We start from the raw sequence: 57,355 nt of genomic DNA on the forward strand, positions 1-57,355 counted from the left end.
CCAGAGCCAGTAGGAGTACGCCTCCGACGTGGTCTCGTGCCCGTAGTCGGGCGCCTCGACGATGAGGGTCTCGACCGAGTGGTACGGGATGCCCTGCGGGCTGAAGTAGCCGTTGGCGGGGTTCTTGATCTTCTCGTACTGCGTGAGGAACCGCTGCGCGTACTCCCCGTCGGCCACGGCGGCCTTGACGGGTGCAGCGGCCGGCACCGAGACGGTGGCCGGGCCGGCGGCCATGGCGGGCTGGATCCCGCAGATGGCCAGCAGCGACGCTGCGCTCAGGGTGGCCGTGGCCACCCAGGCAGTTCGCCGTCGGGTCGATGAGGACATCGTTCGTACCTTTCTGGCTGTCGGGCACGCCCCCGCGACGCCGCGGGCACGGCCCGCCGCTCCCGCACGCGGGTGCGTGCGGGAGCGGTGTCGGAGGTGCACGAAGGAACTGACCGTCGGTCCCGGTGCGGCCCGCAGCGGCGCGGGTCCCCGGGCAGACGGCGGCCGGGTCGGCGCCCACTTTCCGTCCGGCCACAGCGCGCGTCCAGCCTCCTAAACGATTCTGGTGGGAGCGCGTCCACAGGGTCCCCCGAGGCATCCTCAGGACCAGCGGAAGAACCGCGCGGCCACCGGCACCCCGACGGCCGTCCACGCGACCATGACCAGCAGCGCGGACGTCGGGAACGGCTGGCCGTACCAGGCGGCGGCGAGCGCCTCGCTGCCCGCCCCCAGGGGCGTGTACCCGGCGATCGTCTGGACCACGTCCGGCATGAGCGGCAGCGGGAGCCAGACACCGGCGAAGAACAGGGACGTGAAGTACAGGGCCATCCCCCAGGCGGTCGCCGCCGCAGCCGTCGGCGCCAGCGCCGCGATCACCGACCCGACGGCGAACGCCGACAGGACGGCCAGCACGAACGCCAGGAGCAGGACCAGCGGGTCCGCGGGCGCCGCCACGTCCACGACCGTGGTGCCGAGCACGTACATGAGCACCGCGGCGACCAGCAGGGCGCCGAGGTTGACCGCGAGCTGCGCCACCAGGATCCGCGACGGCGGCACCGGGGTGGTGGACAGGCGCTTGAGCACGCCCCGCCCGCGGTAGCCGGCGACGGTCGTCGGGTAGCTGGACAACGCGACGGTCGCCACGGCGAGCGCGAGCACGGTGGGTGCGTACCCCGTGATGCCGTTGATCTGCGACAGGATCGGGTCCTGGTCGTTGAAGGGCAGGTCGGCCCACGGCATCACCAGGCCGAGCACGGTGAGCAGGACGGCGGGGAACAGGGCGACGAAGAAGGCTGCCGACGGCTCGCGGAGGAGCAGCCGGGCCTCGACGGCGGTGAGCCGGGTCAGTGCGCTGGTGCTGGACGTGGTGCGGGACACGGTGCTGGACATGGTGCTGGACATGGTCAGACCTCCACAGGTGTCGTGAGTGCGACGAACGCGTCCTCGAGCGAGCTCTGCTCGAGGCGCAGGTTCTCGGGGCGGATGCCGTGCTGGGCCAGCGCGACGAGCACGTCCTGGACGACGTTGTCGCGGCCTCGCGCCTCGACCGTGCCGTCGTCGGCGTGGGTGATGTGCGCGATCGACTCGAGCACGCCGACCGGGACGGGAGCCGACGGCCGGAACCGGAGCACCTGCTCGGCCGTCGCCCTGGCGACCAGCTCGGCGGGCGTGCCGGTGGCCACCACCCGCCCCGCGTCGATGAGCGCGATCCGGTCGCAGAGCCGCTCCGCCTCCTCCATGAGGTGCGTCACCAGCACGATGGTCACGCCGCGGTCGCGGATGCGCTCGACGACCTCCCACGTCTCGCGGCGCGCGTGCGGGTCGAGCCCGGTGGTGAGCTCGTCGAGGATCGCGACCTGCGGGTTGCCGACGAGCGCGAGGGCGACGGAGAGCCGCTGCTTCTGGCCGCCGGACAGCTGCTCGAACCGGGCACCGGCGCGGTCCGTGAGGCCCAGCTCGTCGAGCAGCTGCGCGGGATCGGCGGGGTCGGGGTAGAAGGACGCGTACAGGTCGAGCGCCTCGCGGACGACCAGCTTCGGCTGCAGCTCGCTCTCCTGCAGCTGCAGGCCGACGACCTCCCGGAGCCGGCTGCGGTCCCGGACCGGGTCGAGCCCCAGGACGCGGACGGTCCCCGAGTCGGCCTCCCGCAGGCCGCCGATGATCTCCACCGTGGTGGTCTTTCCTGCCCCGTTGCGGCCCAGCACGCCGAAGATCTCGCCGCGGTGGACCTCGAGGCTGACGTCGTGGACGGCGACCGTGCCGCCGTAGCTCTTGCGGAGGTGCTCGACCTGGATGACGGACATGACGGGCTCCTTCAGGGTGTGCGGTGCCACGGGAGCGGCGGTGGCCGGTCCCGGAACGAGCGGGTGGGGTCAGGAGGTGCGGCTGGGCACGGACGCGCCCCGGGTCAGGCGGTCGAACACGACCCCCATGACAGCCACGATCAGCAGGGTTGCTGCGGAGGCGAACAGGAGCGGTCGCTCGCCGCCGAACCACTCGGAGGTGGAGAACGGGCCGGCGTCCTGCGCGAACAGGGCCGACACCAGCACGATCGGGCCCGCCGTCAGCGGGAGGGTGAGGGTGCCCCACCAGCCGCCGCCGCGCTGGTAGCAGATGGCGACCAGCAGGCCGGAGACGTAGGCGACCAGGAACAGCATCGTGGAGCTCACCAGCAGCGTGCCGGCACCGGCGTTCTCCGGGGACAGGCCCTCGAGGAACCGCCACCGCCACCCGAGCGCGTCGAAGACGGTGCGCTCGACGATCAGCAGCCCGGTGAACACGACGCCGTAGACCACGGCCATGCTCGCAGCGGCGACCAACGAGCCGAGGGCGAGGCTGCGCCGGGTCAGGCCCGTCGCCACGTGCACCGGCAGATAGGCGGCCGTGACGCCGATGAGGACCGAGAACGGGAACCAGATGGCTCCCTGGCGGGCGAACGCCAGCACGCTGTTGTTCACCTCGCCGAACTGGTTGATCACCAGCAGGGCCCCGGTGGCGACGACGACGACCAGGCCCCAGAACCACGTGGCCAGGTACAGGTTCATCCAGAGCAGCCAGGTGGCCGTGACGCGCACCGAGCTGCGGGTCGGGCGACGTGCCGTGTCGATGCTCATCGCGACTCCTCCGGGGTATGTGCGGCCGCAGGGCTGGGGCGGTCGGTCAGGTGGACGAAGAGGTCCTGCAGCGCGACGGGGCCGAGCTCCAGACCGGCCTGCCGGGCGCGCACCGCGTCGTCCGGCAGCGCCCCGATGACCGTGGCCTGCGCAGTGCGGCCGAGCTGCTGGCGGGCCACCACGGTGCGACCGGCGACGAAGAGCTCGACCGCGTCCGACGAACCGGTCACGGTCACGCCGTCGGAACGGAGCGTCTCCGCGTCGGAGACCGTCAGCACCTTCCCGCGGTCGAGCACGACGACGTCCTCGAGCAGCCGCTCGATCTCGCCGATCAGGTGGCTGGACAGCACGATGGTGCGGGGGTGCTCGACCCAGTCGGCCAGGAGTGCGTCGTAGAACGCGTACCGCGAGGGGGCGTCCATGCCGAGGTGCACCTCGTCGAGCAGCGTCAGCGGGGTTCGGCTGGCCAGCCCGACCACGACGCCGAACGCCGACCGCTTGCCGCGCGACAGCCTGTCCGGCCGGGTCAGCGGGTCCAGCTCGAAGCGGTCGAGCAGGCTGTCGGCGAGCTCGCGGGAGAACAGCGGACGGCGGTCCCCGAGGAAGTCGAGGGTGTCCTTGAGCTTCTGGTCGTTGGCGACGTCCCCGCTCTCGCGCACCAGGCACGTCCCGGCCATGACGCGCTCGTTCTCCCAGGGGTCCTCGCCGTCGACGAGCAGAGTGCCGGACGAGGGCCGGCGGAAGGCGGCCATCAGCGACAGCGCAGTGGTCTTGCCGGAGCCGTTGCGTCCGAGCAGGCCGGTGATGACCCCGGGGCGGAGCGCGAACGAGACCGTGTCGAGCGCGACGGTCGTGTCGTAGCGGGCCATGAGGTCTCGGACCTCGACGCCGAAGCCGTTCATCGGTGCTCCCCTTCGGTCAGGCGCTGCACGAGCTCGTCGGTGGTGATGCCCAGCACCCGCGCCTGCTCGAGCATCGGCTCGACGACGTCGGCGAAGAACGTCGCCCGGCGCTGGGCGAGCAGCTTCTCCCGGGCGCCCTCCGCGACGAACATCCCGATGCCGCGGCGCTTGTACAGGACGCCCTCGTCGACCAGCTCGGCGAAGGCCTTGGCGGCGGTCGCCGGGTTGATCCGGAACGTCGTCGCGTACTGCGTGGTGGACATGACCTGCTCCTCCGCACTGAGAGCACCGGACAGCACGTCGCCGCGGATCTGGTCGGCGATCTGGACGTACAGGGGGTCACGACCGTCGAACATCGCGCACCTCCCTTCCCTGGTTCGTTACTTGACCAACTAACCATAGAGCCATATCCCCGCACAACCCCTTACGTCCGAGCAGATGGAGGTCCTGACCTACTTCCGCTCGGACGTCAGCATGGACGCCTGCGCAGCGTCCGAGCAGATGGAGGTCCTGACCCACCTCTGCTCGGACGTCCTGGGGTGGACAGCACGACGTCCGCACTCGGGAGGGTGGGAGCCCCCTCGAGTGCGGACGTCGGTGTGTGTCAGGCGGTGGTGGTCGTCAGACGGTGGCGAGGCGCTGGGCGGCGACCAGCTCGGCGATCTGCACCGCGTTCAGCGCGGCGCCCTTGCGCAGGTTGTCGTTGCTGACGAACAGCGCGAGCCCGCGCCCGCCCTCGACGCCCTCGTCCCGGCGCAGCCGGCCGACGAAGGACGGGTCCTTGCCCGCGGCCTGCAACGGCGTCGGCACGTCGGTCAGCTGGACGCCCGGCGCGTGCGCCAGCAGCTCGGCGGCGCGCTCCGGGCTCAGCGGACGCGCGAACTCCGCGTTGATCGACAGCGAGTGGCCGGTGAACACCGGGACCCGGACGCACGTGCCGGAGACCAGCAGCTCCGGGATGTCGAGGATCTTGCGCGACTCGTGCCGGAGCTTCTGCTCCTCGTCGGTCTCGAACAACCCGTCGTCCACCAGGTTCCCGGCGAGCGGGATCACGTCGAACGCGATGGGCGCCACGTACTTGACCGGGGCGGGCAGCGTCACGGCGGACCCGTCGTGCACCAGCGCGAGAGTGTCCTGCTCGACCGCCGCGCGGATCTGGCTGTCCAGCTCGTCGGCGCCCGCGAGGCCCGAACCGGAGACCGCCTGGTAGGTGGAGACGACCAGGCGCCGCAGGCCGGCCTCGTCGTGCAGGACCTTGAGCACCGGCATCGCGGCCATCGTCGTGCAGTTGGGGTTGGCAATGATGCCCTTGACGGCCCCCGCGATCGCGCCCGGGTTGACCTCGGAGACGACCAGCGGCACCTCGGGGTCGCGCCGCCACGCCGAGGAGTTGTCGATCACGAGGGCGCCCGCGGCGGCGAACCGGGGGGCGTGGATCTTCGAGGCGGCGCCGCCCGCGGAGAACAGCGCGACGTCGATGCCCGAGAGGTCCTCGGTCTCCACGTCCTCCACGACGACGTCGGCACCCTTCCAGGGCAGCGTCGTGCCGGCCGAACGCGCGGACGCGAAGTAGCGGATCGACGCGACGGGGAAGTCGCGCTCGTCCAGCAGGCGCCGCATGACACTGCCGACCTGGCCGGTGGCGCCGACCACCGCGATGTTCAGTCCCATCGCCCTACCGTCCCGTCCCGCCGTACACGACGGCCTCGTCTTCCGTGGAGTCGAGCTGGAACGCCGTGTGCACGGCGCGGACCGCCTCGTCGAGGGAGTCCGCGCGCGTGACCACGGAGATCCGGATCTCCGACGTCGAGATCATCTCGATGTTGACCCCGGCCTCGGACAGCGCCGCGAACAGCCGTGCCGAGACGCCGGGGTGCGACCGCATGCCGGCACCGATCAGCGAGAGCTTGCCGATGGTGTCGTCGTACTGCAGCGACGCGAAGCCGATCTCCGGCTGGTGCTCGGTCAGCGCGGCCGTCGCGGCCGCACCGTCCGTGGCGGGCAGCGTGAAGGAGATGTCCGTCAGCCCGGTCGAGGCGACCGACACGTTCTGCACGATCATGTCGATGTTCACGCCCGCGCCGGCGACGACCTCGAAGATGCGCGCGGCCTTGCCCGGCACGTCGGGCACACCGACGACGGTGATCTTGGCCTCGCTGCGGTCGTGCGCGACGCCGGCGATGATCGGCTGTTCCACAATCTCTCCTTCAGCAGCGGGCTCGTCCGTCACCAGGGTGCCCGTATGAGTGGTGAACGACGAGCGCACGTGAATCGGTACCCCGTACCGGCGCGCGTACTCCACGCAGCGCAGGACCAGCACCTTGGCGCCGCTCGCCGCGAGCTCGAGCATCTCCCCGTAGCTGACGCGGTCGAGCTTGCGCGCGGTGGGCACGATCCGGGGGTCGGCGGTGAACACCCCGGCGACATCCGTGTAGATCTCGCAGACGTCCGCCTTGAGGGCCGCCGCCAGCGCGACCGCGGTCGTGTCCGAGCCGCCGCGACCGAGCGTCGTGACGTCGTTGGTGGACGGGTTGACGCCCTGGAAGCCGGCGACGATCGCCACCGACCCCTGCGCGAGCGTCTGCCGGATCCGGCTGGGCGTGACGTCGATGATCCGCGCCTTGCCGTACGACTCGTCGGTGATGACCCCGGCCTGCTGCCCGGTGAACGACTTGGCCTCGACGCCGAGGTTGTGGATCGCCATCGCGAGCAGGGACATCGAGATCCGCTCGCCGGCGGTCAGCAGGATGTCCATCTCGCGCTGCGGCGGCAGCGGGGTGACCTGGGTGGCGAGGTCGATCAGCTCGTCCGTCGTGTCACCCATCGCGCTGACGACCACGACGACGTCGTGGCCGGCGCGCTTGGCCTCGGCCACCCGCTTCGCGACTCGCTTGATGCTGGTGGCGTCGGCGACGGAGGAACCGCCGTACTTCTGCACGATCAGGGCCACGGGGACATCTTTCGCGGGCGCGGGACAGGACCGGGCGAGTGTACGGCCGTGCCCACCAGGTGGGCTCGGAGTTTCAGATGCCGGATCGTGGCCCCGGTGGAGCGACGGCGCGGACGGCGAAACGCTCCGGTTCGACCCGTCGCCGTCGCGGTGGAGCGGCTCGGCCCCGCAGGCGTTCTGCACAGCACCTGCACAGCGACTTTCGTGAAAACCGCCCGGCCACATGGGGTGCGGTCCTAGGTTGACGCCATGTCGAGCACCGTCGATGACGACACCACGACCACCCCGCCACCTGCCGCGACGACCGCCGGCGTCGTCGTGCGCGACCTGCACCGCGCGTTCGGGGCCGTCAAGGCGCTCGACGGCGCCCAGCTGACCGCCCGCGCCGGTGCGGTCACCGCGCTCGTCGGTCCCAACGGCTCGGGCAAGACCACGCTGCTCCTGGTCCTCGCCGGTCTGCTCGTCCCCGACCGGGGCGAGGTGAGCGTCGGCGGCCACGATCCCGTCGCGCACGGTGCGGCGGCCCGCGCGGTGACCGGGTGGATGCCCGACACGTTCGGCACCTGGGACTCCCTGACCGCGCGCGAGGTGCTGCTCACGTTCGCCGCCGCGTACCGGCTCTCCCCCGCGACCGCCGCGGACCGGGTGACCGAGCTGCTCGCGACGGTCCACCTCGCCGAGTACGCCGACCGCCCCGCCAGCGTCCTGTCCCGCGGCCAGAAGCAGCGCCTGGGCCTGGCCCGGGCGCTCGTGCACGACCCCGCGGTGCTCCTGCTCGACGAGCCGGCCAGCGGGCTCGACCCGCGCTCCCGTGTGGACCTGCGGATCCTGCTGCGCAGGCTCGCCGACGAGGGCAAGACGGTCCTGGTCTCGAGCCACGTGCTGTCCGAGCTGGACGAGATGGCCGACGACGCCGTCTTCCTGTCCCGGGGCCGCACCGTGGTCCCGGACGCGGCGGCCGGTGCGGCCCGCTCCTGGCACGTGCGCGCTCTGTCCCTCGAGTCCCTCACCGACTGGCTCACGAGCACCGGATCCGCCTGGCAGCCCGACGGCGCACCCACCTCACCGAGCGGCGCGGGTGGGGTGCTCATCGACGTCGCGGGCGACGACGGCGCCGCCCAGCTGCTCCGGGACGCGGTCACCGCCGGCGTGCCGATCGCGTCTCTCGTGCCCGCCTCCGGCGCGCTCGAACAGGCCTACCTGACCCTCGAGGAGGAGCGGCGATGACGCTGTCCGAGGTCGCGCTCGAGCCCGACCAGCCGACGACGCCCCCGCGCGCCCCCCGGTCCGCCACCTGGGGACTGACGTGGCACGGCGTCCGCACGGTCGCCGTGCTGGAGCTGCGGCAACGGGTGCGCTCGACCCGGTGGATCGTGGCGCTCGTCGTGTGGTTCGTGGTGGTGGGCGGGATCACCCTGCTGACCTCCGGCGCGCTCGCCATGTTGGGGTCGGGGCCGAGCGACGGTCGCGCGTCGACGGGGCCGCTGCTGTTCGGGGCGGTGACGTTCCTGGTGCTCGGCCTGGGTCTGCTGGTCACGCCGACGCTCGCCTCGACCGGCATCAACGGCGACCGCAACGCCGGCACGCTGGCGACGCTGCAGGTCACGCTGCTGACCCCCGCCGAGATCGCGGCCGGGAAGCTGCTCGCCGCGTGGGCTGCCGCCTGCGCGTTCCTCGTCGCGAGCCTGCCGTTCCTCGGCATCGCCATGGCCCTGGGCGGGACGCCCGGCACCGCCCTGCCGCGCGTCGTCCTGCTCATCGCGATCCTGCTGGCGTCGGTGTGCGGGATCGGGCTGGGCTTCTCCGCGCTCACCGCGCGCACCGCCGGGTCGACCGTCCTGACGTTCCTCACCGTCGCCGCGCTCACGCTGCTGACCCCGGTGCTGTTCGGGCTGACGTACCCGTCGATCTCCCGGACGCAGGACGTCCCCGTCAACTCGGTGCCGAGCGACTGGGACGGCCAGTCGGACCCCGAGTGCGAGGTCACGGTGCAGGAGCGCGCCGTCCCGCACACCGAGCGCACCTGGTGGCTGCTGGGCATCAACCCGTTCGTCGTCCTCTCCGACGGCGCGGGAACCGCGGAGGGAACCCGTATCACCGGCCGCGACAACGACCCGCTCGCGTTGATCCGCACCGGGGTCCGGGAGCTGCGCGCCGGGCCCACGCTGCCGCTCGACGAGTGCTGGGTCGGGCAGAGCGACCCACCGGCCGAGCCCGACACCGTCTCCGGCGCACCGGTGTGGCCATGGGGGCTCGCGGTCAACGTGCTGCTCGGCGCCGCCGGCTACGTCGTCGCCGTCCGCCGTCTGCGGATCCCGCAGCGCACGCTCGCCCGGGGGACGCGCGTCGCCTGAGAGCCGTCAGGGCTGGAGGGCGTCGTACTCGGCCTCAGCGGCAGTGCTCTCGCGTCGCCTGGACCGGTCAGGGCTGGAGGGCGTCGTACTCGGCCTCAGCGGCGACGTCATCCTCCACGTCCAACCGAAGGTGCGCCAGCATCGTCTGCAGGGTGCGCAGGACGCTCGAGGCGCGCTCGCCCCAGTCGGACAGGTACGAGAACTGCCACCACCACAGTGCCTCGAGCACGCCCCCGGTCTCGTAGTGCCGCAGGCCCTGCGCCAGCGCACCGGCGATCGCGACCAGGTCGCCGGACACGGTCGCCTGCTGGACGTCGACGCCGAGCAGCGGGTCGACGATCGCGGCGTACTCGTCGATCCCCTCGAAGACGTTCGCCAGGTTGGCGTGCAGGGGGTCGACGTCCGGGTCGGGGCCGAGGTCCGGCTCGAACCGCTCGGACGGCACCACGTCGGTGGTCGCACCGAGCCGCGCGCCGGCCGCGAGCACGTCGCTCACCGCGAGCAGCAGCAGCGGCAGCGACGCGTCCGGGTTCGCCCCCGACGCGACCTCCGTGACGGTGATCAGATAGCTGCGCGCTTCCGCCGCGACCGCGTCGGCGATGTCCTGCAGATCCGCATCCATCGTGCCGGTCATGGTGTTGCCTGCTTCCTCATGCGCTGATCCGTCGTCGGCCCTCGAACGCCCGGCCGAGCGTCACCTCGTCGGCGTACTCCAGGTCCCCGCCCACCGGCAGGCCCGACGCGAGCCGGCTGACCGTCAGCCCCATCGGGACCAGCAGGCGGGCCAGGTAGGTGGCCGTCGCCTCGCCCTCGACGTTCGGGTCCGTGGCCAGGATGACCTCGGTGACGGTGCCGTCGGCGAGGCGCGTCATCAGCCCCGCGATGCGCAGGTCGTCCGGGCCGACACCGGCGATCGGGTTGATGGCCCCGCCGAGCACGTGGTACTTGCCGCGGAACTCGCGCGTGCGCTCGATGGCGACGACGTCCTTGGACTCCTCGACCACGCAGATCGACGCCGGCGAGCGGCGCGGGTCGCGGCAGATGCGGCACTGCGGCTCCTGCGCGACGTTGCCGCAGATCTCGCAGAACCGGACGCGGAGCTTGACCTCGGTCAGCGCGTCGGACAGCCGCCGCACGTCCGCCGGATCCGCGGACAGGATGTGGAACGCGATCCGCTGGGCGCTCTTGGGACCGACTCCGGGCAGTCGCCCGAGCTCGTCGATCAGGTCCTGGACCGCGCCTTCGTACACGCGGCCAGCCTACGGGGTCGAGGCGGCCCCGCCGTCGGACGCCACCAGCTCCACCTCGAAGCCGTGGTCGTCCTCGAGGTAGGCGGCGTAGTGCTGCGGGCCGCCCGCGAACGGGTGCCGGTCCGCGAACAGGAGCGACCAGCCGTGCGCGGGGGCCGCCGCGACGAGCGCGTCGACCTCCACCCGGGTGCCCGCCCACAGCGCGAGATGGTTCATCCCGGGGCGGAGCCGGTCGTGCGGCGCCGGCGCCACGTCCGGCCCGGACTCCAGCACGACGTACGGTCCGGCGCCCCGTCCCCAGCTGACCCCGGACGACCACCGCTCACGGACCTCGTAGCCGAGACGCGCCAGGAGCCAGCCCCAGCTGCGATCCGCCGCCGCCAGGTCGCCCACCCAGATCTCGAGGTGGTGCAGGCCGCCGGGGGTGGTCACGACGTGCCGTCGTCCAGCTGCTCGTCGATGACCGTCCCGCCCAGCATCTGCGCCACCAGGGGCGCGCCGCTCAGGCTCGACGTGGTGATGTCGGGGTCGTCCGGGGACGGGTCGTCGGGCACGCTCGTAGCGGTGCGCGACGCCGACTCCCGGGCAGCCGCCGTGCCGCGCTCACGGGCCGTACCGCGCGCCGGCGGTGCGACGTCCGGCGGGGGTGCGTCGGGCGCGGCCGGTTCGCCGGGCTCGTCGTCCGGGGGCTCGACGATCGGCGGCTCGTCGTCCCACGAGGCCGCCGCCTCCGCGGGCGTCACCGCGCGCGGGTTCGACCGGTCGTCGGCCGCCCGGGGTGCCGGAGCGCTGACCGGGGCGGGTGCTGCGACCTGCTCCGCGAGGATGCCCTCGACCCGGACGTCGAACCCGAGCGTCTCGCGGACGGCCCGCGCGACGACGTCCGCGTGGGCGCCGTTGCGGAACGTGGTGGCGAGCGCCGGGTTGTCGAAGGCCACCCGCAGCGTGGTCGCGTCGAGGTCGGCCACCTGGGCGTTGCGCGGGTCGACGAGCGCCCACGTGACGCGGCGCAGGCCCTTGACCGTCTCCAGGACCTCGGGCCAGCGGCGGCGCAGCACCTCGGTGTCAGGGCCGACGGCGCCCCCGCGGGCGGCGGCCGGCGGCGGTGTCGCGGCAGCCGGCGCGGAGACGCGGGTGGGTGGCGCATCGGCGGTGGCGACGTCCGGCCTCGTCCGCACGGGCTCAGCCCGTGCGGGTTCCGCCTGAGCAGGTTCGGCCTGAGCAGGTTCGGCCTGTGCCGGTTCGGCCGGTGCCGGTTCGGCCTCTGCGGTCTCGGCTCGTGCGGTTTCCGCCCCGGCACCGGGACGCTGCGGCGAGCTCCCCGGTTCGGAGACGATGTCGCCGTCGGCTGGTGCGGGATCGGGCGTCCGTGCGGCGACGCGCTCAACTGCCACCACAGGCTCGGCGGGCGCTGCGACAGCAGGCGCCGGGGCGCTCTCGGGGGCGCGTACCGGCGCGGGCGCGGGCGCCTGCGGGCCTGCGGTCGGCACACGGACACCGGTGCCGTCGCTCGGCAGACCGCGCTCCAGCCGGTCGAGGCGCGCGCCGAGGCCGGAGCGGGTGTCCTCGACCGCGGGCAGCAGCAGGCGCGCCATGAGCAGCTCGAGGTGCAGCCGGGGGGACGTCGCACCGGACATCTCGGTGAGGGCGGCGTTGCACAGGTCCGCCGACCGGGACAGCTCCGAGGCGCCCAGGTGGCGCGCCTGCAGCCGCATGCGGTCGAGCTGGTCGCTCGGCACGTCGCGCAGCGCGGCGTCGGCGGCGTCGCCGGAGGCCGCGATGACGATGAGGTCGCGCAGGCGCTCGAGCAGGTCCTCGACGAAGCGCCGCGGCTCGTGGCCGGTGGAGATCACGCGCTCGACCACGCGGAACGCGGAGGCCCCGTCACGGGCGGCGATCGCCTCCACCAGGTCGTCCAGCAGCGACGCCTGGGTGTAGCCGAGCAGCGCCGCGGCGCCCTCGTACTCGAGCTCGCTGCCGCCGGAGCCGGCGATCAGCTGGTCGAGCACCGAGAGGGTGTCGCGCACGGAGCCCCCGCCTGCGCGGACGACCAGCGGCAGGACGCCGGACGCCACGCGCACGCCCTCGCTGTCGCAGAGCTGCTGCAGGTACGGCACCAGCACGTCCGGCGGCACCAGGCGGAACGGGTAGTGGTGGGTGCGCGAGCGGATGGTGCCGATGACCTTGTCCGGCTCGGTCGTCGCGAAGATGAACTTGATGTGCGGCGGCGGCTCCTCGACGATCTTGAGCAGCGCGTTGAAGCCCTGGTTCGAGACCATGTGGGCCTCGTCGAGGATGAACACCTTGTAGCGGTCGCGGGCGGGCGCGAACGTGGCGCGCTCCCGCAGCTCGCGGGCGTCGTCGACGCCGCCGTGGCTGGCCGCGTCGATCTCGACCACGTCGAGGCTGCCGGGGCCGCCGCGCGCCAGCTCGACGCACGACTCGCACACGTCGCACGGGGTGTCGGACGGGTTCTCCTCGGTGTTCTGCGCGCAGTTGAGGATGCGCGCCAGGATCCGGGCCGACGTCGTCTTCCCGCAGCCGCGCGGCCCGGAGAACAGGTACGCGTGGTTGACCTGCCCGCTGCGCAACGCCTGCCGCAGGGGCGCGGTCACATGGTCCTGACCGATGACCTCGGCGAAGTTCTCGGGCCGGTAGCGCCGGTACAGGGCTGTCGTCACGCCACGAACCCTAGACGCCCATGCCCACACCGGCGCCCTCGTACCGGGTCACCTCGCCCAGAACCCGGTCACCAGACGTCCAGCAGGAGGTCCGCCCAGAACCCGGACGCCGGATCGACTTGCGGATCGATCCGCCGGAGCCGTTCCAGCACGTAGCGGCACAGGTCCTCGTAGGCGTCGAACGGGTCGGGCAGGTCCGCGCCTCGACCCTCCCGCCACGCGCGGTCGTCGGCCACACTCACCCGCGCCTGTTCCTCGGCGAGGATCGGGACGAGCGCACCCCACCGCCAGGCGAGCTCGACGAACTGGGGCACCGACGTGCTGACGAGCGACGGGAGCAGACCCGAGGGGTACAGCGGTTCCAGCTGCGGATGGACGTCGCGCGAGCTGGGAACCGCCGTGACCGACCCGCTGGGTAGAGCGCAGACCCGCGAGACACCGAACCGCGCCAGGCGGTAGTACTCGGTTCCGTCGGCCACCTCGGGGCGACGGCCGGACTGGAACGACGCGAGGAACCTCGAGAGATCGTCGTCACGCGGACCGGGCAGGCCGTACCTCGCGAGTGAGGCCTTCGCCTCCGCGGGCAGGCTCCAGGCGTCGACCTGCGGCCCGGGGAGGACCGCTGCACCGCCGGACGTCGCGAGGAGCGTCACGCTCTGGTCGAGCACGAGGTCGACCGCGGCCCGCGCGTCGGTGTGTGTCACGGTCGGCCCCTCCCTGCTTCCCGGCCTGTCGGTCGGGGACCGGACCCGTGCTGTCACGGCTCATACGTCGCCGACCTCAGCTGGTGGTCCCTGAGCTCCGGGTGGTCGAGCGTGCTCGGGTGGCCGTCGGTGAGGTCGTCCTCCGCGAACGAGACCATGCCGGTGGCGACAAGACCCTCGGAGCCCTCGCTGGAGGTCAACGAGAAGACGGTGGGTCGGCGGGCGAGCACGGCGCCGAACTCTCGGCGCAGGTCCACGTCGCGCGGGTCCGGCACGTCGACGACCAGGTCGGTGTACGAGCGGACGAGCCGCACCGCCTCGACCATCCTGAACATCACGTCGACGCTACGTGGAACGCCCACAGACGGAAGGGCCGCTCGAAGAGCCACGGAAGGTCATGAGGGCTCGTCGTCATCGGTGGGTGTCGTCCCCAAGCCATCGTCGAAGCGCGGCTTCCTCCACCTCGGACGCGGGGTCGGGGCCGCACAACCGACGTAGTTCCTGGAAGAACTCGATCCCGGAGCGGGCCACGACGTCGTAGAGCTCGTCGCTCGGCGCGACCGCGCTGCGGTGGATCGACCTGTCCGAGGTCGTCACGGTCAGCAGGACGTTGCCCTCCCACTGCGTCGTCGCCGTGAACGCCACGGGCTGATCGGGAAAGTACCTCTTGCCTGAGCCAGACTGACGACACTCATCGAGGGCCTGGACGACGAAGGGCCACAGCCAGTTGACGTCGTCCCACAGCTCCGGCCCCAGCAGCTCGACGCCATCCACGACGAGACTGATCGCACCCGGGACGTAGTCGCACCCACCGTCATGACGGTCCGCCTCACGGATCGGTTGGAACTGGCCGTCGACCCGCACGTAGCTCTGTGCGGTGACTCGGTTCAATCCAGCACACCCGGGTAGAACTGGCCGATGCGCCCTCTGCTCACACCCATAACGTAATCCACCCCGTTGACCCTCCCTTGGACCTGGCCGTAGCCGCCGTCGATCTTCATCAGCATGTCCCGGTTCTGGCGGACCACCTCGCTCAAGGTGGACTGGACATCGTCAATTGACATCGACTTGTCGAAGAATGACTGGTGGCCCTTCACCGACCCGTCCCAGTAGGTGGGGTGGTGCCTCTTCAGGATGTGCGTCATCCCGGTCTTGTCCAGCTGGAACGTCGACCTACCTAGCGAGAAGCGCTGGCTCTGCCAGTCACGCAGCGCAGTGAGGCACGTGTTGTGGACCAGCACGTCCTGTACGCCTACGTGGTATGTGTGGATTCCCTCTACGGCGAGGTTGTACGCGGACTCCGTCCGCGCGCTCGCTCCGTGCAACCCGTTTACCGCGACCGCACGCCCGTTCGCCGTCAGCACCTGCTCGCCGGCCGCGAGCTCGTCCGCACGCTCGAACCTCTGGTCGGTGACGGACCAGAACGGGTGGTCCTCCGTCGTCGCCAGCACGTGGCCGCCGTCGACCTCGAGGTCCGTGATGGTGTCCTCGTGCTCGAAGACGTGCACCACTTCCCGGGACTCTTGCTCACCGGACTCGGGGTCCGACGCAACGACCTGGTCCCCGACCTCGACCTCGGCGATGGGCTTTCGGGAGCCGTCGGCCATCAGGACGAGCGTCGAGCCCTCGAACGAGCAGGCCTGGGCCCCGGTCTCCGCCGCGTCGTCTGCGGCACGCGTCTGGGCCTTCGCGTTGGCCTTCTTGGCGGACGCGACCTCCTTGCTGGTCTTCGTCGCGACCGTCTTGGTCGACGCCGCCGCGTCCTGCGCCTGCTTGGCCGCGGTGTTGGCCTTGGACACCGCCGCGGCGTCCGGGGTGACCTTCGTGGGCGTCGCCTTGGGGATGTCGTCGAGCGCGCGCCGGGCGGCCTTGAGCTTGGAGTACCCCTCGACCAGGCGCTTGCCGACCCCGACCGCCTTGATCGCGACCTTGGCGGCCTTGAAGAGCTTGCCCCACGGCACCGCGTTCAAGGCCGTGGAGATGCACGCGACGATGTCACCCTCGGTGATGCACTTCTTGGCGTCCGTGAACCCGATCAGGTCCAGGACCAGCGACATGATCTCGTCGCCGATCTGCGAGACCAGCGCCTCGGCCTCGGCGACAGCCTTCTTGGCCGCCTCCCGCTGCCCCGCGAACGGATCCGTCGAGGTCGACGACGCGTCGGTACCCGTGCCCTTCTCGGGCAGCATGCCCGTGGGGTCCGTGGTGAACGTGGGGCGGTTGGCCACGTAGGCGTACGACGAGACCGCGGCGTCCTGCCCTGACCCGGCAACCGGGTCCACCGAGTCGAACCGACCCGTCGAGGTGTCGTAGTTGCGGGCCCGCAGCTGGTACCGGTCCGACTGCGTCACGTCCCGGTACCCGCCCGCGTACTGCAACGGGTTGCTCGGCGCGCCCTCGTCGAGCTGCTGCCCCCCGCCGACGAGGTCGGTCCCGCGCGCGCCTCCGAACGGGTCGTAGTCGTAGGCCCACTGCGGCGCCCCGGAGGCGGACACCATCCCGGAGACACCCCCGAGCCAGTCACGGACGTAGGCGGAGAATCCGCCCTCCTCCTCAGACGGAGCACCGTCGAACAGGGCCAGCGGTGACCCGTCCGGCGCGTACAGGAAGGACGTCTGCGTCGAGGACGCCACGCCACCGTCCGCACCGAGCTCCGACAGCGTCTCGCTCGCCAGCATCGGCATGCCAGCCGCGATGTCCCACGACCAGTCCGTCGCGGACCCGGTACCCACAGCCTGGCCCTCCGGGCGCGTGACCGACCCGAGGCGCATCCCGGCACCGTCGTACGAGTAGCGAGTCGACTCGCCCCCCACGGTGGCGGACGCCAGCGAGCGGTCCAGGTCGTACGTGTACCTCTCGTCGCCCGCACGCGTCTGGTTGCCCTCGGCGTCGTACGCGTACTCCCGCGTCCCGGGGCGCACGTCGGCCACGCCGGACACCTCCCCGGTGACCGAGGTGACCTCGCGCGTCAGCTGGTCGCCCGCGTCGTAGGTGTAGGCGGTGCTCGCCGAGCCCGTCGCGGTCGTGACCTTCTGGGTCTTCCGGTTGCCGACGAGGTCGTAGGAGTAGTCGAACCGCTCCGCCGCCGCGGCGCCCGGCTCGCAGCTTTGCGCGCCGTAGCACGCCGACGTCAGCCGGTGCGCCTTGTCGTACGCGTAGGACGTCGCCTCGGTGACCTGCGTCCCGCCGGGCGTGGTGGTCCGCGCCGCGGTGATCCGCGTGGGGTTGCCCGCGGCGTCCAGGTCCAGGTCGTGCGAGGAGACGACCTCCCCGTCGGCGCGCGTGGTGGCGATCCGGGTCATCCGGCCCGCCGGGTCGTACGCGCGCTCCTCCGTCAGGCCCGTCGACTCCGGGAACGTGATCGACGTCAGCTGGTCGGCGACGTCGTACCCGAACCCGTAGGCCGCGCTCGAGCCGGCTCGGGTGGCCGTCAGCGACGTGAGCCGGTCCGCGACGTCGTACGTGGCGGCGACCGTGGTGCCGTCCGGGTACGTGCGTGACGTGATGTTGTCCTGGTCGTCGTACGCGTAGGTGAACGTCTCGACGGACCCGTCCACCGCCGTGCGGGTCGCCGCCGTGAGCAGGCCCGTGGCGTCGAAGGTGTGCTCACGGACGCCGCTCGCGTCGGCGAGCGAGACGAGGCGGTTCTTCGCGTCGTAGCCGTAGGTGAACACCTTCCCGTCGGCGCCGAGCGTCTTCGACGTCAGCCGGTCGAGCGTGTCGTACTCGAGGAAGACCGTGCGGGCCTCCCTGTTCGGGTCGACGCGCGGGTCGCCCTCGACGACGCGGGCGGTGACGAGCTGCGTGAGGTTGGAGTTCGCGTCGTACACGTACTCGCGGCGCCGGCCCAGCGGGTCGGTGGTCGCCTTGGTGCGGCCGGCGCGGTCGTACTCGAGCGCCGCCTCGTGACCGAGCGGGTCCCGGCGCTTGATGACCTGGCCGTTCGCGTCGTACAGGTAACGCAGCGACTGCTGCTCGCCGTTCGCGTCCGGTCCGACGACGGACGTCAGCCGGTCGCCCTCGTCGTAGGCGTACCGCACCACCGAACCGACCGGGTCCGTGGTCGACGAGAGCCGCCCGACGGCGTCGTACGCCGCCTTGGTGACGTGACCGAGCGGGTCGCGGACCTCGACGGGGTTGCCCGACTGGTCGTAGGAGTAACGGGTGGTGAATGCGGCCGGGTCGGCGCCCTCGACGTGTCCGCGCGGCTCGGTGATCGCCACCGGGCGGCCGTCGTCGTCGTACTCCCAGGTGATCACACCACCCGCCGCCGTGACCTGACGGGTGGGGTTGCCGGCCTGGTCGTACTCGATGCGCGCGGGTGACTCCACGCCCGAGCCGCCCGTGCGACGGCCGGCCTTGTCGTAGGTGAAGCCGAGGTCCTCGCCGGTCTCGTCCGAGATGTTCGTGACGTGGCCGGACGGGTCGTACCCGATGCCCGTCGTCGCGCCCAGCTCGTCGATCTGCTGGACCGGGCGGCCCAGCTCGTCGAAGCGGCTGTCGACCTGCACGAGCCGGCCCTGGGAGTCCGGACGCTCCGCGCGGATGAGGTTGCCGCGGAAGTCGTAGTGGAAGGTCGTGGTGTACGCGGTGCGCCGCGTGGTCGCGTCCCCCTCGGACTCGCCGTCGCGACGGGCCTGGTTGCCCAGCGGCAGGGTCTCCGTCTTCACGCGGCCCTGGCCGTCGTACGTCCACGACGTGCGGTTGCCCTCGCCGTCCGTCACCGACGCCGTGCGACCGGCCTTCGTGTACGTGTGCTCGGTGACGTTGCCGATCGGGTCCTTCAGCGTGACGAGCCGGCTCGAGTCGTCGTAGGTGTACCGGTAGGAGTTCGACAGCTGGTCGGTCGCGACCACGACGTTGCCGAGCTCGTCGTACGTGGTGCGGACGGGGGCGTTCTTGCCCGGGTCGACGCGTTCGAGCACGCGGTCCTGGTGGTCGTAGACGACCCGGGTCCGGAACGCGTCCTTGCTGGCACCCGCGACGGTTCCCCGCGGGTCGACCACGGACACCATCCGGCCCGTCTGGTCGTAGGTGAACTCGGTGCGGCGGCCGGTCGCCGCGATCTCCGCGGTGCGGTTGCCCGCCGTGTCGTACTCGTAGCGCGTGACCTTGCCGCGGGGGTCCTTGCGCTCGGTCAGCAGGCCGCGCGCGTCGTAGACGTAGGAGTAGCCGTCGGCCTGCTCGGGGTCCTTCTGACCGGTGAGCTCCTGCTGGGCGTTGTACGCGTACGACCAGGTGTTCCCGCGACCGTCGGTGTGCGCCGTCAGGTTGTTGCCGGCGTCGAAGGCGTTGCGCTCGACGTACTCGAAGGGCGCCGGGGCGACGCGCTCGACGGGGTTGCCGTTCGGGTCGTGCGACGCGCTCGCCTGGTTGCCGTCAGGGTCCACGACGAGCCCTTCGTTCAGGCGGTCGTCGTAGCGGTACGTGACCGTCTCGCCGTTGCCGTTCCGCGAGTAGAGGAGGACGTTGTCGCGGTACCCGTCGACCGAGACGACCCCGTCGGCGTCCGTGGTCGTGGCGACCTGCTCGTCGGCGTCCCACGCGAACTCGCTGACCGCGCCCGACGCGTCCGTCTGCCGGGTGACCCGGCCCGCGGCGTCGTACTCGTTGGCGACGTCCCGCTTGCCGCGCGCGTTGGTGACCTGGTCGAGCCGGCCGTCGCGGTCGTAGTGGTACTGCCACGTGTAGTTGCGCGCGTCCTGGACCTTGGCCAGGCGGCCGGCCTCGTAGTCGAACATCACGCTGCGCCCGTCGGGGAGCGTGATCTTGCTGATCGCCTCGACGTCGCGGCGGTTCTCGATGCGCACCACCCGGCCGGCCGCGTCCGTGACCGTCGTGAGCAGGCCCGCGCTGTCGTAGGCCAGCGTGACGCCGTGGCCTCGTGCGTCCTTCACGGACAGCAGCGCCCCCGACGCGTCGAACTCGAGCCGCCGCTGGTCCGGCGGCGTGAGCACCCAGCCGCCGCCGGGACGGTCGGTGAGCACCGCGCGCACGCCGGCGGGCCGCTCGTAGGACCCGTCCGCGGCGCGGGTGTAGACCGCCTCCGCGCCGTCCTCGGCACGCACCCGCACGGCGTCCGCATCGGTTCCGGCCTCGACCCGCGCGTCGTACGTCCACGTCCACCCCGCACCGAACATGCCGACGCCGGGGTTCGCCGACGAGTAGAACCGCACGGCCTGGAACGGGATGCCGAAGCCGGCCATCGTGAGGTCGGCCTCGGTGCGGTTGAACGCGCCGGTGCCGGTGTTGACCAGCGCGCCGCGCAGCTCCTGGCCGTCGACCGTCCGCCCGAGGACGTTCGGGCACGCGCAGCCCGCGGCCTGCTCGTCCGACAGGCTCGGCGGGACGACGGTCGCGCGCGGGTTCTCCGGGCCCGACGGCGCCGAGTCGGTCGGGGTTCCGTCCTCGGCGAGCACCGAGATGGTGACGGTGTACCGGCGCGCCGGGTCGAGCGCCCAGCCGTCGGCCGCGCCGAAGCTGCGGCAGAACTCGCGCGGCGACCCGCACCGGGCCAGGTCGTCCTTGTCGAGCTCGGCCGACGTCTGCTGGGCGCCCGACTCGACCTCCGTCACGGTCGCGCGCCAGCGGGCCCAGGACGTCGGGTCCCCGTCGGCCACCTCGGCGTCGAAGTAGACGACGAGCGACGTGTCGCCCAGCAGGTAGCCCGATCGCGCGATCACGTCGGTCGCGGCCCCGGCGGCCGCCCGGGCACCGGCGAGGAACGACTGCCGTGGCGCGGCCACGGCGGGCGCGGGCGTCGTCGGCTCGTCCGCTGCCTTCACCGGGGGCGGCTCCACGGGGACGTCGGCGGGGTCCACCGAGCGCACCGCGGTGGCGGGTAGCGGGCGCTGCACGGGTGCGGCGCCGTCACGCGCCGCGGGCGCCGGCGTCTCCGTCGCGGCGGCGACCAGCGGGGCCGTCCAGAGCACCGACGTCACCCCGACGGCGAGCGCCACGGCGTAGGCGACCCGCGAGCGACGGCGGGACGAGCGGATGGCGTGCGTCGACATTCGAGCCCCCTGTCGTGCGACGCGGGCACCCCTGCACCACGTCGTCGACGACCGTGCCCCCTGTGGCGTCGGCCGCGCGGACCACACGAAAGGGGATGCCGCACGTCGGGGGCCATGCCGTGCTCAGATGGCGAGATGGACGCCTGTCCGGGGATTGGGAGCGGTCTCACGCCACCGGCGGGCGTCCTCGCAGGTGGGGCGAGATGTGCCGGTTTGTCACGGGTTGGCTCCCACACATTCCCATGACAGAACTCTCATGCTCAGTCGGCGCGGACCACCGTGTCGGCCAGCACCGAGCGCAAGAGCGGGCGCGACGTCTCCGTCGCGGCGAACACCAGGGCACAGCCCCCGGTGAGGAACCCGAACAGCAGCAGGAGCCCGCCCGGCGACGTGAGCGCCACCACGCCGAACAGCGGGAAGAACATGACCAGCGCGGTCACCGCGGAACCGACCGCGACGAACAGCAGCGGCACGAGCACCGAGCGCCGGCGCACGGAGTCGTGGAGCTCGACCGGCATCCCGGCGAGGTTCTGCAGCGCGATCTCGCGACGCCGGTCCAGCACGCCCGCGGCCTGCGCGATCCCCGCGGAGACGGCCGCCAGGAGGAACGCGACCACCAGCGTGACCATGCCGCCGGTGACCAGGTCGGCCATGAGGATCGCGCCCTGCGGGTCGGTGTCGGTCGCCGCGAGCGCGGGCAGGACGGCGAGCGCCCCGGCCACGAAGCCGGCCAGCCCCAGCCCGCCGACCACCCGCCACGCGGCCTTCGGGTCGTCGAGGAGCCTGCGCGCGGCGAGCAGCCGGGCCGGCGTCGTCGCGCGACGCAGCTGCACCCTCCCGACGAGACCGAGCACCCAGGGACCGACGACGTTCAGCGTGGCGAAGCCGAGGGCGAGCGCCCCGAGCAGCACACCGATCGCGGCGGCGCCGAGCATCCCCGCGGCCTGCGTGACCACCATGAAGAGCCCGATGCCGACGACGGCGACGACCGCGCGCAGCCACGTCATCTTCTTCGGGGTCTCCCGCCGCGCGACGCCGAGGGGGGACACGCTCACCCGCCGCAACGAGACGGCCGCGGACACGGCCCCGAGCAGGGGGACTGCGAGCACCGCGATCGCGAGGCCCCGCCAGCCGACCCAGAGCTCGCCCACGCTGAAGGTGGTGCCCTGGAACGGGAGCAGGGCGCAGACGGGCAGGAGGGCGAGGTAGAGCGCGATGCCGAGCACGGCGCCGACCAGGCCCTGCCACGCCGTCTCGGCGACCGTCAGCCCCACGACCTCGCGCGGGGTCGCGCCGAGCAGGCGCAGGGTGGACAGGCGGGCGTCCCGTCGCGCGACGCCCAGCCGCGCGGCCGCACCCGCCAGCGTGACCAGCGGCACGACGAGCAGCACGACGGCCACCCACGCCAGGCTGACGTAGACGCGGGCGTCGTCGGCCCGGCCGGGTTCGAGCGGCTGCCCGGCGCGGCCGGTGAAGCCGACCAGCCCGCCGACGACGCTGAGCGTGAGGCCCGTGGTCACGGCGAACGCCGTGACCGCCAGGGAGGTGGTCAACCGGGCGTCGCGCCCGCCCGCGCGCTGGAACCGGGGCGCGAGCGCGAGGACGGCGTTCACCGGGCGCCCTCCGCCGACCGCACGAGTCCGTCACGGACCTCGATCCGGCGGTCGCACCAGTCCGCGACCTGCGCGTCGTGGGTGACCAGGACCAGCGACGCCCCCGCCGCCCTGGTGGTCTCCGTGAGGATCCGCATCACCTCGTGGCCGGTGGCCTGGTCGAGCGCTCCGGTGGGCTCATCGGCGAACACGACCGCCGGACCGGTGATGAGCGCCCGCGCGACCGCGACGCGCTGGGCCTGACCGCCCGACAGCTCGCCGGGCCGACGCCACTCCATGCCGGCCAGGCCGAGGGAGACCAGCCACCGCCCCGCGAGCTCGGTGGCCTCACGCCGCGGGGTGCCCAGCAGCATCGATGGCAGGGCCACGTTCTCGATCGCCGGCAGCTCGGAGAGCAGCTGGCCGAACTGGAAGACGAACCCGTAGCGCCGGCGGCGCAGCAGCGAGCGCTCGCGGTCGGACAGCCGACCCACCTCCTGGCCGTCGAGTGCGACGGTGCCCGCATCGGCAGGCAGGATGCCGGCCAGGCAGTGCAGGAGCGTGGACTTGCCGGAGCCCGACGGGCCCATGACGGCGAGCGACTCCCCGTCGGCGAGGTCGACGTCCACGCCCGCGAGCGCGACGGTGGGTCCGAACTGCTTGGCGAGGCCGCGGGCGGACAGGCGTGGGGTCGCGGGGATCATGCGTCCAGGCTGCCGACGACGTCACGTGGGCCGCGTCGGCCCGGGGTCCCCCGCAGCACGGCCCGGTGTGCGCCCAGGGTGGGACGCGCGTCCGCCCGTCGGCGGACCGGGACCTGCGGACGAGGACATGAGAGGACCCCCCGCACACCCGCCAGAGCTCACCTGCCCTTGCTGCCTTCCGGCCCTGGGGGAGTTCAGCGAGATGACGCCGTACGAGGGGTCTGGAAAAGAGACTAGCCCAGGGGTGCGCGTGTCCCGAAACCGGCCGGCCCTACCCTGGCGTCCCCGGCACCGACGAAGGGACCTCGATGACGACGCCCGGCACGACACCTCGCCCGCCCCGACACCAGGTCGACCCGCGAGCGGTGCGCTACTGGTTCACGTCGGCCCTGATCACGCTGGTCGTGGTCGTCGTCGCGGCGGTGGTGCCCGCCCTGCTGTGGGAAGCAGCCCGCCCCTGGTTCCTCGGCATTGGCGCCGTGGTCGTGCTCCTCGTGCTCCCCCGGGTCGTCGTCGCCCCGTGGTTGCGGTACCGGACGCACCGCTGGGAGGCGACCGAGACGGCCGTGTACTCCCGGACCGGGTGGTGGGGCCGGCAGTGGCGGATCGCCCCCCTGTCCCGGGTGCAGACCGTGGAGGCCACGCGCAACCCGCTGCACCAGGCGTTCGGCCTCGCGGCGGTGTCGGTGACGACGGCGTCGGCGCAGGGCGCGATCGTCATCCAGGGCCTCGACGCAGCGGTGGCCGACGAGCTCGTCGCGGCGCTCACGACGGCCACCGAGCACACCCGGGGCGACGCGACGTGAGCACACCGGCCGACGACGCGACACCCGAGGCGACACCGGTGAGCGACGTGCCGTGGGAGCGGCTCGACGCGCGGATCGTGCTGGCGGCGTTCCTCAGCGGTCTGGTCCGGCTCGCCCCCGCCGCGATCGCGTGGTGGCTCTTCGACCAGGACGACGTCGCCGCGCGGGTGACCGTGGCCGCCCTCGCGGCCGTCGCGCTGGTCCACCCCGCCAACGAGGCGCTGAAGTTCCTCAAGATCCGGTACCGGATCACGCCGAGCGAGCTGCAGGTGCGCAAGGGCCTGCTCGTGCGGAGCGCGCACACCGTGCCCCTGCACCGGATCCGGACCGTCGACATCACGGCCCCCCTCCTGCACCGGCTCCTCGGCCTGGCCGTCCTGACCGTCGGCACCGGCAGCAACCGGATGACGGACACCAGCACGGGGGTGTCGCTGGGCGGGCTCCGGGAACCCGTCGCCGCGTCGTTGCGCTCGCGCCTCCTGCGGGAGACGCGGGTCCCCACCGACGACCCCGAACCCTCGGCGGCCGACGACACCGCGCCGGCGGACGACACGGTCGCCGGCCTGCGCTGGGGGTGGATCGTCTACGCGATGTCGGGGCTGTGGCTCGTGCTCGGCTCCGTGTCGGTCGGCGGGACGCTGTTCGGCATGGCGTCGCTGGTCGGGCGTGCGGACTGGCTCACCGGTGGGGTGGCCGCGGCGTGGGTGGCCCTCGGGACGTTCGCCGCCGCCGTCGCCCTGGTGGTGTTCCTGCTGGTGGGCGCGCTCGCGGGGGCCGTGACGTTCGTGACCGGCTGGTGGGGCTACCGGCTCGTGCGCGAGCCGGGTGGCACGTTCGTGGCGACGCGCGGGCTGCTCACCACGCGCTCGTTCACCGCCGACCCGGCGCGGATGCGCGGCGTCACGCTCACGAGCTCCCCGATCGTCCGCCTGCTCGGCGGCGCGCTGGCCCGCCCGGTGATGACGGGCGTCAGCCTGAGCCAGGAGATGCGCGAGGCCGCCGCGCTGCTGCCCACGACGACGCGCGAGGAGGCCGTCCGCCTCGCCGACACGCTGCTCGGCGCTCCCGTCCTGCAGCCGCTCGAGGACGGCGCCGTCCGGCTCGTCACCCACCCGCCGGCCGCTCGTCGGCGGGCGGTGGCCCGCTGGCTGATCGCCGACGCCGTCGTCGCGGGCCTGCTCGCGCTCGGCGTCACGCTCGGCGGCTGGTCCGGGTGGCTGCTCGCGGTGCCCGTCGCGCTGCTGCCGCTGTGCGTGCTCGCCGGACGCGCGGCGTACCGCGCGCTGGGGCACGCCCTGGTCGACGACCGCCTCTACCTGCAACGCGGGGTCGTGCTCCGCCGCACGGATGCGCTCGAGGTCCGCGGGATCTCCGGGGCGACCGTCACCCAGAGCCCGGTGCAGCGCTGGCTCGGGCTCGCCCACCTGGTCGCGACGACGGCCGCCGGGGAGCAGGCCTACCGCGCGGTCGACGTGGCGGTCGGCGACGCCACCGCGCTCGCCGCGGCGCTCACCGCCGAGCCGGGCATCGCGTCGCCGGCACCGGCCGACGCCCGGGCGCTGGGTGTCTGACTACGCTCGCGGGATGGACGGTGCCGACCTCCACCCCGTCGGCTGGGTGCGCAGCCCGGTCGCCGACCGCGCCGACGCGGTCCGCCAGGGGGACGAGGGCGCGCCCGACGTCGTGATCGACCTGGTCCCCGCGGTCGCCGCAGCCGCGGCCGACCTGCGCGCGGGCGACGAGCTCCTGCTGCTCACCTGGCTGCACCTCGCCGACCGCACGACGCTCGCCGTGCACCCGCGCGGCGACGTGACCCGGCCGTCGACCGGCGTGTTCGCGACGCGCTCCCCCGACCGGCCGAACCCGATCGGCCTGCACCGGGTCCGCGTCCTCGACGTCGACGGGCTGCACGTGCACGTGTCGGGCTGCGAAGCGGTCGACGGGACACCGGTGGTCGACATCAAGCCCGTGCTGGGGTCCGTCGAGGACCGGTGAGCCCCGCGGTCGGGGGCGATTCGGCCCGGCCGCCGCGGTCGGGTATCCTCTGTCGGCCGGGAGGATTCGCCTAGTGGCCTATGGCGCACGCTTGGAAAGCGTGTTGGGTGAAAGCCCTCGGGGGTTCGAATCCCCCATCCTCCGCGCACCGAAGGGCCCGTCACCGCAGCGATGTGGGTGACGGGCCCTTCGTCGTCGCAGCATCCTTCGCACGACGAAGTCAGCACCCGCTAGGCGGCGTTCCAGCCGCTGACGAACGCGGCCAGGGTGTCGGCCTCCTCGGCCGACGGGTCGCCGAACGGGTCGAGCGCCGCCGCGGTCAGACCCGCGGTGGCGACGAACCGGAAGCCGATGCCGGACCCGGGGCGCACCTCGATCACGGTGCCGGCCGGGGTGCTCGCCAGTGCGCGGGCGAGGTCGCCGACCTGCGCGTCGGTGAGGTCCTGCGTGCGCACGTCGAGCGCGTTCGCGTCGAGGTCCACGGCCGTGAGCAGAGCGGCCCACGCCGGTGCGGACAGCGCGTCGAGGACGGGTCGGTAGGCGGTCAACGGCTCGGCGCTGGACGAGATGCTGAACTGCTCGTCGGCCGTCTCGATCCGCAGGATCACCCCGTCGTACAGCGGGCCGTCGCCGACGGCGGCGAACATCGCCCACGCCGTCGCGAGGTCGGGCACGGTGACCCTGGCCAGCTCCGGGGAGAGCACCGCACCGAGCACCGGCCCCGCGGCCGACAGCTCGGCCACCAGGGCGTCGGCGGCGGTGTAGTCGCCGGTGCCGGTCTTGGTGACCACCCCGAACTGCACGCTCACGGAGATGCCGGGCGCGGCCTGCTGGGCGAGCGCCAGGACGGCGGGCGTCTCGGCGACGTCCACGCGCAGGTCCAGGCCGGTGTCGGTCAGATGCGCCTCGGTGACGGGGTACGCGGCGAGCACCGCCTCGTACGCCGCGCGCGCTGCGGCCGCTCCCGTGCTGCGGTCCGCGGTGATCGAGAAGGCCCCGTCGACGTCCCGCACTGCCAGCACGTCCCCGGCGCGCAGCCCCTTCGCGGAGAGCCTGGTGCGCAGCCCGTCGAAGTCGGCGAGGACGTCCGGGCTCGTGACCATGACGTCGGCGTCGTCCGCGCGGGAGGCCTCGCCCACATAGAGCTCCGTCGCCGCGGTGCTGCGGTCGACGTCGTGGGCGAGCGTGATCATCGCGCGGTTGGCGGCGGCGGCGTCCGGGAACACGGGGAAGCGGGTGGTGAAGTCACCCCGGGTGTATCCGATCGAGAAGGTCGCGGCGGCACGGGACTCGAAGCTCGTGGCGCGGCGCGCGACCTCGACCATCTGCTCGATCGTCGCATCGGGATCGACGACGACACCGGCCCAGAGGGTGCCCACCCACGGGAGGTCGTTGTTGGACCGCATGTCGAAGCCCTCGACGTGCTCCGTGCCGGCCATCCACTCCTCGAACTGGTCGCCGGCCTCGGAGCCCGCATCGACCGACCCGCAGGCGGTCACACCGGTCAAGCCGATGAGGAGAGCGAGGACGAGGCCGGCACGGCGGATCACGGTGTTCCTCCACGGATCGGATCGGATCGGCGCAGGGACCTACCGCTGCGCCAGGGTGAACCTACGCCGACCGCACGTGTGCACCCGCAGGCGCGCGCAACGCGTCCCGCCGAATCGGCACCACGCGGCTACGGTGTGCCGCTCCCCCCACTTTGCGCCTGTGACGTGCGTGTTCGCTGCGCGCGAGCCGTTGCACCCCCCGACCGAGGAGTCCCGTGGCACCCGAGCCTCGCGCACGTCCAGGCGGTTCCGCCCAGCCTGCGATCAGGCGGCTGCCGACGTCCCGGCTGATCCTGCGACCGTTCGGCTACCTCGCCGTGGGCATGATCTGGACCGTGCTCTGGCTCGTCATCCTGGCGCTCGCCGCGGCGCTGCCCGTCGCCCTCTCCGATCGTCGTCCGGTCGGGCTGGCGGACTCGCCCCTGTCCGCCGCCGAGGGCATCGTGAACCTGACGGAGAACCCGTTGCAGCTGGTCGCCGTCGTGGTCCTGCTGGGTCCGGTGCTGGCGGCCATCTTCGGCTGGGTCGTCGCGATGCTCCCGTTGACCTCGTGGCCGCTCGCCGCGCTGGCGTTCGTGTACGTCGCCCGGTCGCTGCACCCGAGCTACGCAGGCGAGCCGCTGTCGGGCACCTCCACGACCGACGACGCGATCGGTCCGCCCACGGTGTCGCAGACCGCCCTGTCGCTGCTGCCCATCCGTCGCAGCCGGCTGACCGACGCACTGACGAAGGCCTACGCCATGGGGTGGAAGCCCTCCTTCGCGATGATCCTGTCGTGCTTCTGGCTCGGGCTCGGCTACCTCGTCGCGGTCGTGGCGTTCACCTGGCCCGTGACGAACGTCGTGGGCATCGTGGCATTCTCGGTGGTCGGCCTCGGCCTGGCGGGGTACACCGTCCACCGGCTCGTCGCTCTCTCGCGCACGGTCCCGGACCTGCCGGCACCGAGGCGCGCGAGCTCAGGACGGCGTCGGCCCAGGTCGTAGCCCGATCGGCCGGCCGGGCCCGAGCCCGAGGCGCGGGAGCGCCGTCCGAGCGACGTACGCTCCCTTGTCGTGGCCACGTTCTCCTCCCTCTCGACCCGTCACCTCCTCCAAGCGATCGAGGACTACGACTCCCGCGGCCGTGACGCGTTCCTCGACATCTACGGCTTCGCGCCGTCCCCGGACTACACGCTCGTCCACGAGGGCCGCAGCTACGACCTGCGGGCCGTCGTCGGCGTCGCCCACCGCTTCGCCACCGGTCGGCTCGCGCCGGCCGAGGAGTTCAGCGACGGCATGGACGGCGTGGCCGCGCTGGTGCGCAGGCGGGGCTTCGAGGTGTCCGTGCCGGCGGCCGCGGTCCGTGCGGCACCGGTGCGTGCACCGCGCGCTCCCCGGGCACCCCGCACCCCGGTCGCACGCAAGCCGGTGGTCCGTGAGGCGCCGTCGGCGATCTGCCCGACCTGCTCCATGACGCTCCCGGCCACGGGTGTCTGCGACGACTGCGGCTGACCTCAGCCGGTCGGGTCGCGCTGCAGCCACGCCAACGCACCGCGCGCCGCGACCACGCCGGTGCTGAACGACGCCTGCAGCAGGTAACCCCCCGTGGGCGCCTCCCAGTCGAGCATCTCGCCCGCGACGAACGTGCCGGGCAGCCGGCGCAGCATGAGCGCATCGTCGACCTCGGACCACGCGATGCCGCCGGCGGTCGAGATCGCCCGCTCGAGGGGCATCGTGCCGGTCGCCACCACCGGCACGGCCTTGACCAGCCGCGCGGTCTGCGTCGGGTCGGTCGGCAGCGCGCCCGACTCGCGCAGCAGCCCGATCCCGACCGGGTCCAGGCCCAGCGAGCGGCGCAGCCAGTTCGACGCCGAGTCCTTGGGACGGCGTCGCTCCAACCGCTCGGCGAGCTGGTCCACGGTCAGCGTCGGACGCAGGTCGACCTCGAGGACGCACCGGCCGTCGGCGTCGAGCCCGTCGCGGATCGCGGCGCCGATCGCGTAGACCGGTCCGCCCTCGATGCCCGTCCGCGTCACCATCGCGTCGCCGTGCGACGTGGCGCCGGGACGCCCGCGGACGCTCAGCCCGACATTCTTCAGGGGCGTCCCCTCGAACCGGTCCGCGAACACCCCGCTCCAGCGGACGCGCACCCCCACGTTCGCCGGGCGCAAGGGCGTGACCGCCACACCACGGTCGGTGAACGGGTCGACCCAGCCGCCGTCGGACCCGAGCCGGGGCCACGACGCCCCGCCGAGCGTGAAGACGACCACATCACCGGTCACCTCCATCGGTCCCCCGTCGGCGCGGGCCAGCGCCAGGCCCGCGTCCGTCCAGCCGGTCCACCGCGTCCTGCGCTCGATCCGCACGCCGAGGTCCGCCAGTCGGGCCAGCCACGCCCGGACCAGCGGCGTCGCCCGGAACGAGCGCGGGAACACCCGACCGCTGGACCCGACGAACGTCGGCTCGCCCAGGCTCGCGCACCAGTCGCGCAGCTCCTGCGGCCCGAAGACGTCGAGCATCGGCGCCAGCACGTCCGCCGAGCGGCCGTACCGCGCCAGGAAGGCCGCGCGGTCCTCGGTGTGCGTGAGGTTGAGCCCGCCGTGACCCGCCAGGAGGAACTTGCGACCGACCGACGGCATGCGGTCGTAGACGGTCACCGCGACCCCGGCCCGGGCCATCTCCTCGGCGGCGATCAGCCCCGCGGGACCGCCCCCGATGACGACGGCAGAGCTCACGAGGGGGGCACCGCAGGGGTGATCGCCACGACGTGCCGCCGCTCGAACCGCACCGTGTCGCCGGCGCGCAGCCCTCGTAGCTCGACCGGGTCGCTGCTCAGGACGCCCTCGAGCTCCGGGTCCCCGACCTGCGTCACGCGGACCCAGAGGCGCTCCTCCAGCCCGTCGCGCGGCACGACGACCAGCTTCGCCCGGTCGCCCACCGCCAGGGCGGCGGTCGCCGCATCGCTCGGTACCCGGAACGTGTCGGGCGCCGCGGCGTGCCGCGCACCGGCGTCGGCCAGGCTCCACGGGGTCGTGCGTCGGAACAGGTTCACGCCCAGGAGCCTAGGACGGCGTCACGCCCTCAGCCCGCGAGCGCCCGGACGGTCTCGATGGTGTCCGCCTCGGCCGCCGACTTGTCGTCCCGGTAGCGCACGACCCGCGCGAACCGCAGCGCGAGCCCGCCGGGGTACCGCGTCGAGCGCTGCAGCCCGTCGAACGCGATCTCGACCACCTGCTCGGGACGGACCGTCACCACCCAGCCGTCGTCGTCGGTCATCAGCTCGGTGAACCGCTCGGTCTGCCAGGCCAGCATCTGGTCGGTCATGCCCTTGAACGTCTTGCCGAGCATGACGAACCCGTCGCCGTCCCGGGCGCCCAGGTGGATGTTGGACAGCAGCCCCTGGCGGCGGCCCGAGCCGCGCTCGACGGCGAGCACCACGAGGTCGAGGGTGTTGCGCGGCTTGACCTTGACCCACGCGGCACCGCGTCGCCCCGCCTCGTAGGGGGCGTCGGCCGCCTTCATGACGATGCCCTCCTGCCCGGCGCCGACGACGGTGGCGAAGTAGTCGCGCGCGGCGGCGACGTCGGCGGTGACCAGCCGGTGCACCACCGATGTGGTCGCGACGGAGTCGAGCGCGTCGAGCCGCTCGCGCAGCGGGGCGTCGAGCAGGTCCACGCCGTCGACGTGCAAGCAGTCGAAGAAGAAGGGGGTCAGCGTGGTGACGGCCGCCAGCTCGGCGTCCCGGGTGGCCGAGCGCGCGGCGGTCTCCTGGAACGGACGCGGGCGTCCGTCGGGACCGACGGCGAGTGCCTCACCGTCGAGCACCAGTGCCGACGCGGGCATCGCCCGGACGACCGCGACGATCTCCGGCACCCGGTCGGTGATGTCGTCGAGGCTGCGGGTGAACACCCGCACGTCGGAACCCTGGCGATGCACCTGGACGCGGATGCCGTCGAGCTTCGAGTCGACGACCACCGGGCCGGGACCGAGGGCCGCCCAGGCGCCGTCGACGTCGGGGGCGGACTGCGCCAGCATGGGTCGGACCGGTCGGCCCACCACGAGCGTGAACGCCGCGAGGGCCCCGGCGGGATCGTCCGAGGTCAGCGCGGCGACCGCGACCGGCTCGGTGTCGCCGGCCAGCATCGCCGCGCGACGGACCACGTCCGGCGCCACTCCTGCGGCCTCTGCCACGGCGTCCAGCAGCAACGCGTCCAGCGACCCCTGCCGCAGCTCGCCGGTGACGAGCCCTGCCAGGAGGCGCTGCTCGTCCCCGGTGGCCGCCCCGAACAGGTCCGCGGCGATCGCGTTGCGGCGCAGGACGGAGCCCGGACCCTCCAGGTGGGACATCTCCTCGAAGGCGGCGTCGACGCCGGCCACGGTGAGCGTGGGCTCGACGGCCGGGCCCGGCAGCGTCGTCAGGGAGCGCCATCCCAGCCCGGTGCGCCGCTGCCGCAGCTGTCCGCCGAGGTAGCGGGACACGATCCCGACGTCCTGCGGCGGGGTCCGCCGCAGCAGGTCGACCAGCAGCGCGCGCTTGGCGAGGCGGGAGCGTGTGGTCGCCAACGCGGACGACGTCGTCGCGAGGTCAGCCAGCAGCATCCCTGCATCCTCGCGCCCGGAACCCACATCCGCCGGTCAGGGGCGGATGCTGCCGTCCACGTAGAGCCAGCGACCGTCCTCGCGCACGAACCGGCTGGTCTCGTGCAGGCGGCCGGGCCGGCCGTCGCCCGTGCCGTCGTCGACCCGGTAGTGCGCGACGAACTCCACCGTGCCGGCGTCGTCCCACGGACCGCCGGCATCGGTGCCCAGCACGTCCAGCCGGCGCCAGACCGTCGCCTCGTCGAGCTCCAGGACGTCCGGGCGCGTGCTCGGGTGCCAGGTGGCCAGCAGGTAGTGGCCGGCCCCCGTCGCGAAGGCGGTGTACCGCGAGCGCATGAGCGCCTCGGCCGTGGGAGCTCGTCGGCCGTCCGTCAGGTAGCGGCCGCAGCACTCGCCGTAGGTCTCCCCCGTGCCGCACGGGCAACGGTCATCGAGCTCCACGATCCCGCCTCCCAGGCCCGCGACGGGGCAGTGTGAGCAGACCGATCCGCGTTCCACTTACCGGTTCAGCCCATAGTGCCGTACGGTTGTCCCAGTAGTCGCAGTGAATCGCTTGTCATGACGGCCGAGGAGACTTGGCAGGACGTTCTCGAGGACCACCTCGGAGACGGACGACGAACACCGTGAATACCGGTCCCGGTCACCCGGGAGTTGTCCATACCGCACGTGAGAGAAGAGAACACCATGCCTGTTGGCACCGTTAAGTGGTTCAACGCTGAGAAGGGCTTCGGCTTCATCGCCCCCGAGGACGGCGGACCCGACGTCTTCGCGCACTACTCCGCGATCACGACGAGCGGCTACCGCACGCTCGAGGAGAACCAGAAGGTTCAGTTCGAGGTCACGCAGGGCCCGAAGGGCCCGCAGGCGTCGAACATCACGCCCCTCTGAGCTTCATAGCTCTCAGCACAAGACCCCGGCCGATCGGCCGGGGTCTTGTCGCATCATCAGCGGGGCGCTCGACGATGGTGTGTACTTGCCCGACCATGCGCCACTCGACGACTGGACGGATCTATGAGCGCAACCACCGCAACCCCCACCCGGCCCCGTGATCGCGCGGTCAGCGACTTCACCGAGCTGACCCGCACGGTCCAGGCCGCCGGCCTGATGAGGCGCCGCCCCGCGCACTACGCCGTGCGCCTGACCGCCGCCGTGCTCGCCGTGCTCGGCCTGATCGCGACGATCATCCTGGTCGGTGACTCCTGGTGGCAGATCGCTGTCGCCTTCGCCGCCGCCGTGATCCTCACGCAGATCGCCTTCCTCGGCCACGACGCCGCGCACCGCCAGATCTTCTCGGACGGCCGCGCCAACAACTGGACCTCGCTGGTCCTCGCCGACCTGTTCGTCGGCCTCAGCTACGGCTGGTGGCAGCGCAAGCACACGCGCCACCACGCCAACCCGAACAAGATCGACACCGACCCCGACATCGAGATCGAGGCGCTGGCCTTCACCCCCGCCCAGGCCGCGAAGCGGACGTCGAAGCTGTCGGTCTGGTACCTGAACCACCAGGGCTGGTTCTTCTTCCCCCTCCTCTTCCTCGAGGGTGTCGCCCTGCACGTCGCCGCGATCAAGCGGCTCTCGTCCCGCGACAAGCTCGAGCACCGCGCCGCGGAGATCGTCATGATGACGATCCGCCTCGGCGGTGGCACCGCGCTGGTGTTCCTGTCGATGTCCTGGCCGATCGCGCTCGTCTTCCTCGCGGTGCAGATGGGCGTCTTCGGGTTCTACATGGGCGCGTCGTTCGCCCCGAACCACAAGGGCATGCCGCTGATCCCCAAGGACTCGCGCCTCGACTTCCTGCGTCGCCAGGTGCTGACCAGCCGCAACATCGGCGGCGGCAAGTGGGTCGACGTGCTGATGGGCGGGCTCAACCACCAGGTCGAGCACCACCTCTTCCCGTCGATGCCCCGCGCGTCGCTGCGTCGCGCCAAGCCGATCGTCGAGGCGTACTGCCGCGAGCACAACATCCCGTACGTGCAGGTCTCCCTGCCGAAGTCGTACGCGATCATCGTGAAGTACCTGAACACCGTCGGTAAGCCCGACCGCGACCCGTTCAACTGCCCGATGACGGCGATGTACCGCGTCTGACGCACCGCACCGACCGCGAGCCCCCGTCGTCCACACCGGACGGCGGGGGCTTCGTCGTTCCCCGTCGCTGCGCACGGTTCCCCTGGGTCGGGGCACGCGCAAGGGGCAGGGCCGCGTGGCCCCGCCCCCTGCGCGTCAGTGCGGTCAGTCGAGCATCGAGATCACCTGCTGGGCCTGGTAGCCGAGGGCCGCCCGGGCGGCCGGCGTCACCGTCGACCACCGCGTGCGCGGGGTGAGCAGCTCGACGTAGCCCCTGAGCGACTTCACCGCGAGCTTCTCGTTGCCCGCGTCCGCCGCCTTGTCGGCCACCTCGACCGCGGCGAGCAGCCCCGCGGCCGCCAGGCCCTTGACCGCACCCGCCGCGATCTGCGCCCTGGTCGCGTCACGCAGGGCGTCGATGCTGCCCGGCGCGTAGAACGAGGGAACGGGAACCTGTGTGTAGTTCGTGTCCGACGCCAGGTAGAAGCCCACGTACGACGGCTGGTTGTAGGTCGTCTGCTGACGGGCGACCTCGACGCGGTACTGCGGGTCGTGCATGAGCGTGTACATCTTGGTGTGGCTCAGCGCAGTGCCGGTGAACAGCCGGATCGCCGACGAGTCCTCGGTGCGGACCAGCAGCTCCTCGCGCGAGTCGCCCAGGACGTCCGCGACGAGCGCCGGGTTGCCCTTGGTGCCGTTGTTCGCCCGCGTCCCCGTGGCCGTGAGCTGGCGGCCGCGGGTCCAGTCGTCGATCGTCACGTCCTGCGCCGCCGATCCGTTGACGATCTGCGTGGTGCCGTCGGGCAGCCAGCGGATGCTCTGGTTGGTCCCGGGGATGGGCCCCGGCGTCACGACGCCCTGCGCCGAGTACAGCCCGAGCGAGTCGGTGCCGCCGGGCAGGCTGGCCCAGAGCTCGAGGCCGCGCAGGGACGGCAGGACGTCACCGACCATGGAGCGGCCCGTGTCCCTGCCGGAGTACACGCCGAACAGGACGTCACCCGTCGCCGCGTCCCGCAGTGCCATGCCGTACGGGGCGAACGTGCCGCCCTCGTGCGCGGTGTAGATCTCCAGGCCAGGGCGGTCGGGATCGATGTCCGTCACGTGCATCGCGTCGCCGTGACCGAGGCGGACCACCTCGCCGGGTGACGCGCTGCCGGCCGGGAGCGTGCCGAACGACGAGTAGAGGACCGAGCCGTCGTCGTCGATCGTCGCGGCGCCGTAGACGATCTCCTGCTTGCCGTCGGCATCCACGTCGGCAGCGGACAGGGAGTGGAAGCCCTGCGTGGTGAGCTTCCCGTAGACGGGGTCGGTGCCGTCACGGCCGTGCGGGCCGTCGTTGAACGGGTTGGTCAGGGGCACGTGCCCGGAGTCGACGTACCAGCGCTCCTTGAGCTTCTTGCCGTCCCAGTCGTACGCGACGATCGTCGTGCGTGTGTAGTAGCCGCGCGCGAAGATCGCCGACGGGGTCGCCCCGTCGAGGTACGCGACGCCCGACAGGAAGCGGTCGACGCGGTTGCCCGGCTCGATGCGCGACATCGCGTAGTCGCCCCACAGGAGACCGTCGTCGCCGCGGCCCGGCTTGTAGTCGATCGTCTGCAGCTCCTTGCCCGTGGCGCCGGCGAAGACCGTCAGGTACTCGGGCCCGTCGAGGATGAAGCCCTCGAAGTTGCGCAGGACGTTGCGCGCGCTGCGGGCGGGGGCGTAGACGTCGACGAAGTAGTTCGCCAGCGCCGTCGCGTCCTCGCGGGACAGCGGGTAGGCGTACTGCGGCGCGATGCCCAGCGCCGCCTCCACCGTGGCCGGCCACCGGCCGGCGACCACCTCGGGGTGGCTGCTCCAGCCCTGGAGCAGCGTCACGAGGTGCTCGAAGTAGCCCTCCTTGCTCAGCCGGTAGTCGGTGGTGTCGGTGACGCCCGCGGCCCGGTCGCGCTTGGGCAGCGTCACGTACCGCTCACCGGCCACGGAGCCGTCGGCCGCGTACTGCGTGATCCGGGTGCCCGGTGCCGTCTTCATCATGAGCTCGGCCTTGCCGTCCCCGTCGTAGTCGTAGACGGGGAACTGCGTGTAGTGCGCGCCTGCGCGGACGTTCACGCCCAGGTCGATCCGCCACAGGTGCCGGCCGTCCTGCTCGTACGCGTCGACGAACACGTTGCCGGTGTAGCCGACCTGGCTGACGTCCTTGGAGTTCGACGGGTCCCACTTGACGATGTACTCGTACTGGCCGTCGCCGTCGACGTCGCCCACGGACATGTCGTTGGCCGAGTAGGTGTACGCCTCGCCCACGGGGGTGACGCCGTCGGCCGGCTTGCGCAGCGGGATGTCGACGGACGCCTGCGCCCACGGCGTGGCCTCCGCGCCGTCCACCTCGACCCCGTCGACCACGGCGGCGACCCGGTAGCGGGACGTCGCGGTGCCCGCGGGGTCGACGAAGTTCGTCGAGTCGCTGACCGTGCCGAGGCGGACGCCGTCGCGGTAGACCGCGAAGTCGGGGCCGGTCAGGCCGGTCGCCGTGGCGCCGGTGACCTCCGTGGCGAGCAGCCGCCAGGACAGGAACACGCCCTCGGGGGTGGTCGCGGCGACGAGCCCGCGGTCGAGCCGCTCGAGCGTCAGCCCGTCCGGGCCGCGCGACGGACCGTGCCCGACGGTCGCGGTCTGGGTCGCCACCGGGGCCGCTGATGCGGGGACCGCGGCCAGCGTGCCGACGAGGGCGACGGAGCCGGCGATCGCGACGACCGTGCGGCCGCGGGCGCCGGCCCTGGCCGTGCGCCCCCGGGAGGGCGCGGGCCCTCGGTGTTGGATCAGACTCATCATTGAATCCTTTCAATACGCCAGCCGTACCCCGGAGGAGAGAGCTGCCCGCCGACGAGGAAGGTCGGGGGCACCGTTGACCCCGACCTGCACGAACGTATCGCCTGGTCCCGGCGAGTCAACAGGTCCCGTGACATTCGCCGGAATCCGTCGTCGGAAGCGCTCCCGACCGACGGAATGCGCTCTCCAACCGCCCCCCGCCACGGGCCGGTCGCACCGGTCGCCACCCTCCGCCAGACGTTCGCCGCCCTTCGCCAAGGGTCGAATGCGTGGGTTCGGCACGAGATCGTGGGTTCACAGTGTCGATCTCGCGCCGAACCCACGATCTCGCGGACGACCGGTGGCCGAAACGGACGAGTTCGGCGACAACGACGACCGAGCTGGACCGCGCGCAGTCCTCACTCCTCGAAGACGTAGCCCAGGCCCGGTTGCGTGCGGATGTGCCGGGGACGGGCCGGGTCCGCCTCGAGCTTGCGGCGCAGCTGCGCCGAGTAGACGCGCAGGTAGTGGGTCTCGTCCCCGTACCCCGGTCCCCAGACCTCCTGCAGCAGCTGGCGTCGGCTCACCAGCCGGCCCCGGTTGCGCACCAGCACCTCGAGCATCGACCACTCCGTGGGCGTCAGCCGTACCTCGACGCCGTCGCGCAGGACGCGGGCGCGGGCCAGGTCGATGGTCAGCGCCCCGGCGACGACCACCGCCTCGGCCGGGTCGACGGCCACGCTCGACCGGCGGACCGCGGCGCGCAGCCGCGCCAGCAGCTCGTTCATGGCGAACGGCTTGGTCACGTAGTCGTCGGCGCCCGCGTCGAGCGCGTCGACCTTGTCCTCACCGTGCTGCCGTGCCGACAGCACCACGATCGGCACCTGGCTCCAGCCGCGGATGGCGGTGATGACGTCCAGCCCGCTCATGTCCGGCAGACCCAGGTCGAGCAGCACGACGTCGGGCGTGCGGGAGGCGGCCGACGTGATCGCCGAGGAGCCGTCCGCCGCGGTCGTGACGTCCCACCCGGACGCGCGCAGCGTGATGGCGAGCGCGTGCGCGAGGCCGGGCTCGTCGTCGACGACGAGGATCCGGTTGCCGGTCACGGCACGGCTCCGGCCGGCGCGATCGCCAACGGGACCTCGACCAGCATGGTCAGCCCTCCGCCGGGGGTGTCCTCGGCGCTGAGCTCGGCGCCGACCGCCGTCGCCAGCCCCCGCGCCACCGCCAGTCCCAGCCCGAGCCCGGTGCCGGACGTGTCCCCGAGCCGCTGGAACGGCTCGAACAGCTGCCCCTTGAGCTGGTCCGGCACGCCGGGTCCGGTGTCCACCACGCGCAGCACGATGCCACGGCCGACCACCGCCGCGCTGACGCGCACGGGCCCCGCGTCGCCCGCGTGGCGGACGGCGTTCGAGACGAGGTTGGCCACGACGCGCTCCAGCAGGCCCGGGTCGGTCCGCACCAGCGGCAGGTCCTCGGGCACATCGAGGACCACGGCGCCGGGTCCGAACCCCTCGAGCGCCGGCGGGACGATCTCGTCGAGGCTCGTCGCCCGCAGCACGGGGCGGACGCTGCCGGTCTGCAGCCGGGACAGGTCGAGCAGGTTGTCGATGAGCCGCTCCAGCCGGGCGGTCGCCTCGGCCAGGGTGCCGACGAGGACCGCCCGGTCGGCGGGCTCCAGCTGGAGCTCGAGACCGTCGACCGAGGCCCGGATGGTGGCCAGCGGGGTGCGCAGGTCGTGCGAGACCGCGGCCAGCAGCGCGGTCCGGGTGGCGTCCGACTGCTCCAGCACCCGCGCCTGCTCGGCCTGCGCGCGCAGGCGGTCGTGCTCCAGCACGATCCCCACCTGCGACGCGAACGCCTCGAGCACCCGCCGGTCGCTCGCGGGCAGCACCCGTCCGCTCAGCGCGAGGACGCGTTCGTCGTCCACGGTCAGGACCGCCTGCGCCGACTCGGGGTCCAGGGCCGGCTCCGCGCCGTCCGCCGCCAGGACCTCCCAGCCCGGACCCTTCCGGCACAGCAGCGCCACCGCCTCGAGCGTGAACGTCTCGCGCAACCGGGCGACCAGCGCCTCGGCCGTGTCCTCGCCCGACAGCACCGAGCGGGAGACGGCGGCCAGGGCCGAGGCCTCGGCCCTGGCCCGGAACGCCTCGGCGGTGCGCCGTGCGGCGACGTCCACCACGGAGGCCACCCCGGCCGCGACCAGCACGAAGACGCCGAGGGCGAGGGCGTTCTCCGGCTCGGCGATCGTGAGCATGCCGGTGGGCACCGTGAAGAACCAGTTGAGCAGCACGAACCCGACGACCGCGCTGACGATGGCGGGCCACAGGCCACCGACCAGGGCGACCAGGACGGTGAGCGCGAGGAAGAGCATGAGCTCGGTGGGCAGCCCGACGACGTCCCGCAGCGCCGCCAGGAGCCCGGTGAGGGCCACGGGGCCGAGCACGGCGGTGACCCAGCCGGCGACCACGCGCGAGCCGGACAGCGGCGAGCGCCGGATGCGCCGGCGCCCGGTGCGCGCCTTCTCGTGGGTGACCAGGTGCACGTCGATCATGCCCGCGAGCCGGGCGACCTCGGTGCCGTTGCTCTCGCGGAGCGCCTCCCGCAGGCGGCCCCGGCGCGAGACGCCCACGACGATCATGGTGGCGTTGACCCCGCGGGCGAAGTCCACCACGGCGCTGGGCACGTCCTCGCCGACGACGGTGTGGAACGTGCCGCCGAGGGACTCCACGAGCCGGCGCTGCTCGTCGAGCGTGGCGGGCGGGGCGCTGGGCAGGCCGTCGGTGGCTAGGACGTGCACGGCCAGCAGCTCCGAGCCGGCGGCGCGCTGGGCGATCCGGGCGCCGCGCCGCAGCAGGGTGTCCCCCTCGGGTCCGCCGGTGACCGCGACGACGACGCGCTCGCGCGCGGGCCAGGGCGCCTCGATGCGGTGCTCGCGCCGGTAGCTGGTCAAGGAGTCGTCGACGCGGTCGGCCAGCCACAGCAGCGCCAGCTCGCGCAGGGCGGTGAGGTTGCCCAGCCGGAAGTACTGGCTGAGCGAGGCGTCGATCTGCTCGGCGCGGTAGACGTTCCCGTGCGCCAGCCGCCGTCGCAGGGCCTCCGGGGGGAGGTCGACGAGCTGGATCTGGTCGGCGTCGCGCACCACGTGGTCCGGCACGGTCTCCCGCTGCCGCACCCCGGTGATCGCCTCGACGTCGTCGTTGAGCGACTCGAGGTGCTGCACGTTGACCGTGGTGACCACGTCGATGCCGGCGTCGAGGAGGTCCTGCACGTCCTGCCACCGCTTGGGGTGCCGGCTGCCCGGGACGTTGGTGTGCGCGAGCTCGTCGATCATGGCCACCTGCGGCGCCCGGGCCAGGACGGCGTCGACGTCGAGCTCGGTGAGCTCGCTGCCGCGGTGGGGCGCGATCCGGCGGGGCAGGACCTCCAGGCCCTCGAGCAGCGCCGCCGTCGCGAGCCGGCCGTGCGCCTCGACGAGGCCCACCACGACGTCCGTCCCTCGGGACAGGCGGCGGTGGGCCTCGTCGAGCATCGCGTACGTCTTGCCGACGCCGGGTGCGGCGCCGAGGTAGACGGTCAGCCGGCCCCGACGGGGGCGGCCCGCATCGGGGCCGCCGTCGTCAGGCCTGATCATGAGCCCATTGTCTCCAGCGCGAGGTTGAGCCGGAGCACGTTGACCCGCGGCTCGCCGAGCAGACCGAGATCACGACCCACCGTGGTCTCGTCGACCAGCGCCCGGACGTCCTGCTCGTCCAGGCCGCGCTCGGCCGCGATCCGGGCGACCTGGAGCTCGGCGTAGGCCGGCGAGATGTCGGGGTCCAAACCCGAGGCCGACGCGGTGAGCGCGTCCGCGGGGACGTCGGCCGGGTCGACGCCCTCCAGGTCGGCGACCGCGGCGCGGCGCTCCTCGATGGCGGCGACGAGGTCCGGGTTGAGCGGTCCGAGGTTGGATCCCGCCGACGCCAGCGTGTCGTACCCGTCCCCGGCGGCGGACGGCCGGGGGTGGAACCACTGCGGGTCGTCGAACGACTGGCCGATCAGCAGCGAGCCGACGGAGTCCTCGGCGCGGGTCACCCGCTCACCGGAGGCGTCCACGAGCGAGCCCTGCGCCTGCCACCGGAACAGCACCTGGGAGACCCCCGTGACGGCGAGCGGGTACGCCACCCCGAGCAGGACGGTGAGAACCAGGAGCACCCGCAGGCCCGCCCCGAACTGGCGCACGAAGGAGATGGAGTCGGTACCGGTGGTCATCAGGACATCCCTAGGGCAGTGACGAGAAGGTCGATGAGCTTGATGCCGACGAAGGGGGCGATGACGCCGCCGACGCCGTACACCAGCAGGTTGCGGCGCAGCAGCGCCGACGCGGACGACGGCCGGTAGCGGACCCCTCGCAGGGCGAGCGGGAGCAGCACCACGATGATCAGCGCGTTGAAGATGACGGCCGACAGGATTGCCGACTGCGGGCTGGTCAGCTGCATGACGTTGAGCACGGCCAGCTGCGGGAATGCGACGACGAACATGGCCGGCAGGATCGCGAAGTACTTGGCGATGTCGTTGGCCACCGAGAACGTGGTCAGCGCCCCGCGGGTGATGAGCAGCTGCTTGCCGATCTCCACGATCTCCAGCAGCTTGGTCGGGTTCGAGTCGAGGTCGACCATGTTGCCCGCCTCCTTGGCGGCGGTCGTCCCGGTGTTCATCGCGACCCCGACGTCGGCCTGGGCCAGCGCCGGGGCGTCGTTGGTGCCGTCCCCGGCCATCGCGACCAGCCGGCCACCCTCCTGCTCCCGGCGGATCAGGGCGAGCTTGTCCTCCGGGGTGGCCTCGGCCAGCACGTCGTCGACGCCTGCCTCGGCACCGATCGCCTGGGCGGTCAGCGGGTTGTCGCCCGTGACCATGACCGTGCGGATGCCCATCGCGCGCAGCGCGTCGAACCTCTCGCGCATCCCCTCCTTGACGACGTCCTTCAGGTGGATGACGCCGAGCACGCGCGCGGGGGCGTCGCCGACCTGCTCGGCGACCACCAGGGGGGTGCCGCCCGACGCGGAGATCGCGTCGACGGTCGCCGCGACGTCGTCGCCGGGGTGCCCGCCGGTGGACCGGACCCAGTGCGTGACCGCCGCCGCGGCGCCCTTGCGCACCGATCGGCCGGGCAGGTCGATGCCGCTCATCCGGGTGCGCGCCTGGAACGGCACGAGCTCGGCGCCGACGAGGTCCCCCTCGGGCCGCTCGCGCAGCCCGAACCGCTCCTTGACCAGCACGAGGACCGAGCGGCCCTCGGGGGTCTCGTCGGCCATCGACGACAGCTGCGCCGCGTCGGCGAGCACCGCGGGGTCGATGCCTGCGGCGGGCAGCAGGTCCGCCGCCTGCCGGTTGCCCAGCGTGATGGTGCCGGTCTTGTCCAGCAGGAGCACGTCGACGTCGCCGGCAGCCTCGACCGCGCGGCCGGACATCGCGAGCACGTTGCGCCGCACCAGGCGGTCCATCCCGGCGATCCCGATGGCGGACAGCAGCGCCCCGATGGTCGTGGGGATGAGGCAGACGAGCAGAGCGACGAGCACGATCATCGGCTGCCGGGCCCCGGAGTAGACGGCGAACGGCTGCAGCGTCACCACGGCGAGCAGGAAGATGATCGTCAGCGTGGTGAGCAGCACGTTGAGGGCGATCTCGTTGGGCGTCTTCTGCCGCTGCGAGCCCTCCACCAGCGCGATCATCCGGTCGACGAACGTCTGCCCGGCGGGCGCCGTGATGCGCACGACGATCCGGTCGGACAGCACGACGGTGCCACCCGTGACCGCGGACCGGTCGCCGCCGGACTCCCGGATCACCGGGGCGGACTCGCCCGTGATCGCGGACTCGTCGACGCTGGCCACGCCCTCGATGACGTCCCCGTCGCCGGGGATCGTCTCCCCCGCGACGACGACCACCACGTCGCCCACCTTCAGCGACGACGACGGGACCTCGGTGGTCGTGTCGCCCACCACGCGACGGGCGGTGGTCTCGCGCTGGGTGGCCCGCAGGCTGGCCGCCTGCGCCTTGCCGCGCCCCTCGGCCACGGACTCGGCGAGGGTGGCGAAGAGGACCGTGAGCCACAGCCAGACGGTGATGGACCACGCGAACAGGCTCGGGTCGACGACGGCGAGCACCGTGGTGAACGCGGCACCGACCTCGACCACGAACATGACGGGCGAGTCCCACAGCCGGCGCGGGTCCATCCCGCGCAGCGCGCCGGGCAGGGCCGCAGCGAGCTGTCGGGTCGACAGCATGGAGGCCGCGGCCGGGACCACGCGCGGCGTGGTCGGCGGCTTCTCGAGGAGGCCAGTGCTGCTCATGACGGTGTTCATGACAAAGACTCCACGATGGGACCGAGGGACAGGACGGGGACGAAGGTGAGGCCGACGACCACGAGGGTCACCGTCACCAGCAGGCCGACGAACAGCGGGGTGTGCGTCGGCAGCGTGCCGGCGCCCTCGGGGGTCGTCTTCTGCCGCGCGAGGCGTCCGGCCAGGGCGAGGACGAGCGCGATGGGCACGAACCGCCCGATGAGCATCGCCAGGCCGAGCAGCGTGTTGTAGAACGGCGTCCCGCTGGTCAGCCCGCCGAAGCCGGAGCCGTTGTTGTTCCCGGCCGAGGCGAACGCGTAGACGATCTCCGAGAGGCCGTGCGGGCCGCCCTGCAGCTGACCGGCGAGGCCGGACGGCGTGGCGATCGCGATCGCGGAGCCGATCAGGACGACCGCGGGCATGGTCAGCACGTACAGCGCGACGAGCGTGATCTCGTGCTGGCCGACCTTCTTGCCCAGGTACTCCGGGGTGCGCCCGACCATGAGGCCGGCCAGGAACACCGCGACGACGATCAGGACGACCATCCCGATCAGGCCGCTGCCGACACCGCCGGGCGAGACCTCGCCGAGCATCATCCCGAGCAGCGCCACACCGCCGCCCGGGGCCGTCAGCGAGTCGTGCATCGAGTTGACCGCACCCGTGGACGTCATGGTGGTGGAGGCAGCGAACAGCGCCGAGGCCGCCTCCCCGAAGCGGACCTCCTTGCCCTCCATGGCCCCGCCCGCGGCACCGGGCGCCAGGCCGGGGCCGGCCATCTCGGCCCAGGTGAGCAGGCCGACGGCGGCGACCCAGAGGGTCGACATCGCGGCCAGGATCGCCCAGCCCTGCCGGCGGTCGCCGACCATGCGGCCGAACATCCGGGGCATCGCGAACGGGATCAGCAGCATGAGGACCACCGACAGCGCGTTGGTCCACGGCGTCGGGTTCTCGTAGGAGTGCGCGGAGTTGGCGTTGAAGAAGCCGCCCCCGTTCGTGCCGAGCTGCTTGATCGCCTCCTGCGACGCCACGGGTCCGCCGAGCACGGACTGCGCGCCGCCGGCCAGCGTGCTGATCTCGGTGTGCGCGTTCAGGTTCTGGATCACGCCGGCGGCGGCCAGCACGAGGGCCGCGACGATCGCCAGCGGGAGCAGCACGCGGACCGTGCCCCGCACCAGGTCGGCCCAGAAGTTGCCGACGCGGCCGTCCGTGCCCGACCGGGAGAACCCGCGGGCCAGCGCGGCGAGCACCGCCAGGCCGACGGCGGCGGACACGAAGTTCTGCACCGCGAGCCCGGCCATCTGGAAGAGGTGACCGGCGGCGGCCTCACCGGAGTACCACTGCCAGTTCGTGTTGGTCACGAACGAGACGGCGGTGTTCCAGGCGCCCGCCGGGTCCAGCGGCCCCATGCCGATGGACAGCGGCAGCTTGTCCTGCAGCCTGCCGAGGCCGAACAGGAGGAGGACGGAGGCGAGAGAGAAGCCGAGCAGCGAGAGCAGGTAGGTGCTCCACTTCTGCTCCGCGTCGGGGTCCACCCGCATGACGCGGTAGCCGGCACGTTCCACGGCGAGGTGCCGCGTGGAGGTCATCACACGGAAGATGTAGTCACCGAGCGGCTTGTGCGTCGCGGCCAGGACCAGGACCACGATCCCGATCTGACCGATCGCGATCCACGTGGCGCTCATCGGACCCTGTCCGAACGCAGCAGCTGGACGACGAGGTACACGAGGAGCGCGCCGGCGACCACGAGGCCGGCGAGGTCGAGGCCGCTCACGTGCGGTCCGCCGTGCGGGCGATGAGCGCGACGGCGGCGAAGAACACCACGGTCAGCGCAAGGAAGGCCACATCGGCCATGACTGTCACTGCACCTTCGACGACGGGCGGGCAGCCTGCGGGGGCAGCCCGGCGGCCCGCCTCGGGGCCGCACCCGCTGGTCTACGCCCGTCCCAGGCCCGCTCCGGCGGTCTTGACGGAACCCTGACGGTCACGCGGCCCGTCCTGACGCGATCCCGTCACCCGGGCGGCGGCACGCCCGGACGGGCGTGTCGCCTAGACTCCCCCCGTGATCTTCAAGGCGGTGGGCGAGGGCAGGCCCTACCCGGACCACGGACTCGAGACGGCCAAGCAGTGGGCCGAGGTCCCGCCGCGCCAGGTGCGCCTGGACGAGCTCGTGACGACGAAGCGCACCCTCGACCTCGATGCGCTGCTGGCCGAGGACTCGACCTTCTACGGCGACCTGTTCGCGCACGTCGTGCAGTACCGCGGCGTGATGTACCTCGAGGACGGCCTGCACCGCGCCGTCCGGGCCGCCCTGCACCAGCGCGCCCTCCTGCACGCACGGGTGCTGGTGATCGCATGACCGAGCAGGACCGCGGCCGCCAGCTGCGTCGACGGCACATGCACGAGCGCCAGGCGGTCATCTTCGGTGTGCTGCTCGCCATTCTCGCGCTGGCCGGCCTGGGCGCCGCCGCGATGTTCACCGGCAGCCTCAACGTGCCGTTGCTCGCGCGCGAGTTCGCCACGGAGTCCACGCCCGAGGCCACGCAGGACCCGTACCCGTGCCCCCCTGCCGGCGCGCTGCCGGTGGCCTACGGCCAGATCAGCGTCAAGGTCTACAACGCCACCAGCCGCGTCGGGCTGGCGGGTGACACGGCCGCCGACCTGTCGGAGCGCGGGTTCGTCATCGTGACCAAGGAGAACGCCCCCGCCACGTACGACGGCACGGCGCGGATCACCTTCGGCACGCAGGGCGTCGCCCAGGCGTACACGCTGGCCGCGCACATCGACGGCGCGGTCCTGAAGCTGGCGTCCCGCGCCGACGCCACCGTGGACCTCGAGCTGGGGTCCGAGTTCGCCGAGATCAACCCGGCCGACGCCGTGACCCTCGACCCCGCTGCCCCGCTGATCGCCCCGGAGGGCTGCACGCCGTTCGACGAGGTGGTCGCCCCGGCGGAGACGCCGGCGCCCGCGGCCGGCTGACCTCACCGTGCGTGGACGCCACCGTCGTGCCACGGTGGGGCCCTCACCGTGGTCGCGGACCGCGGGCGATATGTGAGAGGACGACGATGAGCGAGCGAGACGACGCCCCGGACCCCGTCACAGCGACCGCGCCGGAGGCGCCGCCGGCACCCGAGGACGCGGCCGACGACGAGAGCGCCCCGCAGCCCGGGGCGGTGTTCCCGGTGGGCGGCATGGGCACCGGCACGGCGCCGCCGCCGGTGGTTCCCGGCCGCTCGATCTGACCCACGAGCGCGGATCCACGACGAGACGGGCCCGGACGGGCACGACGAGCGGGCTAGCCTGAGGACTCGCCCGTTCGTCCGCCCGCCCGGCCACGTCCTCGGAGGTCGCGCTGCTCCGCCGACTGCTGCACTCCACCACCGCCGTCTGGGTCGTCTTCGTCCTGGTGCACGGCTGGCTCGCGCTGGTCGGGCTGGTCCTGATCCCCCAGGAGGCGTTCTGGGACCTCGACCTCTACCGCTACTGGATGTGGCTGGGGATCAACCGCGGGGAGTGGCCGGTCCTGTCCGGCTCATGGGTGTACCCGGCGGGCGCGATCGTGCCCATGCTCCTGGCCGGTGTGGCCGGGACGGGTGGCGGACCCGCCTACGCGGGCGTCTGGGTCGTGCTGGTGACCGTGCTGGACGCGGTGGCGGTGGCGGTGCTGCTGCGCGCCCGCCGCCCTGGGCGCCCGGAGGAGGCCCCGACCACGCTGGGGGCCTGGTGGTGGCTGGCGTTCCTCGCGCTGCTGGGTCCCGTCGCGATGGGTCGGCTGGACGCGGTGATCGCGCCCGTGGTGGTCGTCGCGCTGTCGATCGCGCTGGACCACCCCCGCATCACGTCCGCGCTCCTGACGGCCGCCGCCTGGGTCAAGGTCGCACCCGGCGCCCTCGTGGTGGCCCTGTTCGTCGCGGTGCGCCGGCCGTGGCGCAGCGTCGTCGTGCCGGCCGCGATCGTCAGCGTGGCCGTCGTCGGCGTGGTCGCCGCGCTCGGCGGGATCACCCACGTGGCGTCCTTCCTCACCGAGCAGGAGGAGCGCGGGCTGCAGATCGAGGCTCCCGGCGCCACCCCCTGGCTGGTCGCGGGCCTCTTCTCGCCGTCCGTCGAGCGGTACCTCAACGAACCCATCGTCACCTGGGAGATCCGCGGTCCGGGCTCGCAGGCTGCGGCGGACGTGCTCGGCGCCCTGTTCTTCGTCGCGCTCGGCGCGGCGGCGCTGCTGCTGTGGTGGCGCCGTGAGCACCTCGGCGCCCGCATGTGGGCCGGCGGGGTCGCGCGCACCGAGCTGCTGGTGCGCGGCGCCCTGCTGCTGACGCTCGCCATGCTGGTGTTCAACAAGGTGGGATCGCCGCAGTACATGGGCTGGCTGGCGCCGCCCGTCGCGGTCGCTCTCGCGCTGCGGCTGCCCGGTTGGCGCACGACCGCGTGGCTGGTGCTGGGCGTCGCCGGGGCCACGCAGGTGGTGTTCCCGTGGTTCTACCCGGAGGTCCTCTCCGGGGGCGTGGCCGTCACCCTGACGCTGGCCGCCCGCAACGTCGCGCTGGTGGTGCTCCTCGTGCTCACGGTGCGCGCGCTGGTCGGGCCCCTGCCGGCCGACGATCAGCCGGACCTGCGCCGCCAGGACCGGATCACCAGCGTCAGCCCCGCCGCGTAGCCGACGCCGAGCACGCCCAGGTACGGCCCGTAGAAGCGCCGCAGCACCGGGTGCGCGATCGCGGCGGCGCCACCCATGGCCGCTGCCGTCGCCACGGCACGGGCACCGCGTGCGCCCACCGTGTGCGCCGCGAGGGGCAGCCGCGCGACGCCCGCGTCGGCCGCCGCAGCGGCATAGAGCTTGACCGGGACACCGTTGACGGCCTGCTTCCAGACGCCCCGGGCCCCGGTGGCCATGTGCTCGGCGGCCGCCCTGCGCATGCTCGACGTGGTCAGCGGGGCGGGCGGCCGCAGGCCGCGCCGGGTCAGCTCCGAGGTCACCAGGACGCCGGCCACCGACCCCGCGGTGAGCCACGCTGCCGCGGGCAGGATCCGGCGGGGGTTGGCCACGCCGACGATCGCCAGGTACATCTCCATCGTCACGGGCCAGCTCACCGCCTCGGCGAACCCCCACACGGCCGCCCCGGCCATCCCGGCCCGGCCGTCCATGGCGCGGTGCAGGGTGCGCCAGGTGCGGGACTCCGAGCCGGTCGCGGGGCCCTCCCCCAGCAGGGCCTCGAGCTGGTGGACGACCGGCGACATGTCGTCGTCGACGAGGTCCTCGGGCTGGATCGGGTGGCCGAGCCGGACCTCGACCGGGCCGGGGTGGAGTCCGCCACCCTTGGGCAGCAGGTCGTGCGTGCCGACGATCGCGACCGGCAGCAGCGGGACGTCGAACTCCCGCGCGAGCCGGACCGCTCCGCTGCGCAGCTCCTGGAGCCGGCCGTCGGGGCTGCGGGTGCCCTCGGGGAAGACCAGCAGGCTGGAGCCGGCGCCGAGCACCGCCTGCGCGCCCTCGACCAGCCCCGCGTACCCGCCGCCGCCCTGGCGCTGCACCGGGACCGCCCCGATCGCGAGCTTCAGGCCGCGTCGCATCCACGCCTTCTCGAACCAGTAGTCCTCGGCCGCGACCACCACCGGCTTGTACGGGGCGGGGAAGGCGGCGATCAGGGCAGGCGTGTCGGCGTGCGAGCTGTGGTTGGCGACGATCACCATCGCTTCGTAGGGCGCCGAGCCGCGCACCTTGTACCCGCCGACCAGGTGGAACACGTTGCGCCAGAACGTGTGCCGAGCGGCGCCCGCGAGGTTGAACCCCGGCGGCAGGCCGACCCTGCGCCGGGGCGTCACGCGAGCACCGCCGCGAGCGGCAGCACCAGGAGCAGGGAGTCGACACGGTCGAGCAGCCCACCGAACCCGGGCAACCAGGACCCGGCGTCCTTGACCCCGGCGCGGCGCTTCACCATGGACTCCAACAGGTCTCCTCCGACACTTCCGAGCAGGACCGCGACGAACAGCCCCGGCGAGGCGGAATCCAGCACGACCAGCACGATCGCAGCGCCGACGGCGGCTCCGACCATACCGCCGACGGTCTTGTTCGGACTGAGCCGCGACAGCGGGCGCCGCGCCCAGGCGAACCGGCGCAGGCCGGTCCCGCCGCACCAGGCGGCGATGTCGGTGGCAGCCGCGGCGAAGCACAGCAGGTACGCATCGCTGCCGACGACCACGAGGTTGGCCAGCGACCAGCACAGCCAGATCGAGCCGAACGCGGTCAGGGTGGCGCGCTCCAGGCCGCGCTGCGAGTCGCCGGCCAGCAGCGCGGGCACCGCGCACAGCAGCGCGACCAGCGGCACGATCGCGAGCAGGTCGGGGTCGAGCCACGCCGCGAGCGGGTAGACGACCGCGAGCACCAGCAGGATCGCCGTCTCGGCGCGGGGCAGCCGGACCATCGCGGCGAACTCGCGGACGGCCTGCAGCGCCAGGAGAGCCGCGAGCACGGCCGTCGGCCCGGGTCCGAGCCACATCGGGATGCCGATGACGGGCAGGATCAGCGCCCACGTGGTCCACCGCCGGCGCAGCTCGGGCTTGCCCGACAGGAACACGGGGACCGCGGCGACGACCAGGATCACGACGCTGACCAGCAGCAGCCAGACGGCGCGACCCTCCAGGTCGAGGTGCCACCCGGCCAGCTGGAGGTGGATCGCCAGGCCGTCGGGGCTCACGCGAGCTCCGCCCGGATCCGGGCGAGGCGCGCCCCCGTGGTGACCACGGACATCACGACGATCACCCAGAGCAGGACCGCCCAGATCACGGGCAGCGCGACGACGAGCACAACCGCGAGGCACCGTTCGGTCTTGCCGAACGGTCCCCCGTTCAGCCGCGGTGCACCCGCCCCCGCACCGGCCAGCGACGCGAACGTGGGCATGCTCGCGGCGAGGGTGGCGACGAGCACGAGGACGACGGCGTCAGGACCCTGCGTCCGGTCCAGCAGCACGGCCAGGCCCGCGAACATCAGCAGGTCGCCGGCCCGGTCGCCCAGCTCGTTGACGACGAACCCCCACGGCCGCGACACCCCGCGCGCCCGGGCGACCGCACCGTCGAGGTTGGCCCCCGCCAGCCGGCCGGCCAGCAGCACCAGGGCCGGCAGCCACCACCCGAGGGCGATCGCGACGCCCGCGAGCGCGGCGCTGATCACCCCCAGCCACGTGAACACCTCCGGCGAGACGTCCTTGCGGACGGCCCACTGCACGATGCGGTCGAGCCGACGGGTGTACCAGGGTTTGAGTGCATACAGGCCGCGCATGCCGGGACCCTAACGAGTCCCGGCGCTCAGCCGAGCTGCGACGCGACCTCCGAGGCGACGAGCTCCAGGTGGTCGAGGTCGTGCAGGTCGAGCACCTGGAGGTACACGCGGGTGATGCCGAGCTCCTGGTAGGAGCCGATCCGGTCGACCACGGCGGTCGGCGTCCCCGCGAAGCCCACGGCCCGCACCTCGCCGACGTCGCGGCCGATCGCGGCCGCCCTGCGCTCCACCTCGGCGTCGTCGCGACCCACGCACAGCACCTGCGCGACGGAGAACGTGAGGGTCGACGGGTCCCGACCCGCCTCCTCGCACGCCGCCCGCACGGTGGCCACGCGGTCCGCGACCTCGGTCGGTGCGGGGAACGACTGGTTGTACTCGGCGGCGTACTTGGCAGCCAGGGCGGGCGTGCGCCTCGGTCCGCTGCCACCGACGATGATCGGGATCGACGACTGCACGGGCTTGGGCAGCGCGGGCGAGCGCGTCAGCGTGTAGTGCTCCCCCGCGAAGTCGTAGCGCTCGCCCACCGGCGTGCTCCACAGCCCCGTGATGAGCTCGAGCTGCTCGGTGAGGAGCCCGAACCGCTTCTCCGGGAACGGGATGCCGTAGGCGGCGTGCTCCTGGGCGAACCACCCGGCGCCGAGGCCGAGCTCGACGCGGCCGCCCGACATCTGGTCGACCTGCGCCACCTGGATCGCCAGCACGCCCGGGTGCCGGAACGTGGCCGACGAGACCAGGGTGCCCAGCCGGATGCGGCTGGTCTCGCGCGCCAGCCCGGCGAGCGTCGTCCAGGCGTCGGTCGGGCCCGGCAGCCCGTCGCCGTCGCCCATCTTCAGGTAGTGGTCGGAGCGGAAGAAGGCGTCGAACCCGAGGTCCTCGGTCGCCTTCGCCACAGCCAGCAGGTCGTCATAGGTGGCCCCTTGCTGGGGCTCGGTGAAGATGCGCAGGTCCATGGCCACAACCCTCACACAGGTGGCCGCCACTTAGCGCGCCGTGCGACGGTGGTCGGGTGATCTCTCCCAGCACCCCCGCAGACCTCCTGCCCGACGAGCCGTTCGCGGTCGCGGACTGGCGGCGCCGGGTCGCCGAGATGTACGCCGACGTGCGCCGGACCTGCCTCGACGACCCGGCGGCCGCGCACGGCGTCTGGGTGCAGCGCCGCGACGAGCTCATGGCCGACCACCCGGCCTCGCCCCTGGACGCGGCCGCCAAGGCGTCCTTCGAGGGCCTCGACGTCCCGCACTACGACCCGGCCTACCGGTTCGAGGGCGAGGTCCGGCCCGCCCCGGCCCAGCGGCTCGACATGACCACAGGGACCGACGGCGTCGTGTCGCTCGAGCGGGTGGCGGACGTCCAGGTGGGCGACCTCGGCAGCCTGGGCGTGTGGCGGCTGCGCGGCTACGGCGGCGGGTTGTTCGTCCCGGTCAAGGACGCGCTGGCCGGGACGCCGGGCGGCACGTACGGCGGAGGCCGCTACCTGCTGGACACCATCAAGGGAGCGGACCTCGGCATGTCCGGCGGGCGGCTCGTGGTGGACCTGAACTTCGCGTACAACCCGTCCTGCGCCTACGACGCCGCGTGGGCCTGCCCGCTGGCCACCCGGGCAAACACGCTCGCGGTCGAGGTGCCCGTGGGCGAGCGGGTGTTCGCGTGAGCCCCCGTCAGACCTGGCAGGTCGGGCACCAGTAGAGCTTGCGGCCGGCCATCTCCTCGACCACCACCGGGGTTCCGCTGACCAGGCACGGCAGACCGGTGCGGTGGTAGACCCAGTGCCGCAGCGACGGGTCGGTCAGCGCGGCCTCCCGCTCCGCGGCGCCGAGGTCGTCGCGCGTGAGCATGATCCCCGTGCGGATGCCGTCGGCCAGGAGCACGCACCAGTCGTCCCAGAGCGCGCGAGCCACGTCGACCGGCACGCGCCCGCCGGGGGTGTGCGGGTCGAGCCGGGCCCGGAACAGCATCTCGGCGCGGTAGATGTTGCCGATGCCGGCAACCACCGTCTGGTCCATGAGGAGCTGCCCCACCGCGACGTTCCGGCTGGTCAGCCGCTGCACCATGACCTCCCCGGCGGCGGCGGGGTCGTCGGTGGAGGCCGGGTCCGGGCCGAGCCGCGCGACCGCAGCGGCGGCGCCCTCCGGGTCCAGCACCTCGCACGCCGTCGGCCCGCGCAGGTCCGCCACCGTCACGTCCGACGCCAGCCGCACCCGCACCTGACCCACCGGGTCCGGCGGGAAGGCGGCCAGGAGCCCGCCCTCGTCGGCCGGGCTCTCGCGCTCGTCCTCCCCCATCCGCACGACGCTGCGCACCCGCGGCGCGCCGAGGCTGCCCGCCGCCGCCCCGCCCGGGACCAGGGGCGTGAGCAGCCCGTGGAAGTCCCACGCGCCGTACAGGCCGAGGTGCACCCGCAGCACGTCACCGCGCTCGAACGTGCAGAACAGCTGCTTGCCCACGGCCTCGACCGACACCAGCACCTGACCGTCGAGGCGGGCGGCACCGGCCGCGAACCGGCCCTGCGGGGAGGACACGGCCAGGCGGCGACCCACCAGATCGAGGCCGAGCTGGCGGGCGATGCGGTGGACGGTATGACCCTCGGGCACGACCCGAAGGCTAGGCCACGCGAAGCCGCTCCGCCGCAGCGGCACCGGCCGCAGCCGCACCCGCCGCGACGGCGGCGCTCTTCTCGTGCTCCTCGCGCTCCAGCAGCTGCTGCTGCGCCAGGGTGGCCTCCTCGAGCACGGCGGTGATCTCCGGGCCGATCAGCTCGTGACGCTCCAGCAGCGCGTCCCGCAACGCCTCGACCAGGTGGCGGTGCCGGGACAGCAGCCGGCGCACCGTGCTGCGGGCGTCGTCCAGGACCGCCTCCAGCTGGGCGCGCGCCGGCGCGTCGCTGAGCACCGCGGAGACCAGGTCGTGCGGCGTCGCGGCGAACGAGATCAGCGAGCCCGTCATGCCCGCCGCGCCGACCATCTGGGCCGCCGTCCGCGTCGCCGAGGCCAGGTCACCGGCGGGACCGGTGCTGGTCTGCCCGAAGAACAGCTCCTCGGCCACCCAGCCGCCCATCGCGATCTGCACGAGCGCCCGCAGGTCGTAGTGCGAGTGGGTCCAGACCTCCTCGCAGTCGCCGTGCGCGAGCAGCCCGAGCGCGTCACCGCGGCGGATGATCGTCAGCACCTCGAGCGTGCGGTTCGGGGCGGCCAGCCAGGCGGTGACCGCGTGGCCCGCCTCATGGGTGGCGATGAGCCGCTGCTCGGCGTCGGTGTACCGGACGGGCTGGCCGATGCCGACCATCTCGGTGATCCGGGCGTGCTCGACGTCGGCGTATGTCATCGCCATCGAGCCGCGACGCAGGGCGTTGACCAGCGCCTCGTCCAGCAGGTGCTCGATCATCACCGGCGTCCAGCCGTTGGTGGCGGCCGCCAGCCGGTCGCGCAGGGCCGGGTCGTCGAGCTCGGAGTCGGTGGAGCGACGCGCCAGGAAGTGGTCGACGAGCGCGCGCCGCCCGACCGCGTCCGGGGTCGCGAACGTCAGGCGTCGGTCGAACCGGCCCGGACGCAGCAGCGCCGGGTCCAGGGAGTCGGCCCGGTTGGTGGCGGCGATCAGCAGGATCGGCGCCTTGACCGGACGGCGCTGCTTGAGCTGGCGTGTCGCCGGGAGCAGCAGGTTGGTGCGGGCGATGAACCAGTTGACGAGCTTGTCCGACGGGGTCGGCTCGTCGAACGACTGCATCTGCACGAGCAGCTCGTTGACCACACCGCCGGTCCCCTCGCTGACCACCGCGTTCGTGACCACCTGCGGCACCCGGAAGGCGTCGAACGGGCTGGCGGCCACCGCGGCCGACGCCATGCCGCCGCGGCGGGTGGCGATCGCGTCGATCTCCTCGATGAACCCGATGGCACCGCCCTCCGTGCGGGCGGCCTTGCGCAGCGCCTTGAAGTAGGCGCGGATCTTCTTGGCGGTCGCGCCGTAGTACATCGACTGGAACGAGGTCGCCGAGACGAACAGGAACGGCACGCCGGCCTCGGCCGCCATGGCCTTGGCGGTCATCGTCTTGCCGGTACCGGGCAGCCCCTCGAACAGCAGCCCGCGCCGCGGGGTGCCGCCCATCTGGTCGGCGAACTGCTTGTGCGTCTGGAACAGGTCGATCGAGCGCCGCACGTCCTCCTTGACGGGGTCGATGCCGATCACGTCGTCGAGCCGGACGTCGACCTGCTCGGGCCGGTAGACCACGTGCGGTGAGCGGGCCGAGCCCATCTGCGTGCCGACGAGCAGGACCAGCAGCGCCACGAAGAACAGCACCGGCACCAGGACGAGGGGATCGATCGTGGGCATCGCCGGCAGGATCGGCCGGCCCAGCAGCGCGTTGACGACGACCCACGTCTCCAGCGCGATCACGACCGCCGCGGCGCGGTACACCCGCCGGCGACGGACCCGGTCGCGCTCCAGCGCGATGTCGTGCGCGCCCCGTCGGATGGGTGAGACGATCTCGTCGGCCACAGGCCAGCCTTTCCCTCGGCGCCTGAGTTCAGACGACGCTGCGTCGCGGGAGGTGCGATCCGCCCATCGTGGGTGCGGCCGGTCATCGCGGCAAGATCGGACATATCGGACCACCCGAACGGTCCAACGCCCCGCCGTCGGCTACCCGTCGGCGCGCAAGGTCCTGTGCAGCGTCCCGATCTCGAGCGGGCTCAGCCCGAGCCCGTCGGTCAGGTACCCGTCGAACGACCCGAACCGCTCGCGCACGACGTCCAGCGCCACCTCCAGGTACTCGGCCCGCACCTCGAGCATCGGGCGCAGCAGGTCGGGGTCCCCGCCGGCGGCCCCGAACTGCTGGAGCAGCGGTGCGAACGTCTCACGCACCGCGGGGTTGACCGCGAGGAACTCCTCCAGCACGCCGGCCTGGTCCACCCCCGCGGCGAGCAGCAGGATCGTCGCCGCCCACCCCGTCCGGTCCTTGCCGGCCGTGCAGTGGAACAGGACGGGCTGACGCTGCGGGTCGATGACGATCCGGACCAGCGCGGCGTAACCCCGGCGGGCGGCGTCACCGACGACGAGCTGCCGGTAGACCGTGAGCATCTGCGCGGCGAGGTCCAACCGCGCGAGGGCGTCGACACGACCGCCCACCAACAGCGCCGGCAGCTGGGCGGCGGGACCCTGGGGCAGGTCCGCGAGCACGTCCAGCTCCACGAGCGTCGCGCCGGCCGGGACGTGGTCGGGACGCGCCGACCGCTCGGCCTGCGTGCGCAGGTCGACCACCGTGCGGACGGCCAGGTCCGCGAGCGCGGCGTCCGTCGCGACCGACGGGGCGACCAGCTCGGCGGAGCGGTAGGCGACGCCGGTCGCGACCCGACCGCCGTCGGCGGTTGGCCGGCCCCCGAGGTCGCGCAGGTTGGTGACGGCGGGCGAGAGCAGGACGTGCGGGTCGACGGTCACTGCGTCAGCGTGGCCCACGGTGCCGCAGCCGCGCCACCTGCAGCAGCAGGTAGTCGCGCTCCGCGAGGCTCGTGGTTCCCCGCGCCGCGGCGAGCAGCTGGTCGGCGGCCTCGTGCGGGTGCCCGGCCCGCTCCAGCAGGTGACCCCGCACGGCTGCGAGCCGGTGGTGCCCGGGCAGCCGGTCGTCGAGCGTGGCCAGCAGCGCCAGACCGGCCTCGGGGCCGTGCACCATCGCGAGAGCGACCGCGCGGTTGAGGGTCACCATCGGGTTGCCGGTCATCCGCTCGAGCAGTCCGTACAGCGCGAGCAGCTGGGGCCAGTCGGTGGCGTCCGTGCTCGGCGCCTCGTCGTGCACCGCGGCGATCGCGGCCTGGAGCTGGTACTCGCCGACCGCCCCGCGCACCAGGGCGTCCTCGACGAGCACGACGCCCTCGTCGATCATCGCCCGGTCCCACAGGGCGCGGTCCTGGTCCGGCAGCGCGACCAGCTCCCCGTGCGGCCCTGTCCGGGCGGGCCGGCGCGCGTCGGTGAGGAGCGCGAGCGCGAGCAGGCCGGCCACCTCGGGGTCGGCGGGGAGGCGCGCGTGCAGGGTCCGGGTCAGGCGCAGCGCCTCGACGGACAGGTCCCCGCGGGCCACGGCCGCCCCGGTGGTGCTGGCGTAGCCCTCGTTGAACATCAGGTAGAGCACCCGCAGGACCGCGCGGAGCCGGTCGTCGTAGTCGTCGGCCGACGGCATCCGGAACGGCCGGTCCAGGGAGCGCAGCGTCGCGCGCGCCCTGCTGAGCCGCTGTGCCATGGTCGGCTCCGGCACCAGGAACGCGCGCGCGATCTCCGCCGTGGTCAGCCCGCCGACCGAGCGCAGGGTGAGCGCGACGGCCGACGCGGGGGTGAGCGCGGGATGGCAGCAGCCGAACAGCAGCAGGAGGGAGTCGTCGCTGTCGGGCGCGTCCCCCGCGCCCACCCCGTCCATCGTCGCGACCAGCTCCTCGCGGCGCCGTCGCGCGGCCTCACTCCGGTACCGGTCCACCAGCTTGTTCCGACCGACCGCCACCAGCCAGGCGTGCTGGTCGTCCGGCATGCCGCGCTCGGGCCACTGCGTCGCGGCCGCCAGCAGTGCCTCCTGAAGCGCGTCCTGGGCATCCGCAAGGTCACCCGAGCGCCTGACCAGCACACCGAGGACCTGCGGCGCCAGGTCGCGCAGCAGGTCCTCGAGGGCACGGTCACTCGGCAGGAGAAGGTGCCTCCATCAGCGCGCGGACCTCGAACACCTGCTCCAGGGGGACGCCACGCGGTCCCGGTGCGGCGGACGCC

At 73.1% G+C, this 57,355-nt stretch carries 52 protein-coding genes, 1 tRNA gene and 1 other RNA gene (2 of these 54 running past the window's edge); 15 read left to right on the plus strand and 39 right to left on the minus strand.

The features are described 5' to 3' along the window. The 8 genes from cbhB to KG102_RS15630 all read right to left on the minus strand — a co-directional run. Window positions 1-327, minus strand: partial view of an exoglucanase CbhB gene (gene cbhB, locus KG102_RS15595; protein WP_208288164.1) — the 5' portion only. The gene continues 2,667 nt to the left of window position 1, outside the view; 327 of the gene's 2,994 nt are visible here — the first part of the coding sequence; the start codon lies at window positions 325-327; its stop codon lies beyond the left edge, outside the window. Window positions 328-588: 261 nt separating this feature from the next. After that, window positions 589-1,389: an ABC transporter permease gene (locus KG102_RS15600; RefSeq protein ID WP_208212838.1), complete on the minus strand. Its 801-nt coding sequence runs from the start codon at window positions 1,387-1,389 to the stop codon at window positions 589-591. Window positions 1,390-1,391: 2 nt separating this feature from the next. After that, a complete protein-coding gene (locus KG102_RS15605; protein WP_208288163.1) occupies window positions 1,392-2,291 on the minus strand; it encodes an ABC transporter ATP-binding protein in 900 nt (299 codons plus the stop codon). Window positions 2,292-2,360: 69 nt separating this feature from the next. Further along, the gene (locus KG102_RS15610; protein WP_208212840.1) at window positions 2,361-3,101 is read right to left on the minus strand and encodes a hypothetical protein; all 741 of its coding nucleotides are present in this window, start codon (window positions 3,099-3,101) and stop codon (window positions 2,361-2,363) included. Beyond that, window positions 3,098-4,003, minus strand: coding sequence for an ATP-binding cassette domain-containing protein (locus tag KG102_RS15615; RefSeq protein WP_208212841.1), 906 nt, complete (start codon window positions 4,001-4,003; stop codon window positions 3,098-3,100). The genes KG102_RS15610 and KG102_RS15615 overlap by 4 nt, the downstream gene beginning before the upstream one ends. Next, entirely contained in the window at window positions 4,000-4,359 is a 360-nt protein-coding gene (locus KG102_RS15620) for a GntR family transcriptional regulator (RefSeq protein WP_208212842.1), read from the minus strand. The genes KG102_RS15615 and KG102_RS15620 overlap by 4 nt, the downstream gene beginning before the upstream one ends. 265 nt (window positions 4,360-4,624) lie before the next feature. Then, window positions 4,625-5,674 carry an aspartate-semialdehyde dehydrogenase gene (locus KG102_RS15625; RefSeq protein WP_208288162.1) on the minus strand — a complete coding sequence of 350 codons (1,050 nt, stop codon included), beginning with the start codon at window positions 5,672-5,674 and terminating at the stop codon, window positions 4,625-4,627. 4 nt (window positions 5,675-5,678) lie between these two features. Then, the gene (locus KG102_RS15630; RefSeq protein ID WP_208212844.1) at window positions 5,679-6,953 is read right to left on the minus strand and encodes an aspartate kinase; all 1,275 of its coding nucleotides are present in this window, start codon (window positions 6,951-6,953) and stop codon (window positions 5,679-5,681) included. Window positions 6,954-7,202: 249 nt separating this feature from the next. On the opposite strand from KG102_RS15630, the gene KG102_RS15635 reads away from it, so the two are divergent. Together KG102_RS15635 and KG102_RS15640 are read left to right on the plus strand one after the other, a co-directional pair. Beyond that, window positions 7,203-8,180, plus strand: a complete 978-nt coding sequence (locus KG102_RS15635) for an ABC transporter ATP-binding protein (RefSeq protein WP_208288161.1) — start codon at window positions 7,203-7,205, stop codon at window positions 8,178-8,180. Continuing rightward, complete coding sequence (locus tag KG102_RS15640) at window positions 8,177-9,307, plus strand: ABC transporter permease (RefSeq protein ID WP_208288160.1); 1,131 nt, start codon at window positions 8,177-8,179, stop codon at window positions 9,305-9,307. The genes KG102_RS15635 and KG102_RS15640 overlap by 4 nt, the downstream gene beginning before the upstream one ends. 67 nt (window positions 9,308-9,374) lie before the next feature. Here KG102_RS15640 and KG102_RS15645 read toward each other — a convergent pair whose 3' ends face one another. The 11 genes from KG102_RS15645 to ffs all read right to left on the minus strand — a co-directional run bounded on the left by KG102_RS15645 (window position 9,375) and on the right by ffs (window position 23,476). Beyond that, window positions 9,375-9,941 (minus strand): DUF5063 domain-containing protein, encoded by a 567-nt coding sequence (locus tag KG102_RS15645; RefSeq protein ID WP_208212847.1) that lies wholly within the window; start codon window positions 9,939-9,941, stop codon window positions 9,375-9,377. 16 nt (window positions 9,942-9,957) lie between these two features. Beyond that, the gene (gene recR, locus KG102_RS15650; RefSeq protein ID WP_208212848.1) at window positions 9,958-10,557 is read right to left on the minus strand and encodes a recombination mediator RecR; all 600 of its coding nucleotides are present in this window, start codon (window positions 10,555-10,557) and stop codon (window positions 9,958-9,960) included. Between the two features lie 9 nt (window positions 10,558-10,566). Continuing rightward, window positions 10,567-10,989, minus strand: coding sequence for a VOC family protein (locus KG102_RS15655; RefSeq protein WP_208288159.1), 423 nt, complete (start codon window positions 10,987-10,989; stop codon window positions 10,567-10,569). Then, a complete protein-coding gene (locus KG102_RS15660) occupies window positions 10,986-13,238 on the minus strand; it encodes a DNA polymerase III subunit gamma and tau (protein ID WP_208288158.1) in 2,253 nt (750 codons plus the stop codon). The genes KG102_RS15655 and KG102_RS15660 overlap by 4 nt, the downstream gene beginning before the upstream one ends. Window positions 13,239-13,306: 68 nt before the next feature. Next, entirely contained in the window at window positions 13,307-13,942 is a 636-nt protein-coding gene (locus tag KG102_RS15665; protein WP_208288157.1) for an SUKH-4 family immunity protein, read from the minus strand. A 53-nt stretch (window positions 13,943-13,995) separates the two neighbouring features. Continuing rightward, on the minus strand, window positions 13,996-14,277 hold the full coding sequence (locus KG102_RS15670) for a hypothetical protein (protein WP_208288156.1): 282 nt from the start codon (window positions 14,275-14,277) through the stop codon (window positions 13,996-13,998). A gap of 76 nt (window positions 14,278-14,353) precedes the next feature. Further along, window positions 14,354-14,716 carry a hypothetical protein gene (locus tag KG102_RS15675; protein WP_213363000.1) on the minus strand — a complete coding sequence of 121 codons (363 nt, stop codon included), beginning with the start codon at window positions 14,714-14,716 and terminating at the stop codon, window positions 14,354-14,356. A gap of 113 nt (window positions 14,717-14,829) precedes the next feature. Beyond that, window positions 14,830-20,955, minus strand: a complete 6,126-nt coding sequence (locus tag KG102_RS15680) for a polymorphic toxin-type HINT domain-containing protein (protein WP_208288155.1) — start codon at window positions 20,953-20,955, stop codon at window positions 14,830-14,832. Between the two features lie 260 nt (window positions 20,956-21,215). Then, window positions 21,216-22,568, minus strand: coding sequence for an FtsX-like permease family protein (locus KG102_RS15685; protein WP_208288154.1), 1,353 nt, complete (start codon window positions 22,566-22,568; stop codon window positions 21,216-21,218). Further along, window positions 22,565-23,251 carry an ABC transporter ATP-binding protein gene (locus KG102_RS15690; RefSeq protein ID WP_208288153.1) on the minus strand — a complete coding sequence of 229 codons (687 nt, stop codon included), beginning with the start codon at window positions 23,249-23,251 and terminating at the stop codon, window positions 22,565-22,567. Before KG102_RS15690 ends, KG102_RS15685 begins: the two co-directional genes overlap by 4 nt. Window positions 23,252-23,379: 128 nt before the next feature. Next, an RNA gene (gene ffs, locus KG102_RS15695) (signal recognition particle sRNA small type) lies at window positions 23,380-23,476 on the minus strand. Window positions 23,477-23,559: 83 nt separating this feature from the next. Between ffs and KG102_RS15700 the strand changes: the two genes are divergently transcribed. From KG102_RS15700 to KG102_RS15715, 4 genes are all read left to right on the plus strand, one after another. After that, the gene (locus tag KG102_RS15700; protein WP_208212857.1) at window positions 23,560-24,057 is read left to right on the plus strand and encodes a PH domain-containing protein; all 498 of its coding nucleotides are present in this window, start codon (window positions 23,560-23,562) and stop codon (window positions 24,055-24,057) included. Then, window positions 24,054-25,628, plus strand: a complete 1,575-nt coding sequence (locus tag KG102_RS15705) for a PH domain-containing protein (RefSeq protein WP_208288152.1) — start codon at window positions 24,054-24,056, stop codon at window positions 25,626-25,628. Before KG102_RS15700 ends, KG102_RS15705 begins: the two co-directional genes overlap by 4 nt. Before the next feature lie 13 nt (window positions 25,629-25,641). Then, complete coding sequence (gene tsaA / locus KG102_RS15710; RefSeq protein ID WP_208288151.1) at window positions 25,642-26,052, plus strand: tRNA (N6-threonylcarbamoyladenosine(37)-N6)-methyltransferase TrmO; 411 nt, start codon at window positions 25,642-25,644, stop codon at window positions 26,050-26,052. Window positions 26,053-26,111: 59 nt separating this feature from the next. After that, a tRNA-Ser gene (locus KG102_RS15715) sits at window positions 26,112-26,196 on the plus strand. Window positions 26,197-26,282: 86 nt separating this feature from the next. Here the strand turns inward: KG102_RS15715 and KG102_RS15720 are convergent. Then, window positions 26,283-27,602, minus strand: a complete 1,320-nt coding sequence (locus KG102_RS15720) for a hypothetical protein (RefSeq protein ID WP_208288150.1) — start codon at window positions 27,600-27,602, stop codon at window positions 26,283-26,285. 215 nt (window positions 27,603-27,817) lie between these two features. Here KG102_RS15720 and KG102_RS15725 point away from each other — a divergent pair, with 215 nt between their 5' ends. Beyond that, entirely contained in the window at window positions 27,818-28,585 is a 768-nt protein-coding gene (locus KG102_RS15725; RefSeq protein ID WP_208288149.1) for a hypothetical protein, read from the plus strand. A 69-nt stretch (window positions 28,586-28,654) separates the two neighbouring features. Continuing rightward, complete coding sequence (locus KG102_RS15730) at window positions 28,655-29,092, plus strand: hypothetical protein (RefSeq protein ID WP_208288148.1); 438 nt, start codon at window positions 28,655-28,657, stop codon at window positions 29,090-29,092. 2 nt (window positions 29,093-29,094) lie between these two features. On the opposite strand, the gene KG102_RS15735 is transcribed toward KG102_RS15730, so the two are convergent. The 4 genes from KG102_RS15735 to KG102_RS15750 are packed head-to-tail and all read right to left on the minus strand — an operon-like array spanning window position 29,095 to window position 32,620. Then, a complete protein-coding gene (locus KG102_RS15735; protein WP_208288147.1) occupies window positions 29,095-30,315 on the minus strand; it encodes a BaiN/RdsA family NAD(P)/FAD-dependent oxidoreductase in 1,221 nt (406 codons plus the stop codon). Continuing rightward, the gene (locus KG102_RS15740) at window positions 30,312-30,632 is read right to left on the minus strand and encodes a DUF2314 domain-containing protein (RefSeq protein ID WP_208288146.1); all 321 of its coding nucleotides are present in this window, start codon (window positions 30,630-30,632) and stop codon (window positions 30,312-30,314) included. The genes KG102_RS15735 and KG102_RS15740 overlap by 4 nt, the downstream gene beginning before the upstream one ends. Window positions 30,633-30,661: 29 nt before the next feature. After that, a complete protein-coding gene (locus KG102_RS15745) occupies window positions 30,662-32,179 on the minus strand; it encodes an ATP-dependent DNA ligase (protein ID WP_208288145.1) in 1,518 nt (505 codons plus the stop codon). 36 nt (window positions 32,180-32,215) lie between these two features. Then, a complete protein-coding gene (locus KG102_RS15750) occupies window positions 32,216-32,620 on the minus strand; it encodes a YchJ family protein (protein WP_208288144.1) in 405 nt (134 codons plus the stop codon). A 243-nt stretch (window positions 32,621-32,863) separates the two neighbouring features. Here KG102_RS15750 and KG102_RS15755 point away from each other — a divergent pair, with 243 nt between their 5' ends. Beyond that, window positions 32,864-33,067: a cold-shock protein gene (locus tag KG102_RS15755; RefSeq protein ID WP_028049733.1), complete on the plus strand. Its 204-nt coding sequence runs from the start codon at window positions 32,864-32,866 to the stop codon at window positions 33,065-33,067. A gap of 123 nt (window positions 33,068-33,190) precedes the next feature. Further along, window positions 33,191-34,264 (plus strand): fatty acid desaturase family protein, encoded by a 1,074-nt coding sequence (locus tag KG102_RS15760; RefSeq protein ID WP_208212867.1) that lies wholly within the window; start codon window positions 33,191-33,193, stop codon window positions 34,262-34,264. A gap of 144 nt (window positions 34,265-34,408) precedes the next feature. On the opposite strand, the gene KG102_RS15765 is transcribed toward KG102_RS15760, so the two are convergent. The 6 genes from KG102_RS15765 to kdpA form a co-directional block, all read right to left on the minus strand. Continuing rightward, window positions 34,409-37,051: a rhamnogalacturonan lyase gene (locus KG102_RS15765; RefSeq protein WP_208288143.1), complete on the minus strand. Its 2,643-nt coding sequence runs from the start codon at window positions 37,049-37,051 to the stop codon at window positions 34,409-34,411. A gap of 398 nt (window positions 37,052-37,449) precedes the next feature. Beyond that, a complete protein-coding gene (locus tag KG102_RS15770) occupies window positions 37,450-38,136 on the minus strand; it encodes a response regulator (RefSeq protein WP_208212869.1) in 687 nt (228 codons plus the stop codon). Then, on the minus strand, window positions 38,133-40,664 hold the full coding sequence (locus KG102_RS15775; protein WP_208288142.1) for a sensor histidine kinase: 2,532 nt from the start codon (window positions 40,662-40,664) through the stop codon (window positions 38,133-38,135). Before KG102_RS15775 ends, KG102_RS15770 begins: the two co-directional genes overlap by 4 nt. Beyond that, complete coding sequence (kdpC, locus tag KG102_RS15780; protein WP_208212871.1) at window positions 40,661-41,281, minus strand: potassium-transporting ATPase subunit KdpC; 621 nt, start codon at window positions 41,279-41,281, stop codon at window positions 40,661-40,663. The genes KG102_RS15775 and kdpC overlap by 4 nt, the downstream gene beginning before the upstream one ends. Further along, window positions 41,281-43,359, minus strand: coding sequence for a potassium-transporting ATPase subunit KdpB (gene kdpB, locus KG102_RS15785; RefSeq protein ID WP_372438135.1), 2,079 nt, complete (start codon window positions 43,357-43,359; stop codon window positions 41,281-41,283). The genes kdpC and kdpB overlap by 1 nt, the downstream gene beginning before the upstream one ends. A gap of 8 nt (window positions 43,360-43,367) precedes the next feature. Further along, the gene (gene kdpA, locus KG102_RS15790) at window positions 43,368-45,032 is read right to left on the minus strand and encodes a potassium-transporting ATPase subunit KdpA (RefSeq protein ID WP_208288140.1); all 1,665 of its coding nucleotides are present in this window, start codon (window positions 45,030-45,032) and stop codon (window positions 43,368-43,370) included. Window positions 45,033-45,409: 377 nt separating this feature from the next. Between kdpA and KG102_RS15795 the strand changes: the two genes are divergently transcribed. From KG102_RS15795 to KG102_RS15810, 4 genes are all read left to right on the plus strand, one after another. After that, entirely contained in the window at window positions 45,410-45,706 is a 297-nt protein-coding gene (locus tag KG102_RS15795; protein WP_208212874.1) for a type II toxin-antitoxin system VapB family antitoxin, read from the plus strand. Continuing rightward, a complete protein-coding gene (locus KG102_RS15800) occupies window positions 45,703-46,326 on the plus strand; it encodes a LytR C-terminal domain-containing protein (protein WP_208212875.1) in 624 nt (207 codons plus the stop codon). Before KG102_RS15795 ends, KG102_RS15800 begins: the two co-directional genes overlap by 4 nt. 86 nt (window positions 46,327-46,412) lie before the next feature. Further along, window positions 46,413-46,589, plus strand: coding sequence for a hypothetical protein (locus tag KG102_RS15805; RefSeq protein WP_208212876.1), 177 nt, complete (start codon window positions 46,413-46,415; stop codon window positions 46,587-46,589). 164 nt (window positions 46,590-46,753) lie between these two features. After that, a complete protein-coding gene (locus KG102_RS15810; protein ID WP_208288139.1) occupies window positions 46,754-48,001 on the plus strand; it encodes a glycosyltransferase 87 family protein in 1,248 nt (415 codons plus the stop codon). On the opposite strand, the gene KG102_RS15815 is transcribed toward KG102_RS15810, so the two are convergent. From KG102_RS15815 to KG102_RS15830, 4 genes are read right to left on the minus strand one after another with little or no spacing between them, the layout of a single operon-like run. After that, entirely contained in the window at window positions 47,947-49,167 is a 1,221-nt protein-coding gene (locus KG102_RS15815; protein ID WP_208288138.1) for a lysophospholipid acyltransferase family protein, read from the minus strand. The genes KG102_RS15810 and KG102_RS15815 overlap by 55 nt on opposite strands. Beyond that, window positions 49,164-50,039 carry a phosphatidate cytidylyltransferase gene (locus KG102_RS15820; protein WP_208212879.1) on the minus strand — a complete coding sequence of 292 codons (876 nt, stop codon included), beginning with the start codon at window positions 50,037-50,039 and terminating at the stop codon, window positions 49,164-49,166. The genes KG102_RS15815 and KG102_RS15820 overlap by 4 nt, the downstream gene beginning before the upstream one ends. After that, window positions 50,036-50,620 carry a CDP-alcohol phosphatidyltransferase family protein gene (locus tag KG102_RS15825; RefSeq protein WP_208288137.1) on the minus strand — a complete coding sequence of 195 codons (585 nt, stop codon included), beginning with the start codon at window positions 50,618-50,620 and terminating at the stop codon, window positions 50,036-50,038. Before KG102_RS15825 ends, KG102_RS15820 begins: the two co-directional genes overlap by 4 nt. Before the next feature lie 26 nt (window positions 50,621-50,646). Beyond that, window positions 50,647-51,570: an LLM class F420-dependent oxidoreductase gene (locus tag KG102_RS15830; RefSeq protein ID WP_208212881.1), complete on the minus strand. Its 924-nt coding sequence runs from the start codon at window positions 51,568-51,570 to the stop codon at window positions 50,647-50,649. Between the two features lie 56 nt (window positions 51,571-51,626). Between KG102_RS15830 and KG102_RS15835 the strand changes: the two genes are divergently transcribed. Next, complete coding sequence (locus KG102_RS15835; protein ID WP_372438131.1) at window positions 51,627-52,271, plus strand: DUF1684 domain-containing protein; 645 nt, start codon at window positions 51,627-51,629, stop codon at window positions 52,269-52,271. A 7-nt stretch (window positions 52,272-52,278) separates the two neighbouring features. Here KG102_RS15835 and KG102_RS15840 read toward each other — a convergent pair whose 3' ends face one another. The 5 genes from KG102_RS15840 to KG102_RS15860 form a co-directional block, all read right to left on the minus strand. After that, complete coding sequence (locus KG102_RS15840) at window positions 52,279-53,211, minus strand: Fpg/Nei family DNA glycosylase (protein WP_208212882.1); 933 nt, start codon at window positions 53,209-53,211, stop codon at window positions 52,279-52,281. Window positions 53,212-53,221: 10 nt separating this feature from the next. Then, on the minus strand, window positions 53,222-55,108 hold the full coding sequence (locus tag KG102_RS15845) for an AAA family ATPase (RefSeq protein ID WP_208212883.1): 1,887 nt from the start codon (window positions 55,106-55,108) through the stop codon (window positions 53,222-53,224). 141 nt (window positions 55,109-55,249) lie between these two features. Beyond that, the gene (locus KG102_RS15850) at window positions 55,250-56,044 is read right to left on the minus strand and encodes a tyrosine-protein phosphatase (RefSeq protein ID WP_208288136.1); all 795 of its coding nucleotides are present in this window, start codon (window positions 56,042-56,044) and stop codon (window positions 55,250-55,252) included. A 4-nt stretch (window positions 56,045-56,048) separates the two neighbouring features. Then, window positions 56,049-57,275: an RNA polymerase sigma factor gene (locus KG102_RS15855; RefSeq protein ID WP_208288980.1), complete on the minus strand. Its 1,227-nt coding sequence runs from the start codon at window positions 57,273-57,275 to the stop codon at window positions 56,049-56,051. Then, window positions 57,265-57,355: the final stretch of a YciI family protein gene (locus KG102_RS15860; RefSeq protein WP_208213227.1), read on the minus strand. Its footprint extends 296 nt past the window's final position; only the last 91 of its 387 coding nucleotides appear in the window; the start codon falls outside the window, past its right edge; its stop codon occupies window positions 57,265-57,267. The genes KG102_RS15855 and KG102_RS15860 overlap by 11 nt, the downstream gene beginning before the upstream one ends.

It is taken from the genome of Cellulomonas fengjieae (assembly GCF_018388465.1).
In the GTDB taxonomy this organism is placed as follows: Bacteria; Actinomycetota; Actinomycetes; order Actinomycetales; family Cellulomonadaceae; genus Cellulomonas; species Cellulomonas fengjieae.

Excerpts from the sequence above, each read along its gene's own strand:
- KG102_RS15775 (WP_208288142.1), bottom strand. The coding sequence starts at position 40,664 with ATGATCAGGCCTGACGACGGCGGCCCCGATGCGGGCCGCCCCCGTCGG.
- KG102_RS15680 (WP_208288155.1), bottom strand. The coding sequence starts at position 20,955 with ATGTCGACGCACGCCATCCGCTCGTCCCGCCGTCGCTCGCGGGTCGCC.
- KG102_RS15700 (WP_208212857.1), top strand. The coding sequence starts at position 23,560 with ATGACGACGCCCGGCACGACACCTCGCCCGCCCCGACACCAGGTCGAC.
- KG102_RS15765 (WP_208288143.1), bottom strand. The coding sequence starts at position 37,051 with ATGAGTCTGATCCAACACCGAGGGCCCGCGCCCTCCCGGGGGCGCACG.
- tsaA (WP_208288151.1), top strand. The coding sequence starts at position 25,642 with ATGGACGGTGCCGACCTCCACCCCGTCGGCTGGGTGCGCAGCCCGGTC.
- KG102_RS15670 (WP_208288156.1), bottom strand. The coding sequence starts at position 14,277 with ATGTTCAGGATGGTCGAGGCGGTGCGGCTCGTCCGCTCGTACACCGAC.
- KG102_RS15690 (WP_208288153.1), bottom strand. The coding sequence starts at position 23,251 with ATGATCCCCGCGACCCCACGCCTGTCCGCCCGCGGCCTCGCCAAGCAG.
- KG102_RS15760 (WP_208212867.1), top strand. The coding sequence starts at position 33,191 with ATGAGCGCAACCACCGCAACCCCCACCCGGCCCCGTGATCGCGCGGTC.
- KG102_RS15605 (WP_208288163.1), bottom strand. The coding sequence starts at position 2,291 with ATGTCCGTCATCCAGGTCGAGCACCTCCGCAAGAGCTACGGCGGCACG.
- kdpA (WP_208288140.1), bottom strand. The coding sequence starts at position 45,032 with ATGAGCGCCACGTGGATCGCGATCGGTCAGATCGGGATCGTGGTCCTG.
- KG102_RS15825 (WP_208288137.1), bottom strand. The coding sequence starts at position 50,620 with ATGCGCGGCCTGTATGCACTCAAACCCTGGTACACCCGTCGGCTCGAC.
- kdpB (WP_372438135.1), bottom strand. The coding sequence starts at position 43,359 with ATGAGCAGCACTGGCCTCCTCGAGAAGCCGCCGACCACGCCGCGCGTG.
- KG102_RS15745 (WP_208288145.1), bottom strand. The coding sequence starts at position 32,179 with ATGCTGCTGGCTGACCTCGCGACGACGTCGTCCGCGTTGGCGACCACA.
- kdpC (WP_208212871.1), bottom strand. The coding sequence starts at position 41,281 with ATGACCACCGGTACCGACTCCATCTCCTTCGTGCGCCAGTTCGGGGCG.
- KG102_RS15600 (WP_208212838.1), bottom strand. The coding sequence starts at position 1,389 with ATGTCCAGCACCATGTCCAGCACCGTGTCCCGCACCACGTCCAGCACC.
- KG102_RS15800 (WP_208212875.1), top strand. The coding sequence starts at position 45,703 with ATGACCGAGCAGGACCGCGGCCGCCAGCTGCGTCGACGGCACATGCAC.
- KG102_RS15645 (WP_208212847.1), bottom strand. The coding sequence starts at position 9,941 with ATGACCGGCACGATGGATGCGGATCTGCAGGACATCGCCGACGCGGTC.
- KG102_RS15610 (WP_208212840.1), bottom strand. The coding sequence starts at position 3,101 with ATGAGCATCGACACGGCACGTCGCCCGACCCGCAGCTCGGTGCGCGTC.
- KG102_RS15805 (WP_208212876.1), top strand. The coding sequence starts at position 46,413 with ATGAGCGAGCGAGACGACGCCCCGGACCCCGTCACAGCGACCGCGCCG.
- KG102_RS15635 (WP_208288161.1), top strand. The coding sequence starts at position 7,203 with ATGTCGAGCACCGTCGATGACGACACCACGACCACCCCGCCACCTGCC.
- KG102_RS15620 (WP_208212842.1), bottom strand. The coding sequence starts at position 4,359 with ATGTTCGACGGTCGTGACCCCCTGTACGTCCAGATCGCCGACCAGATC.
- KG102_RS15640 (WP_208288160.1), top strand. The coding sequence starts at position 8,177 with ATGACGCTGTCCGAGGTCGCGCTCGAGCCCGACCAGCCGACGACGCCC.
- KG102_RS15755 (WP_028049733.1), top strand. The coding sequence starts at position 32,864 with ATGCCTGTTGGCACCGTTAAGTGGTTCAACGCTGAGAAGGGCTTCGGC.
- KG102_RS15615 (WP_208212841.1), bottom strand. The coding sequence starts at position 4,003 with ATGAACGGCTTCGGCGTCGAGGTCCGAGACCTCATGGCCCGCTACGAC.
- KG102_RS15625 (WP_208288162.1), bottom strand. The coding sequence starts at position 5,674 with ATGGGACTGAACATCGCGGTGGTCGGCGCCACCGGCCAGGTCGGCAGT.
- KG102_RS15830 (WP_208212881.1), bottom strand. The coding sequence starts at position 51,570 with ATGGACCTGCGCATCTTCACCGAGCCCCAGCAAGGGGCCACCTATGAC.